Origin of the sequence: Mesorhizobium sp. M0800, assembly GCF_040320095.1 — a bacterium.
In the GTDB taxonomy this organism is placed as follows: domain Bacteria; phylum Pseudomonadota; class Alphaproteobacteria; order Rhizobiales; family Rhizobiaceae; genus Mesorhizobium.
Map to the genome: position 1 here is coordinate 164,049 of NZ_JAMYOZ010000006.1, position 55,780 is coordinate 219,828.

Annotated in this window: 59 protein-coding genes (2 of these 59 only partly in view); 24 read left to right on the plus strand and 35 right to left on the minus strand. The window is 63.4% G+C overall.

The genetic code is table 11. The features are described 5' to 3' along the window. The 4 genes in view from NKI18_RS10770 to NKI18_RS10785 are tightly spaced (at most 42 nt apart) and all read left to right on the plus strand, a layout consistent with a single transcriptional unit that may run on beyond the window. Positions 1–448: the 3' portion of a TRAP transporter large permease gene (locus NKI18_RS10770; protein WP_352575490.1), read on the plus strand. It extends 863 nt beyond the left edge of the window; only the last 448 of its 1,311 coding nucleotides appear in the window; the start codon falls outside the window, past its left edge; it ends in the stop codon at positions 446–448. Positions 449–474: 26 nt separating this feature from the next. Next, positions 475–1,188: a hypothetical protein gene (locus tag NKI18_RS10775; protein WP_352614961.1), complete on the plus strand. Its 714-nt coding sequence runs from the start codon at positions 475–477 to the stop codon at positions 1,186–1,188. A gap of 42 nt (positions 1,189–1,230) precedes the next feature. Next, positions 1,231–1,989 (plus strand): HpcH/HpaI aldolase family protein, encoded by a 759-nt coding sequence (locus NKI18_RS10780; protein ID WP_352614962.1) that lies wholly within the window; start codon positions 1,231–1,233, stop codon positions 1,987–1,989. 12 nt (positions 1,990–2,001) lie between these two features. Beyond that, positions 2,002–2,958, plus strand: coding sequence for a C-terminal binding protein (locus tag NKI18_RS10785; RefSeq protein ID WP_352614964.1), 957 nt, complete (start codon positions 2,002–2,004; stop codon positions 2,956–2,958). A gap of 456 nt (positions 2,959–3,414) precedes the next feature. Here NKI18_RS10785 and NKI18_RS10790 read toward each other — a convergent pair whose 3' ends face one another. The 8 genes from NKI18_RS10790 to NKI18_RS10825 all read right to left on the minus strand — a co-directional run bounded on the left by NKI18_RS10790 (position 3,415) and on the right by NKI18_RS10825 (position 10,717). Further along, on the minus strand, positions 3,415–3,867 hold the full coding sequence (locus tag NKI18_RS10790) for a MaoC/PaaZ C-terminal domain-containing protein (RefSeq protein ID WP_352569274.1): 453 nt from the start codon (positions 3,865–3,867) through the stop codon (positions 3,415–3,417). Position 3,868: 1 nt separating this feature from the next. Further along, on the minus strand, positions 3,869–4,945 hold the full coding sequence (locus NKI18_RS10795) for a Gfo/Idh/MocA family protein (RefSeq protein WP_352614965.1): 1,077 nt from the start codon (positions 4,943–4,945) through the stop codon (positions 3,869–3,871). After that, positions 4,938–5,267 (minus strand): L-rhamnose mutarotase, encoded by a 330-nt coding sequence (locus NKI18_RS10800; protein ID WP_023676093.1) that lies wholly within the window; start codon positions 5,265–5,267, stop codon positions 4,938–4,940. Before NKI18_RS10800 ends, NKI18_RS10795 begins: the two co-directional genes overlap by 8 nt. A 9-nt stretch (positions 5,268–5,276) precedes the next feature. Further along, entirely contained in the window at positions 5,277–6,389 is a 1,113-nt protein-coding gene (locus tag NKI18_RS10805) for a mandelate racemase/muconate lactonizing enzyme family protein (RefSeq protein ID WP_352614966.1), read from the minus strand. Between the two features lie 4 nt (positions 6,390–6,393). Next, entirely contained in the window at positions 6,394–7,491 is a 1,098-nt protein-coding gene (locus NKI18_RS10810; protein WP_352614968.1) for an ABC transporter ATP-binding protein, read from the minus strand. 1 nt (position 7,492) lies between these two features. Beyond that, on the minus strand, positions 7,493–8,359 hold the full coding sequence (locus tag NKI18_RS10815) for a carbohydrate ABC transporter permease (protein WP_352465970.1): 867 nt from the start codon (positions 8,357–8,359) through the stop codon (positions 7,493–7,495). Positions 8,360–8,361: 2 nt separating this feature from the next. Beyond that, entirely contained in the window at positions 8,362–9,258 is an 897-nt protein-coding gene (locus NKI18_RS10820) for a carbohydrate ABC transporter permease (RefSeq protein ID WP_352614970.1), read from the minus strand. 142 nt (positions 9,259–9,400) lie between these two features. Further along, the gene (locus NKI18_RS10825; RefSeq protein WP_352472912.1) at positions 9,401–10,717 is read right to left on the minus strand and encodes a type 2 periplasmic-binding domain-containing protein; all 1,317 of its coding nucleotides are present in this window, start codon (positions 10,715–10,717) and stop codon (positions 9,401–9,403) included. Positions 10,718–10,876: 159 nt separating this feature from the next. Between NKI18_RS10825 and NKI18_RS10830 the strand changes: the two genes are divergently transcribed. Beyond that, positions 10,877–11,665 carry an IclR family transcriptional regulator gene (locus tag NKI18_RS10830; RefSeq protein WP_352614972.1) on the plus strand — a complete coding sequence of 263 codons (789 nt, stop codon included), beginning with the start codon at positions 10,877–10,879 and terminating at the stop codon, positions 11,663–11,665. A gap of 67 nt (positions 11,666–11,732) precedes the next feature. Then, positions 11,733–12,569 carry an amidohydrolase family protein gene (locus tag NKI18_RS10835; RefSeq protein ID WP_352614974.1) on the plus strand — a complete coding sequence of 279 codons (837 nt, stop codon included), beginning with the start codon at positions 11,733–11,735 and terminating at the stop codon, positions 12,567–12,569. A gap of 62 nt (positions 12,570–12,631) precedes the next feature. Here NKI18_RS10835 and NKI18_RS10840 read toward each other — a convergent pair whose 3' ends face one another. The 8 genes from NKI18_RS10840 to NKI18_RS10875 are packed head-to-tail and all read right to left on the minus strand — an operon-like array spanning position 12,632 to position 20,167. Next, positions 12,632–13,597 (minus strand): ABC transporter permease, encoded by a 966-nt coding sequence (locus tag NKI18_RS10840; RefSeq protein WP_352614976.1) that lies wholly within the window; start codon positions 13,595–13,597, stop codon positions 12,632–12,634. Positions 13,598–13,602: 5 nt separating this feature from the next. After that, on the minus strand, positions 13,603–14,553 hold the full coding sequence (locus NKI18_RS10845; RefSeq protein ID WP_353019682.1) for an ABC transporter permease: 951 nt from the start codon (positions 14,551–14,553) through the stop codon (positions 13,603–13,605). Then, entirely contained in the window at positions 14,550–15,293 is a 744-nt protein-coding gene (locus NKI18_RS10850) for an ATP-binding cassette domain-containing protein (RefSeq protein ID WP_352614980.1), read from the minus strand. The genes NKI18_RS10845 and NKI18_RS10850 overlap by 4 nt, the downstream gene beginning before the upstream one ends. Beyond that, positions 15,286–16,023 carry an ATP-binding cassette domain-containing protein gene (locus tag NKI18_RS10855; protein WP_352614982.1) on the minus strand — a complete coding sequence of 246 codons (738 nt, stop codon included), beginning with the start codon at positions 16,021–16,023 and terminating at the stop codon, positions 15,286–15,288. The genes NKI18_RS10850 and NKI18_RS10855 overlap by 8 nt, the downstream gene beginning before the upstream one ends. 55 nt (positions 16,024–16,078) lie before the next feature. Beyond that, a complete protein-coding gene (locus NKI18_RS10860) occupies positions 16,079–17,266 on the minus strand; it encodes an ABC transporter substrate-binding protein (RefSeq protein WP_353019687.1) in 1,188 nt (395 codons plus the stop codon). 22 nt (positions 17,267–17,288) lie between these two features. Continuing rightward, on the minus strand, positions 17,289–18,431 hold the full coding sequence (locus NKI18_RS10865; protein WP_352615299.1) for an extracellular solute-binding protein: 1,143 nt from the start codon (positions 18,429–18,431) through the stop codon (positions 17,289–17,291). Positions 18,432–18,451: 20 nt separating this feature from the next. Further along, positions 18,452–19,612, minus strand: a complete 1,161-nt coding sequence (locus tag NKI18_RS10870; RefSeq protein ID WP_352614986.1) for a CaiB/BaiF CoA transferase family protein — start codon at positions 19,610–19,612, stop codon at positions 18,452–18,454. 3 nt (positions 19,613–19,615) lie between these two features. Next, positions 19,616–20,167: a MaoC family dehydratase gene (locus NKI18_RS10875; protein ID WP_352455282.1), complete on the minus strand. Its 552-nt coding sequence runs from the start codon at positions 20,165–20,167 to the stop codon at positions 19,616–19,618. A 190-nt stretch (positions 20,168–20,357) separates the two neighbouring features. Here NKI18_RS10875 and NKI18_RS10880 point away from each other — a divergent pair, with 190 nt between their 5' ends. Beyond that, positions 20,358–21,455 carry a lactonase family protein gene (locus NKI18_RS10880; protein WP_352614988.1) on the plus strand — a complete coding sequence of 366 codons (1,098 nt, stop codon included), beginning with the start codon at positions 20,358–20,360 and terminating at the stop codon, positions 21,453–21,455. 7 nt (positions 21,456–21,462) lie between these two features. Here NKI18_RS10880 and NKI18_RS10885 read toward each other — a convergent pair whose 3' ends face one another. Further along, positions 21,463–22,176, minus strand: coding sequence for a GntR family transcriptional regulator (locus NKI18_RS10885; RefSeq protein WP_352614990.1), 714 nt, complete (start codon positions 22,174–22,176; stop codon positions 21,463–21,465). Positions 22,177–22,434: 258 nt separating this feature from the next. Here NKI18_RS10885 and NKI18_RS10890 point away from each other — a divergent pair, with 258 nt between their 5' ends. The 6 genes from NKI18_RS10890 (at position 22,435) to NKI18_RS10915 (ending at position 28,406) form a co-directional block, all read left to right on the plus strand. After that, complete coding sequence (locus tag NKI18_RS10890) at positions 22,435–23,523, plus strand: ABC transporter ATP-binding protein (protein WP_352614991.1); 1,089 nt, start codon at positions 22,435–22,437, stop codon at positions 23,521–23,523. Positions 23,524–23,559: 36 nt separating this feature from the next. Continuing rightward, positions 23,560–24,849 carry an ABC transporter substrate-binding protein gene (locus tag NKI18_RS10895; protein WP_352614993.1) on the plus strand — a complete coding sequence of 430 codons (1,290 nt, stop codon included), beginning with the start codon at positions 23,560–23,562 and terminating at the stop codon, positions 24,847–24,849. A gap of 240 nt (positions 24,850–25,089) precedes the next feature. After that, positions 25,090–25,998: an ABC transporter permease gene (locus NKI18_RS10900; RefSeq protein WP_352614995.1), complete on the plus strand. Its 909-nt coding sequence runs from the start codon at positions 25,090–25,092 to the stop codon at positions 25,996–25,998. Positions 25,999–26,002: 4 nt separating this feature from the next. After that, complete coding sequence (locus NKI18_RS10905; RefSeq protein ID WP_352614997.1) at positions 26,003–26,821, plus strand: ABC transporter permease; 819 nt, start codon at positions 26,003–26,005, stop codon at positions 26,819–26,821. A gap of 2 nt (positions 26,822–26,823) precedes the next feature. After that, positions 26,824–27,564: an aspartate/glutamate racemase family protein gene (locus NKI18_RS10910; RefSeq protein ID WP_352614999.1), complete on the plus strand. Its 741-nt coding sequence runs from the start codon at positions 26,824–26,826 to the stop codon at positions 27,562–27,564. Between the two features lie 5 nt (positions 27,565–27,569). Further along, positions 27,570–28,406, plus strand: coding sequence for a GNAT family N-acetyltransferase (locus NKI18_RS10915; RefSeq protein ID WP_353019695.1), 837 nt, complete (start codon positions 27,570–27,572; stop codon positions 28,404–28,406). A 51-nt stretch (positions 28,407–28,457) separates the two neighbouring features. On the opposite strand, the gene NKI18_RS10920 is transcribed toward NKI18_RS10915, so the two are convergent. The 6 genes from NKI18_RS10920 to NKI18_RS10945 form a co-directional block, all read right to left on the minus strand. After that, complete coding sequence (locus tag NKI18_RS10920; RefSeq protein ID WP_352452379.1) at positions 28,458–28,604, minus strand: hypothetical protein; 147 nt, start codon at positions 28,602–28,604, stop codon at positions 28,458–28,460. A 76-nt stretch (positions 28,605–28,680) separates the two neighbouring features. Beyond that, complete coding sequence (locus NKI18_RS10925) at positions 28,681–29,973, minus strand: NAD(P)/FAD-dependent oxidoreductase (RefSeq protein ID WP_352615003.1); 1,293 nt, start codon at positions 29,971–29,973, stop codon at positions 28,681–28,683. Next, positions 29,970–30,947, minus strand: a complete 978-nt coding sequence (locus NKI18_RS10930; protein WP_352615301.1) for a branched-chain amino acid ABC transporter permease — start codon at positions 30,945–30,947, stop codon at positions 29,970–29,972. Before NKI18_RS10930 ends, NKI18_RS10925 begins: the two co-directional genes overlap by 4 nt. Next, on the minus strand, positions 30,944–31,852 hold the full coding sequence (locus NKI18_RS10935; RefSeq protein WP_352615005.1) for a branched-chain amino acid ABC transporter permease: 909 nt from the start codon (positions 31,850–31,852) through the stop codon (positions 30,944–30,946). Before NKI18_RS10935 ends, NKI18_RS10930 begins: the two co-directional genes overlap by 4 nt. Continuing rightward, entirely contained in the window at positions 31,849–32,598 is a 750-nt protein-coding gene (locus NKI18_RS10940) for an ABC transporter ATP-binding protein (protein WP_352615006.1), read from the minus strand. Before NKI18_RS10940 ends, NKI18_RS10935 begins: the two co-directional genes overlap by 4 nt. Further along, positions 32,595–33,392: an ABC transporter ATP-binding protein gene (locus NKI18_RS10945; protein ID WP_352455272.1), complete on the minus strand. Its 798-nt coding sequence runs from the start codon at positions 33,390–33,392 to the stop codon at positions 32,595–32,597. Before NKI18_RS10945 ends, NKI18_RS10940 begins: the two co-directional genes overlap by 4 nt. Positions 33,393–33,518: 126 nt before the next feature. Between NKI18_RS10945 and NKI18_RS10950 the strand changes: the two genes are divergently transcribed. Genes NKI18_RS10950 through NKI18_RS10975 form a run of 6 tightly spaced genes read left to right on the plus strand, consistent with a single transcriptional unit; the run spans position 33,519 to position 37,898 of the window. Beyond that, positions 33,519–34,256, plus strand: coding sequence for a GntR family transcriptional regulator (locus tag NKI18_RS10950; protein ID WP_352505374.1), 738 nt, complete (start codon positions 33,519–33,521; stop codon positions 34,254–34,256). Next, positions 34,253–34,741: a DUF3830 family protein gene (locus tag NKI18_RS10955; RefSeq protein ID WP_352615008.1), complete on the plus strand. Its 489-nt coding sequence runs from the start codon at positions 34,253–34,255 to the stop codon at positions 34,739–34,741. The genes NKI18_RS10950 and NKI18_RS10955 overlap by 4 nt, the downstream gene beginning before the upstream one ends. Next, on the plus strand, positions 34,742–35,101 hold the full coding sequence (locus NKI18_RS10960; protein WP_352615009.1) for a TIGR04076 family protein: 360 nt from the start codon (positions 34,742–34,744) through the stop codon (positions 35,099–35,101). Then, positions 35,098–36,153, plus strand: coding sequence for an aldo/keto reductase (locus NKI18_RS10965; RefSeq protein ID WP_352615011.1), 1,056 nt, complete (start codon positions 35,098–35,100; stop codon positions 36,151–36,153). The genes NKI18_RS10960 and NKI18_RS10965 overlap by 4 nt, the downstream gene beginning before the upstream one ends. 8 nt (positions 36,154–36,161) lie before the next feature. Beyond that, positions 36,162–36,590, plus strand: a complete 429-nt coding sequence (locus NKI18_RS10970; RefSeq protein WP_352615013.1) for a DUF4440 domain-containing protein — start codon at positions 36,162–36,164, stop codon at positions 36,588–36,590. Positions 36,591–36,638: 48 nt separating this feature from the next. Continuing rightward, complete coding sequence (locus NKI18_RS10975; protein WP_352615015.1) at positions 36,639–37,898, plus strand: ABC transporter substrate-binding protein; 1,260 nt, start codon at positions 36,639–36,641, stop codon at positions 37,896–37,898. Positions 37,899–37,973: 75 nt separating this feature from the next. On the opposite strand, the gene NKI18_RS10980 is transcribed toward NKI18_RS10975, so the two are convergent. Both NKI18_RS10980 and NKI18_RS10985 read right to left on the minus strand, forming a co-directional pair. Beyond that, positions 37,974–38,513, minus strand: coding sequence for a hypothetical protein (locus NKI18_RS10980; protein WP_352615017.1), 540 nt, complete (start codon positions 38,511–38,513; stop codon positions 37,974–37,976). A gap of 139 nt (positions 38,514–38,652) precedes the next feature. Then, a complete protein-coding gene (locus NKI18_RS10985) occupies positions 38,653–39,192 on the minus strand; it encodes an Lrp/AsnC family transcriptional regulator (RefSeq protein ID WP_352615018.1) in 540 nt (179 codons plus the stop codon). Positions 39,193–39,240: 48 nt separating this feature from the next. Between NKI18_RS10985 and NKI18_RS10990 the strand changes: the two genes are divergently transcribed. Further along, positions 39,241–40,422, plus strand: a complete 1,182-nt coding sequence (locus tag NKI18_RS10990; protein ID WP_352615020.1) for an MFS transporter — start codon at positions 39,241–39,243, stop codon at positions 40,420–40,422. A gap of 49 nt (positions 40,423–40,471) precedes the next feature. Further along, positions 40,472–40,900 carry a GNAT family N-acetyltransferase gene (locus NKI18_RS10995; protein WP_352615022.1) on the plus strand — a complete coding sequence of 143 codons (429 nt, stop codon included), beginning with the start codon at positions 40,472–40,474 and terminating at the stop codon, positions 40,898–40,900. On the opposite strand, the gene NKI18_RS11000 is transcribed toward NKI18_RS10995, so the two are convergent. From NKI18_RS11000 to murA, 9 genes are all read right to left on the minus strand, one after another. Further along, positions 40,901–42,031 carry an anhydro-N-acetylmuramic acid kinase gene (locus NKI18_RS11000; RefSeq protein ID WP_352615024.1) on the minus strand — a complete coding sequence of 377 codons (1,131 nt, stop codon included), beginning with the start codon at positions 42,029–42,031 and terminating at the stop codon, positions 40,901–40,903. Between the two features lie 5 nt (positions 42,032–42,036). Continuing rightward, entirely contained in the window at positions 42,037–43,038 is a 1,002-nt protein-coding gene (locus NKI18_RS11005; protein WP_352615026.1) for a serine hydrolase domain-containing protein, read from the minus strand. A gap of 69 nt (positions 43,039–43,107) precedes the next feature. Further along, positions 43,108–44,856, minus strand: a complete 1,749-nt coding sequence (locus NKI18_RS11010) for an ABC transporter ATP-binding protein (RefSeq protein WP_352615028.1) — start codon at positions 44,854–44,856, stop codon at positions 43,108–43,110. Further along, positions 44,853–45,692 carry an ABC transporter permease gene (locus tag NKI18_RS11015; protein ID WP_023676049.1) on the minus strand — a complete coding sequence of 280 codons (840 nt, stop codon included), beginning with the start codon at positions 45,690–45,692 and terminating at the stop codon, positions 44,853–44,855. The genes NKI18_RS11010 and NKI18_RS11015 overlap by 4 nt, the downstream gene beginning before the upstream one ends. Then, positions 45,692–46,651, minus strand: coding sequence for an ABC transporter permease (locus NKI18_RS11020; protein WP_352615030.1), 960 nt, complete (start codon positions 46,649–46,651; stop codon positions 45,692–45,694). The genes NKI18_RS11015 and NKI18_RS11020 overlap by 1 nt, the downstream gene beginning before the upstream one ends. 33 nt (positions 46,652–46,684) lie before the next feature. Beyond that, positions 46,685–48,205, minus strand: coding sequence for an ABC transporter substrate-binding protein (locus NKI18_RS11025; RefSeq protein WP_352615032.1), 1,521 nt, complete (start codon positions 48,203–48,205; stop codon positions 46,685–46,687). A gap of 100 nt (positions 48,206–48,305) precedes the next feature. Then, a complete protein-coding gene (murQ, locus tag NKI18_RS11030; protein ID WP_352455307.1) occupies positions 48,306–49,229 on the minus strand; it encodes an N-acetylmuramic acid 6-phosphate etherase in 924 nt (307 codons plus the stop codon). A 185-nt stretch (positions 49,230–49,414) separates the two neighbouring features. Beyond that, positions 49,415–50,305 carry a glucosamine kinase nucleotide-binding domain-containing protein gene (locus NKI18_RS11035; RefSeq protein ID WP_352455258.1) on the minus strand — a complete coding sequence of 297 codons (891 nt, stop codon included), beginning with the start codon at positions 50,303–50,305 and terminating at the stop codon, positions 49,415–49,417. After that, positions 50,302–51,558: a UDP-N-acetylglucosamine 1-carboxyvinyltransferase gene (gene murA / locus NKI18_RS11040; RefSeq protein WP_352455257.1), complete on the minus strand. Its 1,257-nt coding sequence runs from the start codon at positions 51,556–51,558 to the stop codon at positions 50,302–50,304. Before murA ends, NKI18_RS11035 begins: the two co-directional genes overlap by 4 nt. Before the next feature lie 186 nt (positions 51,559–51,744). Here murA and NKI18_RS11045 point away from each other — a divergent pair, with 186 nt between their 5' ends. From NKI18_RS11045 to NKI18_RS11055, 3 genes are all read left to right on the plus strand, one after another. Then, positions 51,745–52,593, plus strand: a complete 849-nt coding sequence (locus NKI18_RS11045) for a MurR/RpiR family transcriptional regulator (RefSeq protein ID WP_352455256.1) — start codon at positions 51,745–51,747, stop codon at positions 52,591–52,593. Positions 52,594–52,835: 242 nt separating this feature from the next. Then, the gene (locus NKI18_RS11050; RefSeq protein WP_352701819.1) at positions 52,836–53,945 is read left to right on the plus strand and encodes a carbohydrate kinase; all 1,110 of its coding nucleotides are present in this window, start codon (positions 52,836–52,838) and stop codon (positions 53,943–53,945) included. A 12-nt stretch (positions 53,946–53,957) separates the two neighbouring features. Continuing rightward, positions 53,958–54,887, plus strand: coding sequence for a pseudouridine-5'-phosphate glycosidase (locus NKI18_RS11055; protein ID WP_023676041.1), 930 nt, complete (start codon positions 53,958–53,960; stop codon positions 54,885–54,887). Positions 54,888–54,922: 35 nt separating this feature from the next. On the opposite strand, the gene NKI18_RS11060 is transcribed toward NKI18_RS11055, so the two are convergent. Continuing rightward, positions 54,923–55,780, minus strand: partial view of an FAD-binding oxidoreductase gene (locus NKI18_RS11060; RefSeq protein WP_502900682.1) — the 3' portion only. The gene runs 543 nt beyond the window's last position; only the last 858 of its 1,401 coding nucleotides appear in the window; its start codon lies beyond the right edge, outside the window; its stop codon occupies positions 54,923–54,925.

Sequence of the window (55,780 nt, forward strand, 5' to 3'; positions counted from 1 at the left end):
CTTCCTGATCATCTCGGCTTCGACGACGTTCTCGCAGATATTCGCCTTCTCCGGCGCCTCCAACGGCTTTATCCAGTTCATCGTCGGCTACGATCTTGGACCGTATCCCATGCTGCTCATGATGGTGCTCGTCATCCTGCTGCTCGGCATGTTCATGGATCAGGTCTCGATGATGCTGATCACGCTGCCGATCTTCCTGCCGATCGCCCAGCAATTCGGCTACGAGCCGGTATGGTTCGGGCTGATCCTGCTGCTCGCCTACGAGGTCGGCTTCACCACGCCGCCGTTTGGTCTGCTGCTGTTCATCATGATCGGCGTTGCGCCGAAAGGCACATCGCTCAAGACGGTTGCCATGGCTGCGGCGCCTTACATCGCGCTGACGCTTCTGCTGATCCTGCTGATTGTCCTCTTTCCGCAGATCGCTCTCTTTCTTCCGAATTTGATCTAGTCGAACTCGATCCAGCAGGTGTCCACATGCGCTTTGCCTATCTTGCTTTCTTCCATGATGACCGCGAGGCAAATTTGGCCATCGCCGGCGAAGATGTTGACGCCGTGCGGCGTGTGATTGCTTCAACGCCGGGCCTTGCGCTTGCAAACATCTATCTGCCCGAAGTGGCGACGGACATGTTCAACAACGATGGTCCACCGCCGGTCTTTGGCTTCCAGCTCTATTTCGACGAACTGGCGGACATGGAGGCGGCGCTGGCGCCGTCCGGCCATCTGCAGGCGCTTGCCGCACCGGGTATGCTGTCGAGCATCGCCGGTTCGAGGCCGACGCAGCAGGCAATGTGCGTGCGTCCGTTTCCCGTCGACGACGCTGGCGTCAAGACGTCCGGGCTCCCCTGCAGCTATCTTGTCCACTATCCCGGGCCGGCCGAAGACATGAATGCCTGGCTCTACCACTATGTGACGCATCATCCGCAATTGATGCGGGGCTTCCCCGGCATTCGCCACATCGAGGTTCTGTCGCGACTGGATTGGTGCGGTTCGCTGCCCTGGCCGCGGATCGACCATATGCAGCGCAATCGCGTCATGTTCGACAGTCCCGCGGCATTGACGCACGCGCTGCAATCGCCGGCGCGGCTGCAGATGCGCGCCGACTACAAGACCTTCCCGCCGTTTTCAGGCGGCAGCCGGCATTTTCCGATGTCGACGGAAGCCGTGCATCCTTCGTCAAGGGCCACATAGGCAAACAGGTTTTTGCCGACGCCGAAAATTTCTGGAGATTTCATGTACGACTTTCGCAAGAAATGTATCTCTCTCGATCGCCTCATCGGTACCTTCTGTGCCATCCCGCACCCTGTGGCGGTCGAAGTGGCCGCCGCCAGCGGGGTCGATTTCCTGTGCATCGACTGGGAGCATTCGCAGATCGGCCGCGAACGGCTCGAGGATCTGATCCGCGCCGCCGATGTCCACAGGATTCCCGCGATGGTGCGCGTTCCCGGCCACACGCCGGAGTGGATGGCGGCCGCGCTCGACGCCGGCGCGTCGGGTGTCCTGGTACCCCGCGTCTCCACGGCCGAGCAAGCGCGCATGGCGGTCATGGCCTGCCGGTACCCGCCGGTCGGCGCCCGCGGTGTCGGCCCAGGCCGCGCCGCCGGTTATGGCTACAGGATTCCGGACTACCTCAAATCGGCCAACGAGGTCCTGACGGTCGCCATCCAGGTCGAGACGGCCGAAGGGCTCGCCAACATCGACGACATCGTCCAGGTCGACGGCGTCGACGTGGTCTTCATTGGCCCCGGCGACCTGTCGGTCTCGATCGACGCCATGGGGCCGGCCGGCCAGGACAAGCTCAATGCCGCGATTATCAGGATCGCGGCCGCGGCGCGCACGGCCCGCAAGGCCGTCGGCATCTTTCGCCCTTCGGCGGATGATGTCGGCAAATGGTCGCGGCACGGCATCAGCTTCTACATGCTGGCCAGCGACACGATGTTTCTCGGGGCCGGCCTTGCCGCCGGCGTCGCCTCGGCGCGCAGCGCCTCATAGCAAGAGTTTGCCATGAAGATCATCAAGACCGACGGTGTGCTGTCAGTCGAGGAGGAGCAGCTGCGCTACCTCGACGGCTTGAACGTCGAATTTGTCGAAAAGACGCTGCTCACGGAAGATGCCCTGATCGAACACTGCCGCGACGCCGACGCATTGATGGTATTGCGGGAGCCGATCACGGCTCGCGTTTTGGCGGAACTGAAGAGGCTCAAGGTCATCGGGCGGTTCGGCGTAGGGCTTGATTCGATCGACGTCGAGGCCGCCAGCCGTGCCGGTGTTCAGGTAACCTACGTGCCGGACGCCAATCTGGTTGAAGTCAGCACCCACGCCATGGCCCTGATCCTGGCCTTGACGCGCAGGCTGAAACAGTTCGACAGCGCGGTGCGCGCCGGCCGCTGGGCTGCAATGACCGACGGCGCCGGCATCACGCGGCCCGACAGGCAGATCCTCGGCCTGATCGGCTTCGGCCAGATCGGGCGGCTGACTGCCGAGCGGGCGCGGGTCTTCGGCTACCACATCATCGCCTACGACCCGCATATGCCGGCCGAGCGCATCGCGGCCGGTGGTGCCGAACCGGTCGGCTTCGACGAGCTGCTGGCCAGGGCCGACATCGTCTCGCTGCACGTTCCCGCGACACCGGAGACCAGAAACATCATGTCGGCGCAAGCCCTGTCGCGGATGAAGGAAGGGGCGATACTCATCAACGTGGCCCGCGGCGGCCTCGTCGACGAGGTCGCCTTGGCGGACGCGATCCGGCGCGGCCATCTGGCAGGCGCCGGCATCGACACGTTCGAGCGGGAGCCGCCTTCGCCCGACAATCCGCTGCTGGCGCTGGACACCGTCCTGGTCAGTCCACACGCGGCGCACTACTCGACCCAGTCTTACGCGGAGGTTCGCAACAAGGTGTTTGCCGATGTCGCATCGGTCCTGCGCGGCGGCAAGCCGGTATATCCGGTCAACCGGATATGACCAATTCCCGATGTCGGCACCACCTCTATCCGCCTGCTCCGCGGAACTTGGGTTCCTCGCCCCACGAAGTGGGGAGAGGTGGCCCGGCGAAGCCGGGACGGAGAGGGGTCTTCGCAGCGGCTGGAAATGTTCAGGGCTCCTGATGGACTTCCTCTAATACTCGCGCCCGTTCCTCACAGGTTCTGGCTTCGCGAATGTCGTCCCCCTCTCCGTCCCGGCTTCGCCGGGCCACCTCACCCCGCTCCGCGGGGGCGAGGAACCCAAGTCCTGCAAGTCGGGGTTCGCAAGGCGATAAGGGGCAGCGCAACCTGTCGCGATTTATCCGGTTTGCCACATTTTGTTCTTGCTTTGTGCCGGCAGCTATGCTATTAATTTGCGTATGGTGCTGATTTGGACCGAGAACCCGCCGCAAGGCGGTTTTTTTGTCTTTAGGTTTTCAGCGCCATCCGTCGAGCCTCAACTCGGCTTGTCGCGACGCTCGACGATGTAGATGTGATCGGCGACCAGCACCACGTCGCCATGCTGGTTGATCACCTCGCAGCGCTCGACGACCCGGCCTGAATCGGGTCGCTTCGGGTCGTCTTCCTTAGCCGAGATGGTGGTGCGGGTCCTGATCGTATCGCCGATGAACACCGGCTTGATGAAGCGCAGCCGGTCGTAGCCATAGGAGAAGGCAACCGGGTTGACGACGCTGGCCGTCAGCCCGACGCCGACCGAAAACACCAGCGTGCCGTGGGCGATGCGCTGCCCGAACGGCGTCGTCTTCATGAACTCGGCGTCCATGTGGTGGGGAAAGAAATCGCCGGTATGGCCGGCATGGACGACGAAGTCGGTCTCGGTGATGGTGCGCCCGCTGGTCATGCGCGACGAGCCGATCCGGTAGTCCTCGAAATAGACAGTCTGCTCCATGTCAGGGCCTCGCCGCTATCGGTGTTGCCGGCGCCGCGCTCGATCGGTAGGCGGCTTCGACCAGCGCCATGGTGTTCCAGCCGTCCTCGACGGAACTGACAAGCTCGGCGTCCTCGCCCGACGCGTAGCGCTGGACATTGGCCATGCGGCCGGCAAAGGCGTCCGGAAACCATGCGCCGACGAGTGGAACCGCAATCCAGTCCGTGCCGCCTTTGGGGTAGATTTCGAGAATGTCCGGCTCGCCGCGCGGATAGTCGAGGTTGACGCCTAATTTGAGGTAAGCGGCGCCCTCGGTGCCGCAGATGCGGAATTCGCAGGCCTGGTGTTTTCGACCGAATTTGTGATCGTGGTTGATCGACAGTGCACAGCGCACGGTGTCGCCATAGTCGAGGATCGCGCTGGTGCGCGTTTGCGCAACCTTATGGCCGGGGTGGCCGAGTGTCTTGGCGTGAACCCCCTTGGGGTCGCCGAGCAATTGCCGGATCAGGTCGAGATAATGGATGGAATGCATGGTGATCTCGACGCGCGGCGCCTGCAACAGGAATTCCCAGAGCTGCCAGGGTGTCGCCAGCGCCAGCCATGCGTCGAAATCGACCACGTCGCCGAGCCAGCCCTTGGCGATCGCATCCCTGAGCGCCAGCATCATCGGCGCGAAGCGAAGCTGGAAATTCACCGCCGCCTTCAGGTCTTTGGCGCGGCAGATTTCGAGGATCTCGGTCGCCTCGATGAGATTGCTGCCCATCGGCTTCTGGATCAGCGCCACCGCACCATTGGGCAGCGCCCTGAGCACCCCGGCATGATAGGCCGGCGGCGTCGCCAGATCGAAGACGGCGTCCTTGATTGACGCAGCTTCCTCGACCGACCGGTAAGCGGTGACGCCCCATTTCTGCGCCAGTTTTTCTGCCTTGGCCAGGTCGGGGTCGAAAAGCCCGGCAACCGGGAAACCGGCTTTCCCATAGGCCGGGAAATGCGCATCGCCGACGATCGAGCCGGCGCCGAAAATCACGATCGGCCTGGGCTTTGACGGCTGTGCCCAGGCCTGGGAGAGCGAGGCAGGATCGAAAATGTCATCAGTCATAATGGAAGACTTCGTCCATCGACGCCCACCACTCGCCCTCCTTGCGGGTCGGCAGCGGCTCCTGGCATGGCATGCAGAGCGCCCACCATTCCTGCGTTGTGGGATCGGCAGCCATCTTCGCCATGTCGGCGGCATAGTCGGTGCCGTGGTACTCGAAGGTGCTGAACAAAAGGTGCTCCGGCTCCCTCAGATAGATCGAATAATTCTTGATGTTGCAGGCGGAAATCATCTTGAGGACGTCCGGCCAGACGGCAGCGTGAAGCCGCACATACTCGGCGACTTTCTCCGGCTTGAGGCCGAGCACCATTCCCATTCGCTGCATGTCCGCCTCCTATTTTTCTATCGCCATGGTGAATTCCGCGATGCTCTTCGCCTTGATCGCATCCCAATCCCAGTCGATGCCGATGCCGGGCTCGTCCGGCGCCAGCGCGTGCCCGTCCTCGATTCGCATTTTCTTGCCGGTCAGCTCGTCGAGCTGGGGAATATACTCGACATATCTGCCGTTCTGAACGGCGCATGTCAGGCTGACATGCAGTTCCATCAGGAAATGCGGGCAGACCGGTATGTCGAACGCCTCGGCTGCATGCGCCACCTTCAGCCACGGCGTGATGCCGCCGATGCGACCGACATCGACCTGCACGATCGAACACGCGCCCTTTTGCATATATTCGCGGAAATGCCGGATCGAATAGAGCGACTCGCCGATGGCGACCGGCGTCGACGTCGCACTCGACAGCCGCACATGGCCGTCAATGTCGTCGGCCGGCAAAGGTTCCTCGATCCAGGCCAGGTCGAGCTCACGCAGCCGCTCGGCCCGGCGGATCGCCTCGTCGACCGAAAAGCCCTGGTTGCAGTCGGTCATGATTTCGTAGGAGTCTCCAACCGCCCGGCGCACCGCCGTCAGCCGGACAAGATCCTCGGAGCCGTGCGGCTTGCCGATCTTGACCTTCGAGCCGCGAAACCCCTTGCCCTTGGCGGCCAGCGCATCCGCGACCAGCGCCTCGGTTTCGATATGCAGCCAACCGCCTTCGGTCGTGTAGAGCGGGCAGCGGTCCTTGGCGCCGCCGGCCAGCTTCCACAGCGGCAGCCTCTGTTTCTTGGCCCGCAGGTCCCAAAGGGCAGTGTCGATGGCCGCCAGCGCGATTGCCGTGATCGCGCCGATCGTCGTGGCATGGGTGGCGAACTCCAGCTCGTGCCAGATCGCCTCGATCATGTCGGCGTCGCGGCCGATCAGCCGCGGCGCAAGGTGGTCGGCCAGCAGCCGCATCACCGAGGAGCCGCCCGTGCCGATCGTATAGCTGTAGCCGGTGCCGACCGCGCCGTCGGCGTCGGTGATGGTGACGATCGGTGTTTCCTGGCTGACAAAACTCTGGATGGCATCGGTGCGCTTGACCTTCGGCACCAGGTCGACCATCCGCAGTTCGATTTTCTCGATCTTTGCCATGATTTTAACCTCGCAATGTCTTGCCCGTTTCGGCGGAAAACAGATGGGCCTGCGACAGGTCCAGGCTCATCTTGACCCGGTCGCCGGCTTTCAGCGGCTTTGGATTGAGCATCCGCGATACCCAGTCGCTGCCGTTGAATTCGGCGAACACCAGCGTCTCGTTGCCGAGCGGCTCGGTGACGGTCACCGGCAACTCCACCTGGTGGACGTCGACCTCTTCGCCGGAGCTGATGCCATGCCCGGTCGGATAGATGTCGTCGGGCCTGAGGCCGAACACGACTTTGTCGCCGGCCTCGATATTGGCCTTGAACTGGCTGGGCAAAGGCAGCCTCTCGCCGCTGGCGAACAGCAACTGTCCGTCGTCGACAACCGCCTCGTGCAGATTCATCGGCGGCGAGCCGATGAAGCCCGCGACGAAGCGTGTCTGCGGCCGGCGGAAGACCTCGTCGGGTGTGCCGACCTGCTCGATGAAACCGTCACGCATGATGACGATACGGTCCGCCAATGTCATCGCTTCGACCTGGTCATGGGTGACGTAGATCACTGTCGAGTTGACCTTGGCGTGCAGCTTCTTGATCTCGGTGCGCATCTGCGTCCGAAGCTTGGCGTCGAGATTGGAAAGCGGCTCGTCGAACAGGAAGACGTCGGGATCGCGCACGATTGCGCGGCCCATGGCGACGCGCTGGCGCTGTCCGCCGGACAGCTGCGACGGCCGGCGGTCGAGCAATTGGTCGAGGCCGAGAATGCCGGACGCTTCGGCGACGCGACGGTCCATTTCTTCTTTCGCGGCGCCCGCTATCTTGAGCGAGAAGCCGAGGTTTTCGCGCACGGTCATATGCGGGTAGAGCGCGTAAGATTGGAACACCATCGAGATGTTGCGCGAGCGCGGCGGCAGATCGTTGACCATGCGGCCGCCGATCTCGATGACGCCGTCGCTGATCGCCTCGAGGCCGGCGATCATGCGCAGGGTTGTCGACTTGCCGCAGCCGGACGGCCCGACCAGCGCGATGAACTCGCGGTCGGCGACCTCGAGGTCGATGCCGTGCACGACCGCCACCGGGCCGTAGCTCTTGGTGAGTTTCTTGAGCGATACTGTTGCCATGTCAGCCTTTCACCGCGCCCGAAGTGAGGCCGCCGACGAGGTGTTTCTGGACGATGAAGGTAAGCGTGAGCGCCGGTATGATCATGACCACGGCGAGCGCGCACATGCCGCGCCAGTCGATGGTGAACTCGGCCGTGTAGTCGAGCAGGCCGACCGGCAGCGTCTTGGAATTGATCGAGCGCGTCAGCTGCGAAGCGAGCGCAAACTCGTTCCAGGAGGTGAGGAAGGCAAAGATGCCGGCCGAGGCGATGCCGGGCCCGGCGAGTGGAAACTCGACCTGCCAGAAGGCCTGCCAGCGCGTGCAGCCGTCGATCTGCGCGGCTTCGGCGAGATCTTTCGGCACCTGGCGGAAAAAGCCGTCGATCAGCCAGACGGTGAACGGCACGTTGAGCGCGACATAGACCAGGATCAGCCCGAAATGCGTGTCGATGATGCCGAGCCGCGCAAAGACGAAGAACAGCGGCAGCGACAGCGCGATGCCGGGCACCGTGCGCGTCAGCATCAGGCCGAGGAACATCGCCGACTTGGCGCGAAAGCGGTAGCGCGCAAAGGCGTAGCCGCCGGCCATGCCGATGACGATGGCGATCACCGTCGAGGTCACCGAGATGATCAGCGAATTGCGGAAGTAGTCGAGCACCGGAATGCCGCCCTGGCCGACGCCGCTGAACATGGCGATGTAGGCGTCGAGCGAGAGTTGCTGCGGGATCCACACCGGCGGCTTGGCCATGATTTCGACGGTCGGCCGCAGTGACGACAGCACGATCCAGATGCCGGGCAGGCAGATGACCAGCATGGCCAGGAACAGTCCGATGCCGTGAACGATTCCGAGCGCTTTGTTGCCGACGCGATGCAGGCTGTTCTGGTCCATCCTCACCACTCCGCCGCGATCTGCGTGCGCGCTGCGGCGAGCTTGCGGTAGAAATAGACGGTGAACAGGATCGACAGCAGGATAGAGAAATAGGCCATGGCATTGGCCATTCCCATCCTGGCGTCGCTGTAGGCGGTGCGGGCGACCAGCGTCCAGACCAGTTCGGTGCGGCCGGCGGGGCCGCCGTCGGTCATGATCTTTACGATGTCATAGGCGCGCGCGACGTCGAGTGAGCGGATGGTCATGGCGATGAAGGCAAACGGCATGACGAACGGCCAGGTGACATAGCGGAATGTCTGCCACGGCGTGCAGCCGTCGACGCGGGCTGCCTCGACCGGTTCGCGCGGCATCGCCAGCAGCCCGGCCAGGATCAGGATCGCGAACACCGAGGTCGACGACCAGATCTCGGCGGTCAGGATGGCGATGAAGGCGAGATTGCCGTCGATCAGCCACGGGATGGCGCGGTCGGTAAGGCCGAGCCCCTGCAGGGCATTGTTCACCAGGCCGATATTGTCGTTGAACATGAATTTGAACTGGAAGCCGACGAGGATCGGCGAAAACATCATCGGAAACATCATGATGGTGCGCAGGATCCGCTGGCCGCGCGATGCCTTCTCCACCAGCAGTGCCAGCCCGAGCCCGATCAGCATTTCCAGGTTGAGCGCCACCGTCAGCAGCACCACGGTGCGGGCAAAGGCGACCCAGAAAGCGCGGCTGGTCAGGATGGCGACGTAGTTGCGCGCGCCGATGAAGACCCAGAACGTCTCCGGCCTGGTCAGCCGGAACGGTGTGAAGCTGGAGTAGAGCGATAACAGCAACGGCACCACCACCACCGCCGCCAGCACGATCACCGCCGGCAGCAGGAGCAGCAATGGCGGCGAAGGTCTCCAGCCTTTCATGGCGATCCGGTTCTGGTTGGTGCCCGGACACCGAAGGCCGCCATCGGCCAGCCGGGATCAAGACAAAGCGTATTGCGCATGGTCCGAAAAAAGTTCGGGGGCGCCGCTCTTCGATGAGCGCGGCGCCCCCTTGGGAAAATGGTCAAAGCTTGCCGGCGTCCTCGAGGATCTGGGTGGCCTTGGCGGCAGCGTCGTCCAGCGCCTGCTTGGAGGTCTTGTCGCCGAGGATGGCGGCCTGCAATTCGGGATAGACGGCGTTGGAGATTTCGATCCATTCAGGTGTCTGCGGCACGGCAAAAGCGTGCTTTGCCTCCTCCTGGAAAGCCGCCAGCACTTCCTTCTTGTAAGGATCGCTGGCCGCCTGCTGGATATCCCAGTCCCACACCGCCGTGCGGGTCGGCAGTGGGCCGCTTGCCGCCTCGAGCTTCTGGCTGTCCTCATTGGTCAGGAACCAGACCAGCGACGCCGCAGCCTCCTTGCTGGCGCAGTTCTCGGTGACCGAAAATCCGTGGTGCCCCGACCAGCCGGTGCGAATGCCGGCCGATCCCTTCGGCGCCACCTTCACGCCGACATTGCCGGCGACCTTCGACGACTTCGGATCGTTGAAGAAGCCTGCCCAGCCCGGCCAGTCGAGGTTGATGGCGACGGTGCCCGAGGCAAAGCCCTGGCCGAGATCGTCCCACAGATAGTTGGTGGTGCCGGCCGGCACCGCCTTGGCCTTATAGAGATTGACGAACCAGTCGAGCGCGTGCACGCCGGCTTCCGAGTTGAAGGCCGGCTTGCCATCCTTGTCGAGGTATTCGCCGCCGTCGGCGATGAGCATCTCGTAAAAGCGGCCGTTGATCGCCTCTTCCTTGCCGGCGAACTGGGTACCGTAGAAATCGGGCGGGCTGGCGAAGAATTCCGCCTGCTGGGCGACCTCGTCCCAGGTGTCGGGCGGTGTCAGTTCCTTGCCGTACTTGGCCTTGTAGGCGGCCTTCTTGGCTTCGTCCTGGTAGAGGCTCTTCTGGTAGTAGAGCGCCGAGACGTCGAACTGCGCGCGCGGCAGCATCACCAGCTTGTCGTCGAGCGTCGAGGCCTTGATCGTCGACGGCACGAAGGCGTCGATCTCCTCCTTCGGCAGCAGCTTGTTGAGATCGGTGTAGATATCAGGATATTGCGGCGCGAAGGACGAGTGGTTCGACCCAACGCACCAGTTGATGCTGCCGGAGGCGATGTCCGACTTGATTTCCTTGTCGAGCTCGAAGTGGTTTTTCTTCGAGATCACGTTGACCTTGGCGCCGGTCAGTTTTTCCCATTCGCCGATGCGTGCGTACAGCCCTTCATATTGCTGGCCGCCGATCAGCTTGGCGTCGATGGTGACGCCGTCGAATTTGCCGGGCAGGTCGGCAGCAAGGGCACTCGCACCCAGTGCGAGCAGCGTTACGCCGGCCGACAGGCCGCAAAACAGTTTCGTCATTGGTATCCTCCCAAGAGTCTGCGTCGATCCATAGCGAGGGCTGATCGGCAGCTTCATTCATATACAAACAAAACATTTATAGGATCGTCAAGCCGAAAGTTCTTCCGGAAGCAATGCCGTTATGCGTATATGAAAGGTGAAATTCACTGGAGAAGCCCAATGGCAGAGGACGACGAAGACGACCGCTATCGAGCCCCGGCGTTGGACAAGGGGCTCGACATTCTCGAGCTGCTGGCCGGCGTCGATGGCGGCCTGACGCAGGCGGAAATCGCCAAGAAGCTCGACCGCAGCCCGAACGAGTTCTACCGCATGCTGGACCGGCTGGTGCGGCGTGGCTACGTCACGCGGCCTGACGGCGACCGTTATTCGCTGACACTCAAGCTGTTTGGCTTGGCGCAGTTGCACGCGCCGGTGCGGCGGCTGGTTTCCTATGCGACGCCGCTGATGCGTGAGCTAGCCGAAACCTCGCAGCAGGCAAACCAGCTTGTCGTTTTCGATCGCGGCTCCGCCGTGGTGATTGCACAGCAGGAAGCGCCGGATTACTGGGGCATCTCCATCCGCGTCGGCTCGCATATCAGCCTGTTCGACACCGGCTCCGGCCATGTGTTGCTGGCGTTCCGCCCGCCGGAAGAGCGGCAGATGATGATTTCAGAACATCTGCGCAGCACCGACAAGCCACCGCAATCGCCGGAGTTCTTTGCCCGCCTCGACCAGATCCGGGAACGCGGCTACGAGATGATGGCATCGATGCAGACCGCCGGTGTCTTCAACCTGTCGACACCGGTTCTCGGCTCGGACGGCAAGGCGATCGCCGCGCTGTCGATCCCCTACATAACCCTGGTCAACGCACCCAAGGCGCCCGACATTACGAGGACGATTGAGCTGCTGCTGGCAGCGACCGAAAAGCTGTCGCAACTGGCGGGATCGACCGTCAAGCAATCAAGATGAATTCTTATTTGAATGAAGAATTTCTCCGTGAGATGATCTCGAAGTCGCCAAGGAGGAGCGCGCCACCATGATCTTCGACACCCATCTGCACCTGATCGACCAGTCCGCGTTGCGCTACCCCTGGCTCTTCGGCGTGCCGACGCTCAACCGCGATTTCTCCTACGACGAATATGCACTCCAGGCGCGCCGGGCTGGCATCGAGGGCGCGTTGCACATGGAAGTCGATGTCGATCCAGCCGACATCGAGGCCGAAACCGGCCATGTCAAAGCGCTGTCGCAGCAAAAGGGCACTCTGCTGAGGGGAGCGATTGCCTCCTGCCGTCCGGAAGAGCCAGGCTTTGCCGCCTATCTCGAGCGCCAGCGCGCCGATCCTTTCGTCAAAGGCTTTCGCCGCGTGCTGCACGTCATGCCGGACGAGCTTTCGGAGGGCGCGCTGTTTCGTGAAAACATCAAGCGGCTTGCCGGCACCGGCCTGACCTTCGAACTTGTCGTTCTGCCGCACCAGATCCCCAAGGCGATTGCACTCGCCGACCTCGCGCCGGATGTGCAGTTCGTGCTCGACCATTGTGGCGTGCCCGACATCAAGGGTGGTGCCGAGCACCCCTGGCGCGAGCACATGGCGGGGATCGCGCGGCGCCCGAACGTCGTCGGCAAAATTTCCGGTGTGGTCGCCTATGCGGATGCCGGATCCTGGACTGTCGAAACGCTTCGTTCCTATGTCGAGCACACCATCGAATGCTTCGGCTGGGATCGCGTCGTCTGGGGCAGCGACTGGCCGGTCTGCACGCTCGGCGGCGGGCTTGCGACCTGGATTGCGGCAACGCATGCGCTGCTTGCCGGCACCAGCACCGATGAACGGCAGCAACTGCTGTCCGGCAACGCCAAGCGGCTGTGGAGTTTGTAGAGCATTTTGCAGCCAAGTGGAATCGGGCGTCGCACAAATGCGGCTAAAACGAATAGGTGGCCTCAGATCGTCGCCGACACGTGCCGCTCGCGACCGTAGAGCGAAACCAGGAGCACGATAACCAGGCCAAGTGCCGCCTGCACGGTCGAGGGCCGGAAGCCGAGGCCGATCAGCAGTGTGTTGATCTCCGTCAGCACCAGCACGCCGGCAATGGTGCCGAAATAGCTGCCGCGGCCGCCGACAAGGGCGGCGCCGCCGACCACCACGGCCGCGATCGTCTGGAACAGATAGGGCTGGCCGACATCGCCATAGGCAGAGCCGGTGAAGCCGAGCAGCAGCACGCCGGCCGCGGCGGCGAAGAAGGCACTCGCGGCATAGGTGACCGTCCACATGCGGACCGGATCGATCAGCGCCAGCGGCGCAGCACCTGGATTGCTGCCTAGAGCGTAGAGACGGCGGCCGTATGGCGTGCGCGCCAGCACCAGCGCCACCAGCAAGGTCAGCACCGCGACGCATGGCACCAGCCCCGGCACCGGCAGCGGTCCGACCGAACCGCCGATCGAAACGAAGGCGGAAACCGCGGCAGGCGCCGATCCGGATGGAAAGCCACCGGTCCACAACAGGACGGCACCTTGCACGATCATGCCAGTGCCGAGCGTGACGATCAGCGGGTGGATATCGAGCCCACGCGAGATCAGGCCGTTCAGCGCCCCGATCAGTATGGCGAGCGCGACGACGACTGCGCAGACAAGAGCAAAATTCCAGCCGACGCCGTAGAGCTGTGCGGCAACGACATTGGCAAAGCCGATGATGAAGGGGATCGACAGATCGATACCGCCGAGGATTACGACGAGGGTCTGGCCGATCGATGCCACCGCCAGCAGCGAGGCGATCACCAGCAGCGCCCGGATGGCGAACGGCTGGGAGTAGCCCGGGATGAGCAAGGTGCCAAGGATATGCAAGGCGACAGCGACCGCAAAGGCACCGGCGACACGGGCATTGGCGGATTGGAACCAGGTCTGGCGCATGCGTCTCAGCCTTTCCCTCCCGAGAGCCGTTCCTGCAACGCCGTCATGATGACGGCCACAACTAGGATCGCGCCATAGGCGATCTGCAGCACATAGGTGGAGACGTTGAAGGCGGTCAGCACGCTCTGCAACAGGAAGATGTCGACAGCGCCGATGGCGGCCCCGGCGAGACCGCAGCGCCCGCCGGCGAGGCTGACGCCGCCGAGCGCCACCGCGGCAATCGCGATCAGCGTGTAGGTCGGCCCGATATTGGGGTCGGCCGAACCGATCAGCGCGGTCAGCATCAGGCCCGCGCAGGCGGCGAGTATGCCGGTCATGACATAGGCGATGAAACGCACTTTGGTGACCTGAACGCCGGCCGTGTAGGCGGCGCGGTCGTCGCTGCCCACCGCCATCAACTGGTCGTAATAGGGCGTCTGCCGCACCAGCCACCAGAACAGGAAGATCAACGCCAGCGGCAGCGCCGACCAGGGTCCGGCCATTGCCTTCAGCCAGCCCGGCGCCGGGCCGATCGGCGCCGGCAGGATGGTCAGCGTCATGCCGGTGAGGATCAGATAGGTGCCGAGCGTCGCAACGATCGGCTGGATGCGGACGATGGTCGCCAGAAAGCCGTTGGCGGCGCCAACGATCGCGCCGATCAGAAGCGCCGCCGGCACGATGACCAGCGGCGAAGATATGCCGAGCTTGAGAAACAGCAGCTGGATCACCATCGCATTGACGAAGCCCATCAATGGCCCGACGGAAATATCGATGCCGCCGCGCCCGGCGAGGATCACGGGAGCCGAGGCGAGCGCTGCGCCGATCAGCGGTGCGGCGAGCCCGATCAGCGTGCCCCAGGCGGCAGGATGAAGGCGCGCCGGATTGAGCAGCAGATTGACCGCGATCAGGATCACCAACAGCACTGCCGCAAAGCCCGCGCCGCGCCATCTCGCCGCCATGCGCCGCAAGCCGCTCATGTGGCGCGTCCGAACATGGCGGCGATCACCGTATCGCTTTTCATCGCGTCTCCGGTGATTTCAGCCGCCACCTGCTGTTCGCGGAACACCAGCACGCGATGGCAAAGCAGGAGGATCTCCTCGATCTCGCTCGACAGGATGACCAGAGCCATGCCGTCCGCCGCCAGTCGACGAAACACATCGTAGAGGACATGGCGCGTCGCCACGTCGACACCGCGCGTCGGATCATTGAGGAGCAGGATCGCCGGTTCCAGCGCCAATGCGCGGGCCAGCAGCACCTTCTGCTGATTGCCGCCGGAAAGCGTGGTGATGGGGGCGTCCGGCCGTGGCGCGATGATCGACAGTCTGTCCCGATAGCGTTCATAGCGCTGCCGCCGCGCGGCGAAGCTGAGCAGACCGAAACGCATGTCGCGCGACAGCGTCGAGACGGCAAAATTGTCGAGTACCGATTGGGTCGGAAAGATGCCGGTGGCCCGCCGGTCGCGCGGCAGATAGGCGATGCCGCTGGCGACCGCCTTGTGGAAGCTGGTAATTGCGCGGGCACCGTTTGATGTGTCGATGGTCACGTCACCGCCGGCCGGCTGTTCCAGCCCGGCCAGTACTTTCAGGAAGCGCTCCTGACCATGGCCGTCGAGGCCGGCAAGGCCGACGATCTCGCCCGGCGCAATGGTTTGCGTCATGGGGCTTGCGCCCGGCGCGATCACCAGGCCACGCACCGAAAGCCTGGCGCGATCAGCCATGCGCCAGCTCCGCCGCCGTGCGTGGCGCCATCGCTCTGAGAAGTTCGGATGCGGTGGACGTGCCGCGTTCCTCAGTCGTCACCACGCTGCCGCCGCGCAGCACGGAAATCCGGTCCGAAAGCGACATCACCTCGTCCATGCGATGGGTGATGAACAGGATCAGGCAGCCTTCGGAGGCAAGCTTGCGCATCATGGCAAAGACCGCCTCGCGATCGGCAAAGTCGAGCGCCGCTGTAACCTCGTCGAGGATGAGAATGCGCGGGCTGCGCACCACGGCGCGGGCGAGCACTACCAATTGCTGAACCGCAAGCGGCAATTGCCCGGCCAACTGGTCGAGCGGGATCTCGGTCACCGCGAAGCGCTTCAGCACCGCTTGCGCGTGTTGCCGCCGCTCGGCACGCGGCACGGTGCGCGTCAGCAGGCCGTCGAGGCCGAGCAGGATGTTGTCCGTCACCGAACGGTCAGGCGCGATCAGCACTTCCTGGAACACGGTGGCCAACCCGGCGGTCTGGAACGCCGCCGGCGAGAGGCCGGTAAAGGGCGCTCCGTCGAGCAGGATCGCGCCGCTGTCCTGCTGCACGATCCCCGACAGCAGCTTGACCAGGGTGCTCTTGCCCGAACCGTTCTCGCCCAGGATGGTGTGGATCGTGCCGGCGCGGAATGCGATGGAGGCATTGGCCAGCGCAATCGTTTCGCCGTAGCGTTTCGAGATGGCCTGGACTTCCAGCATGAGCAATCCTGATGGAGAAAGCCGGCACCGCCCGTGCGGAGCCGGCCTTCGTGTCCTACTTGGCGCAGGCGTCCGGCACCTTCGAATAATCCCAGCCCTTGGTCGGTGCCGGATTGGCGAAGTAGGCATCGAGCCATTCCTCCGGCATCGGATCCTTCGGCGGGACCGGGAAGATCGAGACGGCGTCCGGCGTCATGCAGTCCTTGTACCAGGCGCCGAGGTCGGCATTGTGCACCGGCGGAATCGGGATCAGCAGCGTGTTGAGCTTGGGCTTCTGCCCATCCAGCATGCGCGCCCCGACACGAAACAGCGTCTCGGCCGTCCAGTGCGGCAGAACCGCATGGCCTTCGAAGCGGTATTTGTCGGGATTGGCCTTCCAGTAGCCGAGCGCATTGCCGGTGATCGAGCCGGTGATCAGCGGGGCAGGGCGGCCGGCCTCGGCAAAGGCCTCGGCGACGACGCGGCTTTCGCTGCCCGTCGTCCACACTGCATCGATCGGCGCCGGATTGGTGGCGATTGCCTGCAGCACCGCCGTCTTGGTGACGTTGGCCGTCCAATTGCCGTTGACGCTGCGCGAGACCGTCAGCTTCGGATTCTCAGCCAGCGCCTTGTCGCCGCCCTGGCGCTCCTGCACGACGATCGGGTGACCGGCAATGCCTTCGACCAGAAGCACGCTGCCGCCGTCCGGCATTGCTTTGCCGATCGCCGTCATCATGTCGTAGCCCCAGCGCGCATAGTTGGAATCGACATTGATCGCATTCGCGCTGGTCACCGACCCAGCTGCCGTGATGAAGGGGATGCCGGCTTTGGCTGCGGCATCGATGGCATCGTCCAGCGCCGTCGCCGAGCCGGGGATCGAGGTGATGATCGAGCATTTCTTGTCGATGAAGGCGCGGATCTGGTTGATCTGCTGACTGGCGTCGTTGTTGGAATCCGACACCTCGAAGCTCGCCACGGTGCCGTCGGCGATCAGGCCGTCGACCAGCCGCTTCAACTCCTTGGTCACGGTGACGCGCCACGGATTGCCCTGGTAGGACTCGGAGTGGCACCATTTCCATGGCTTTGGCGGCGGCGTGAAATTATCCCAGGCCGACGGCAGCACCTTTTGCGGCGCGCCGTCATATTGCGCCTTCAGTTCGGTCGGCAATCCAGCAATCACGCCCGAAACGTCTTGAGCGCAGGCTATGGTCGTGACCGATACAAGTGCGGTTGCGGCCATAAGGCCGCGGATCAGGCTGTTCATGTTCTCCTCCGTTCGCTTGTTTTCAGGCTCCTCCGCCGGCAATGCCGGACACCTGCGTCGAAAGGCTCTCCCGAAACAGGCGATTGAGATCGGCAACGACGCGAGCGGCATTGTGCCTTTCGCTCAGGCCGAGATTGATGCGATCGGACGCCGCCTGCTGGAACGCCATGTAGCCGTCGTGCCGCGGCCTCACCCAGGCACCTTCGAGCGTGGCCCGCGTGTCCTTGTAGAAATTGCCGGCGGCGGCGTTGACGGCGGCATCCGCCCAGGCTGCCGCATGGCCGGGCTGGCCGCCGGCCGAGGCGTAAGGGCCGCGCTGCACGTCACCGCTGGCGATCCAGTAGGCGAAGTCGATTGCTTCCTGTCCGGCCTTCGAGAAGGCCGACACGGCGATGCCGGTCCCGCCGAGCGCCGAGCCTTTGGGGCCGGCATTGCCAGCGGCCGGGATATCCGCGAAAGCCAGGCGGTTGGGTCGAAACCCGGCGATGGCATAGGAGACATAGCCATAGATCAGCGGCGCGCAGGCGATCCGCGAGCCGGATCCGGCCATTTGCTTCAGAACCGCGATCGGATCCATGCCAAGACAGGCCGGGTCGACGAGGGCTGCGATCTCGCGCATCATCTCAAAGACCTGCTTGCCCGTTGCCGGATCCACATGGTCGCCAGGGCCTTCACCGGCGGGCCGGCCGAGATTGCCGGCAAGCGTGTAGAACACCATCAGCGAATGCGGCGGCCTGAGCGGCAACAGCACGTGGCCTTGCCGGGCCAGATCGAGGGCATCGGCCCAGCTCGCCGGCGCAGCCGAAAGCATGTCGGGCCGCCATGCCTGCACCTGGCTGGCCGCGTCGATCGGAAACGCCCACTGCCGGCCTTGCCAGTTGTAGCTCGGATAGGACCGGCCGACACTGCCCGCCGCAAGTGCCGCGCGTTCGGCTTCCCGGCCGGCGACATCGAGCGGCGTCAGGCAATTCTCGGCGGTGATCTGGCCGACATGCGGATGGTCGACGACGATCAGGTCGTAGGCACGGGCCAGTTCCTCGACCGGGAAGGATTCGAAATCCTGCAGCGAGCGCTTGTCCCATTCGATAGTGACGCCGGTCCGTTCCGTCCACAGCGCCGAACAGGCGACCATCGGGTCATAGCCACGCGGATGGCTCCAGGTCATGCCTTTGAGCGTGACGTCGCTCACAGCCCGAACTCCTTGCGGATCTTCGCGCTGTGCTCGCCGATGCGCGGCGCGGCCCGCTCGACCTTGGCGCGGATGCCGTCGACCCTGAGCGGCGAGCGCGTGGTGAGGATCGAAACGTCATCCTCGCGCGTCACCGTCTGCAGCATGTCGAGGACCTGGAAGCCTTCGCTGGCCATCATTTCCGGCCAGGCCAAAACCTTGGCGCACCAGATGTCGGCAGGCTCGAGAATGGCAAGCCATTCGTCGACCGTCTTCGTTGCGATCTTTTGCCCGATGATCGCCTTGATCTCGTCGCGGGCGGTGAACCAGGTCGACGGCTGGTCACGATAGGGCGCAAGCTCCTCGAGCCCGAGGAGATCGGCGAGTTTCGAGATCGGCGTCATGGCGATCGCCAGATAGCCGCCCTTGGCCGGATAGACGCCGTAGGGCGCCGAGAGATAGGCGTGCGCGCTGCGGAAGCTCGACCGCCGCGGCAGCCGGCGCCCGTCATTGAGATGCGTGGTCAGCACCTCGAACTGGAAGTCGACCAGCGCTTCGAGCAGGCTGGTCTCGACATGGCTGCCCTTGCCGGTCACGCCGCGCCGCACCAGTGCGGCGAGGATGCCTTGCGCGGCGGCGGAACCCGCCAGCATGTCGGCGATCGCCAGGCCGAAGGGCACCGGCCCTTGGTCCTCGTCGCCGTTCAGCCACATCACGCCGGAGCGGGCCTGCGCCAGCAGATCCTGCCCGGGCCGCTTGACCCACGGGCCTTCCTCGCCATAGCCGCTGATCGAGGCATAGACCAGGCGCGGATTGATCTTGCGCACCGCCTCGTAATCGAAGCCCAGGCGTTCGATGACGCCGGGCCTGAAATTCTGGATCAGCACGTCGGCCTTGGCCAGCAGGCCGCGCAGCGCCGCAAGGTCGGCCTCGTCCTTCAAGTCGATGGCAAGGCTTTCCTTGGCGCGGTTGATCGCATGGAAAATGGTGGAATCGCCGCCGATCTCGGTGTCGCTGAGATAGAGCCGGCGCGACAGATCGCCGCCGTCCGGCCGTTCGATCTTGATGACGCGAGCGCCGAGGTCGAGCAGTCGCAGCGAGCAGTAAGGCCCGGACAAGAACTGGCTCATATCGACAACGACGAGCCCGGTCAGCGGCAGTTCGGCAATGGCAGCCATTGCCTATTTCTCCGTCTTGCCGGCGAAATCGGCCGGATTGCGGTACTTCACCGTCTGCAGGTGCTCGCAATAAAGCACGAGCTCGCCTTCACCCTTGAAGACTTCATAGCTGGCGCGGATCAGCCCCATTTCCTTGTATTTTGGCTTCTTGTCGAGGTTGGAGCGGATCGAATAGATCGTGTCGCCTATGAACACCGGCTTGATGAAGCGCAATTTGTCGTAGCCATACGAAAAGGCGTTGATGCAATTGGTGGCGACGAGACCGAGCCCGGCCGAGAACACGAAGGCCCCTGCCACCAGCCGCTTGCCGAAAATGCCTTGCGTCTCGGCGAACATCTGGTCCTGCACGTATGGATGGATGTCGAGCACCAGCGTGTTGAAGAGATGGCTGTCGCCCTCGGCAATGGTCCGGCGCAGCGAGCGGATCTTCTGGCCGACCGGCCAGTCTTCGTAGAACCAGTTCTCGGCGTTCCAGACGGGAAGGTCGGCGTGATCCCTAGGCATGTTGGCGGGGTGTGTCGATGCCACGCCCACGGTTGGCGCGAAACCGCTCACGACGACTTCCTCTGGGAGCGGGAATCGTCCATCAGGGCGCGCCGCAGACCAGCGAAATGCATGATCGATCCTCCCGTCAATCTTCTTTTGTGAATAGTATTTTCACATATGGGGTTGTGTTGCAAGCGTGAACAGGCGAAATTTTGCCTGCTCCGTCGGGGGCAATGCCGGCGGAACAAGGGAGGAAGTGATGCAGAATGCCTGTCTGGTTTTCGTCGGCAGCCTCAATCGCGACGCCCCGTATTTTCAGGGCGCGCGCGGCATCGGGCTGGGTGTCTACAGTTTCGACGAAGGGACGCTGCAGACGAAGAAACTGGCCGAGACGGGAGACATCGACAATCCCACCTTCCTGTCGGTGACGCCGGACGGCTCCCACATCTATGCCAACTCAGAAGTGTTCACCTGGCGCGAAGGGGTGGTCTCGGCCTACCGTTTCGACAGGCAGACCGCCACGCTGTCCTACATCAACAAGCAGCCGACGCTGGGCAGCATCACGGCGCACAACACCATCACGCGCGACCGGACGAAGCTGCTGGTCGCCAATTACGGCATGGGCGAGGGCGGCCCCGATCGCTCGGTCGTGGTCTATGGGTTGGGTGAGAGTGGCGGCCTGACAGCGCCGTTGTCGAGCGTTGCCCATAGCGGGACCGGACCAGATCCTGCCCGCCAGGAGCGGCCGCATGCCCATAGCGTAACCGAGACGGTTGCCGGCGGCATGGCGATCGTCGCTGACCTCGGCATCGACCGGCTGGTGTCCTATCGCATCGGCTCAGACGGCAGCCTGACGAAGCTCGCCGAGTCGGCGCTTGCGCCAGGCGCGGGTCCGCGCCATCTCGCACTGCATCCGGGCGGTCGCTTCGTGTTCGTCATGAACGAGCTGGATTCGACGGTTGTCTCGCTGGCGCTGGACGAAGGATCAGGCAAGCTTACGGTGATCGACAGCAAGCCGGCCGTGCCGCCCGAGGCGCGCGACGGCAATCACTGCGCCGACATCCAGATCTCGCCTGACGGCCGCTTTCTCTACGGCTCCAACCGCGGCCATGACAGCATAGTGGTGTTTTCGATCGACCAGCAAACCGGCAGGCTTGCCCTTGTGGGCTATACGCCTTGCGGCGGCGCCACGCCGCGCAATCTGGCACTGACGCCCTCGGGCGGCCATCTGTTCTCGGCCAACCAGAATGCCGACCGCATCTCGATTTTCGCCCGTGATGCCGCAACCGGCCGGCTGACCGACACCGGCCGATCCATCGAAATTGGCACGCCGATGTGTGTGAGGATCGTGCGTTGACGCGATCTCAGAGCTCGAGCGCCTGCCTGAGTGCCGGGCCGCTCCTGACGCGCAGATCGAGGTCGGCCTCGATATGGTCGATGTGGTGCAGCATCAGCGCGCTGGCGCGTTCGGCATTGCCATTTTCCAGCGCCTCGAGGATCTGCGTGTGTTCGTTGTGGCCGCAGCTCGAGATACCCGAGCGGCCATAGAGTGCGATCACCAGCGATGAACGAGCGACCAATTCCTCCATGAAGCGCTGCAGGATGACGTTTCCCGCGACCGACGCCAGAAGCAGGTGAAAATCCCCCGACGCCTTGATCTCCGATCGCCTTGCGTTGGGTCCGCGTTCGGCGATGAAACGGCCTTCTTCGTCGAGCTGGGCCTTGAACGCGGCGACATGCGCCGGCGTCATCCGTCCGGCGGCGGCAATCGCGATGCCTGGTTCGATGAGCCGGCGCGAAGCAAAAACCTGCCGCGCTTCCTCCGGCGACGGATTGGCGACGAAGGCGCCGCGATTGCGCTCGGTGCGCACCAATCCCTCGAAGGAAAGCATCTGCAGTGCCGCACGCGCCACGGTGCGGCTGACATCGAACAGCGTGCCGACTTCGCCTTCGGAAAGCTTTGTTCCCGGCGCCAGCCGGCGATCGACGATCGCGTCGCGCAACTGGTCGCGGATCGCCTGCGCGCGATCCTCGTTGGCGGCCTCGATAGCAGGGAAGGTCTGGTCGGCAATGTTCATGGCAGTGGTCCTGCGTTCTTCTACCCTGAATCGCATCGCTTGGACGAGAGACAAAGTGAATACAGAGATGAAAAAGATTGCATACAATCTTTGCGAAGATCGGCGGCAATCGCCTATAATTTGTGCATTGCACAAGGGTGACGTATCGGCAGCTATATAGAGGCGGCCCTGATTTCTTCGAGGATTCAGTCGGTTGGTGCGGCGGCGCGCAACTGGCACGCATGATGCTTTGGCTAATCCGACCAAAGGGGAAGCTGGATGTCCAAAGCCGCCGAAATCGACATTGTGTCCGTTTCGAAAGTCTATGGCGCGACGACTGCCGTCGAAGGCATCAGCCTGAAAATCCCTGCGGGAACCTATTGCTGCCTGCTCGGTCCGTCCGGCTGTGGCAAGACCTCGACGCTGCGCATGATCGCCGGGCACGAGAGCATATCGAGTGGCGACGTGCGTCTCGGCAACACAGTGGTCACCGACCTGCCGCCGGCCAGGCGCGGCACTGCCATGATGTTCCAGTCCTACGCACTGTTTCCGCATCTCGACCTGATCGACAATGTCGCCTTCAGCCTGAAGATGAAAGGCGTCGGCAAGGAGGAGCGCCGCGCCAAGGCACTCGACATGCTGAAGCTGATGCAGATGGAGGCCTATGCCAGCCGCCGCCCGGCGCAGCTTTCCGGCGGGCAGCAGCAGCGCGTTGCTCTTGCGCGCGCATTGATCACCGATCCCGAGGCGCTGTTGCTCGACGAACCGCTTTCGGCGCTCGATCCTTTCCTGAAGATCCGCATGCGAGCCGAACTGAAGAAGCTGCAGACGTCGCTCGGCATCACTTTCGTCCACGTCACCCACAGCCAGGAAGAGGCGATGGCGCTGGCCGACCTGATCGTGGTGATGAACGACGGCCGTATCGAGCAGGCGGCGCACCCTCGCACGGTGTTCGAGCGGCCGGCCACGGCCTTCGTCGCTCGTTTCATGGGCGACCACAATGTCATCTCCGGGCGCGTCGCCGGCAGTCGCGACGGCATGGTCGTTTTCGATGTGCCCGGCGGCGTCACGCTCGTCGCCAGCGGGCAGGGCAGGGAGACTGGGGAACCCATCGACATCGCCATTCGCACCGACCACGTGCGCATCGGCGAGCCGCCGGCAGCCGGGCTCGGCTTCACCGGCATTATTGCAAACGTCGAGTACCGCGGTTCGACCGTGAAGCTCTCGGTCAATGGCGCCGGCATCGAGGAGTTCACGGTGATCGTCGACGACACCAGCTTCTTCGCCAGGCCTGTTGCCGTCGGCGACGCAGTGCCGATCGCCTGGGACGCCGAGGACGCGATCGTCCTTGGCCGTCTCGATTCCTGAAACCCAGCATAACCAACCAAAACAGGGGAACTGAACATGACCAACACCACCGACAAGAAGACTGGAATATCGCGACGTTCGCTGCTCAAGACAGGTGCCGCCGCCGTCGGTTTCGCCGCCGGTTCCGGCGCCATATCAGGCTTTCCGACCATCTGGGCGCAATCGAACATCACGCTGCGCCAGTTCGGCACCGGCGTATCCAACCTCAATGCCATCGCCGACAAGTGCAAGGCCGACCTCGGCATCACGCTGGAGATGACAGCAACCGATTCCGACGCCGCCGCGCAGCGCGCCGTGACGCAGCCCGACAGCTACGACATCGCCGACATCGAATACTGGATCTGCAAGAAGGTGTTCCCGACAGGCGTCCTGCAGCCGATGGATGTCACCAAGCTGAAATATTACGACGAGCTGGTGCCGCTGTTCAAAACCGGCAAGCTGACGCCGGACAGCGTTATCGCCCAGGGCACCGCGCCGCATACGGTCGGTTACGTCGAGGCGCAGGAAAGCAAGGTCTTCGCCAAGGCGCCGACCAACTGGTTCACCATGGTGCCGACGATCTACAATGCCGATACACTCGGTATCCGCCCCGACCTCGTCGGTCGTGACATCACCACCTGGGCCGACATCATGGATCCGGCCTTCAAGGGCAAGACCGCCATCCTCAACATCCCATCGATCGGCATCATGGATGCGGCGATGATCATGGAAGCCACCGGCAATATCAAATATGCCGACAAGGGCAACATGACCAAGGAGGAGATCGACAAGACGATCGACTTCCTGATCAAGGCCAAGCAAGCCGGCCAGTTTCGCGCCTTCTGGAAATCCTTCGACGAGAGCGTCAACCTGATGGCTTCAGGCGAAGTGGTGATCCAGTCGATGTGGTCGCCGGCCGTGGCCGCGGTCCGCTCCAAGGGCATCGCGTGCCGGTTCCAGCCGCTCAAGGAAGGCTACCGGTCCTGGGGTGGCGGGCTTGGCCTGGCAGCCCATCTCTCCGGCGCCGAACTCGATGCCGCCTATGAATACATCAACTGGTACACGTCCGGCTGGGTTGGCGGCTATCTCAACCGCCAGGGCTATTACTCGGCCAACATGGTGTCGGCCAAGAAGTTCATGTCCGAGGACGAGTGGGGCTACTGGATCGAAGGCAAGCCGGCAAAGGGCGATATCCTGTCGCCGGACGGCAAGGTCATGGAAAAGGCTGGCGCCGTGCGTGACGGCGGCTCTTTCGAAGAGCGCATGGGCAAGGTCGCCTGCTGGAACTCGGTCATGGACGAGGACCGCTACATGGTGAAGCGCTGGAACGAGTTCATCGCTGCTTGATGCAAGGCAGGCGATAACTGAGATGTTGCATTCCTTCGCGCCCCCCTCTGTCCTGCCGGACATCTCCCCCACAAGGGGGGAGATCGGCTGTGGCTCTCTTCAGCGCTCTTCGTCATACGGCGATGATTGGCGGGGGTCGGCATGCAAGCCAATCTCCCCCCTTGTGGGGGAGATGTCCGGCAGGACAGAGGGGGGCGCGAAGGATCACAGCCCGGCAAAATACCACCGAGGCTGTTCCAGATGACAGTGGCACTCGATCAGCCCGCAACCATTGCCACAAAGCCTGCCAGACGTAGGCGCTCCTTTGTCGGAGTCGCACCCTATCTTCAGGCGGCACCGCTGGCGCTGATCCTCGGCGCGTTCCTCCTGCTGCCAATTCTGATGATCGCCGTGGTCTCATTCTGGGATTACGATTTCGCGGCGATGTATCCGGATTTCCTGACCACCAATTATTCCGACACGCTCGGCTCCTGGGTCACCTGGAAAACCTACCTAAATACGCTGAAATACGCCGCCATCGTCTGGGCGCTGACGCTGTTCATCGGTTTCTGGGTCGCCTATTTCCTTGCCTTCCATATCAGGACCACGGCCATGCAGATGGTGCTGTTCCTTGTCTGCACGGTGCCGTTCCTGACCTCCAACATCATCCGCATGATCTCGTGGATTCCGGTGCTTGGCCGCAATGGCCTAGTCAACTCGACGCTGGTGCAAATGGGGCTGATCCCGAAGCCGATCGAATGGCTGCTCTATTCCGAATTCGCCGTGGTGCTGGCCATGGTGCATCTCTATACGCTGTTCATGGTGACGCCGATCTTCAACACGCTGATGCGCATCGACAAGTCGTTGATAGAAGCCGCGCGCGACGCCGGCGCTTCCGGCTGGCAGGTTCTGTGGAACGTCGTCATTCCGCTCGCCAAGCCCGGCATGGCGATCGGCACCATTTTCGTCGTCACCCTGGTGATGGCCGACTTCTCGACGGTGCAGGTGATGTCCGGCGGGCAGAGCGCCTCCGTCGCGCTGATGATGAAGAACCAGATGTCGCTGCTGCAATATCCGGCAGCCGCCGCCAACGCCGTCGTGCTCTTGGTGCTGGTGCTGCTGATGGTCGCGGGCATCCTGCGCATCGTCGACATCCGCAAGGAGCTGTGAGGCGATGAGCCAGGACAATCGCACCCTCGAATTCTATGTGTTGGCGGCGTTCTTCGGTCTTTTCGTGTTGTTCCTCTACGGCCCGCTTTCGGCGATCCTGATCCTCTCTTTCCAGGGCGAGAACGGCGGTCTGACATTTCCGCTGAACGGCGTGTCGCTGCACTGGTTCGCCAATTTGTTCGAGCGCCAGGCGGTCGGCGACTTCGGCGGCAGCTTCAAACGCTCGCTCGTCCTTGGCCTGATGGTGATGGTCGTCACTGTCGCCGTGTCGCTGCTCGCCGGCCTGGCCTTCCGGCAGAAATTTCGCGGCGCAACCGCACTGTTCTATCTGGCCGTCGCCAGCTTGGTCGTGCCGTCGATCATCATCAGTCTCGGCATCGGCGTCGTCTTCCAGCAGATCGGCTTCCGCCCCGCCTGGTACACCTCCGCTTTCGGCGCCCATCTGACCTGGACCTTGCCTTTCGGCGTGCTGATCATGTTTGCTGTCTTCAACCGGTTCTCGCCAGCCTATGAGGAAGCCGCGCGCGATCTCGGAGCATCGTCGTGGCAGACCTTTGCCCATGTCGTGCTGCCGATGATCGCGCCCAGCCTGATCGGCGTCGGCCTGTTCGGCTTCACTCTGTCATATGACGAGTTCGCCCGCACGCTGATGACCTCGGGCACGTTCAACACGTTGCCGCTCGAAATCTACGGCATGACGACGAATGTCACGACGCCGGTGCTCTATGCGCTGGGCACCGTGACGACCGTGTTTTCCTTCCTGGTGATCCTGCTGACGCTCGGCGCAATCGTCTATGTCGGCCGCCGCCGCGAGCGTGCCTGACAGTGCAGATCCTCGTCGTCAATCCAAACACCACCGCCAGCATGACCGGCACTATCGCGGCGGCGGCCCGATCGGTCGCTGCTCAATCGACGAAGATCGTTGCCGTCACCTCGTCGATGGGACCTGTATCGATCGAAGGCTATTACGATGAAGCACTTGCCGTGCCCGGCCTGCTGGTCGAGATCGCCGCCGGCGAACGCTCGGGCGCGCAAGCCGCGATCATTGCCTGTTTCGACGACACCGGCCTCGATGCCGCGCGCTCCATGGCCAACATTCCGGTCATCGGCATTTGCGAGGCATCGCTCAGCACGGCCTCGTTCATCGCCCAGCGCTTCACCGTCGTCACCACCACCGGACGTTCGCGCGTGCCGGTCGAAGGGTTGGTGCAGCGCTATGGCATGGCAGGGCGCGCGCGTGTGCGCGCCGCCGACATCCCGGTTCTTGCCCTCGAAGATCCGGCGTCCGACGCACTGCTCAGGCTGCGCAACGAGATTGCGCGCGCCATCGACGAGGATCGCGCCGAGGCGATCGTGCTCGGCTGTGCCGGCATGGCCGATCTGGCGGCGGCGCTGCAGCGGGAATTCGGGCTTCCGGTCATCGACGGCGTGGGCGCTGCCGTGAAACAGGCCGAGGCATTGATCGCCCTTGGCCTGACGACATCCAAGCGCGGCGCCTATGCAAGCCCGTTGGCAAAGTCCTATCATGGCGCGTTGAAATCCTTCGCGCCTGGCGCCGCCGAGTGATCGCAATGCCCCGAACGATCCGAACGCTCGCACGTGAAGAAGTGCAAACCCTTGTCGATTGGGCGGCGGCGGAAGGCTGGAATCCCGGCCTTAACGATGCCGCGCTGTTTCAGGCAGCCGACCCGCAGGGCTTCATCGGCGCCTTTATCGATGGCGAGATGGCGGCCGGCATTTCGGCCGTCGCCTATGGCGACGGTTTCGGCTTCATCGGCCTCTACATCTGCCGGCCGGACAAGCGTGGCCAAGGCCATGGCAAGGTCGTTTGGGATGCCGGCACGGCGCGGCTCGGCAAGCGCACGATCGGCCTCGACGGTGTCGTCGAACAGCAGGCCAACTACCGCAGCATGGGTTTTGCACCGGCCTACCGGACGATCCGGTTCATGGGGTCACCGAATGTCCCGGCAGCCGTCGGCAACGACATTCGCGCCATAGGGCCGGAACTCGTGCCGGACATACTGGACTATGACCGCCGCTTCTTTCCCGGCCCGAGGCGATCCTTCCTGGAACACTGGCTGCGCCCGCCGCATATGGCGCTTGCGATCCTCAAGCACGGCGCCATTGCGGGATACGGCGTCGCGCGCCAATGCCGGGACGGCTGCAAGATCGGCCCGCTCTTTGCCGACAGCCTGGACGCGGCAAGCCATCTCTTCGCCGCGCTCGCGCACATGTCCGGTCCCGGAAACGTCCATCTCGACGTTCCCGAAACCAGCCGGCAATTTGCAGACTTGCTGTCGTCCGCAGGCCTTCAACCGGGCTTCGAGACGGCTCGGATGTACAAGGGAAAGGCGCCGCAGCTCATGCAGTCCGGAATTTTTGCGATAACGACGTTGGAGTTGGGGTGAGGCGGTACAAGCCGACTTCCCGTGCAAAGTCGGGCAACAGGACTACGCGGTCTATTTTTCCTGAACTGAAATGCCGGAATCGTCGATGCGAAGTTCCACGCCTTTCGGCCTAGTCTCCTCGCGATAAACGTAAATCCCCAACGCAATAACGGCGACGGCCAAAGCGCCGATGATGAGATAAAGATAGTTCTGCTTCATCCGCTGTCGTTAACAACATGATGTGGGCGAGTCTAGCAGTTCGGGTATCAGGACGGCGGCCGGAGACGCACGTCGATCAGCCATCCAGCCGGTCGCGCAGCATGCTCCAGGGGAGCACCATGTTTGGTGCATGACGCATCAGGCTATGGAACGGGATCGGCGACGGCGGCGCAAACGGCAGCGGCAAATCCTGAGGTTTTGTTCCATCAGCCCAATCCGCAAGCACCTTGCCCATCGCAGTGGTCATGGCGATGCCGCGTCCGTTGCACGCCAAGCCGGCGATCAGCCCGGGGCCGAGATCGACGAGGTGCGGCAGGAAGTCGGGCTCGACGGCAGCCATCCCCGACCAGCTGTATTCAAGCGGCGGCATGTCCGGGAGATCGAGATGCCCGGCAAGCCGCCGCCAGATCGCCCGCGGCACCCGCGTGTCGGCACCGGGGCCAAAAACATGCATGCCGCCGGTGATCAGCCTGTTTTCGCCGTCGAAGCGGAAGGTGAAGAGATTGCGTCTTGTGTCGCCGACGCCTTGCCCGCCAGGAAGCAGGCGAGTTCGTATTTCGCGCGGCAGCGGCGCTGTCGCGATCTGGAAGATTTTCAGCGGGAAATAGGTTCGCTGCAACGCGCGATCCAGCGCTCCGCCATAGGCGTTGGTGGCGACCAGCACCTTTCCTGCGCGTACCGAACCGGAGGCCGTCTTCAAAGCCCAACCATCGCCTATGTGATCGATCGACGCGACACGCGTATGCTCGAAGATGCGCGCTCCGGCCTTTTCAGCCGCGTCGGCCAATCCGCGCGCATATTCGACCGGATTGAGGACGCCACCCGATCTGTCGATCCAGCCGCCGAGATAACCGCGAACGCCGGTCAGCTCTTCGACCGCCTGTCTATCCAGCGCAACAGCCGGCCTTCCGCGTGGTGCCCATTGTTCGGCGCGCGATCTGGTCTTTTGCAAAGCGGCCGGTGAATGGGCTGGTTGTATCCAGCCGCTCTGGACGGCATCGCATTCGATGGCATGCCGCCTGATCAGGTCGAAGACGAGGTCGGCGCTGCCGGCGGCGAAATCGACAAGGCGTTCGCCGCGTTCGGGCCCGAGCTGGGCAATGATATCGTCGGGGTCTCTTTTCGCGAAATTCGGCACGACGAAGCCGGCATTCCTGCCGGTTGCCCCCCAGGCGATGATTTCCGCCTCGAGGACGGCAACCGAGATGCCTTTCTCGGCACTGTGCAGCGCGGCGGAAAGGCCTGAAAACCCGCCGCCGACAATTGCCAGATCGACATCGAGTGCGCCTTCGAGGGTGGGCCGGTCGCGGCGACTGCGGCTGACGGCATGCCAAAGGGAAACGCCGTGCGGCCGGGTCACAGCGTTCATGAGCCGCTCTCGCTCGGGGCCACGCGTGCACGCTTGCCGAACCTTGGACGCCGCGGCCTGTCGCCAAACAGGCCGTTCGGCCTGACCAGAAGGATGACGCACAGCATCACGCCGATGGCGACGATCTGCAGCGAAGCGGCGCGGGCCTGCTGTTCGGGCGAGAACAACATACTGGTCAAGGCTCCCGATCCGGCCCATATCGCCCAGACCAGGATGCTGCCGATGACGGCGCCGATGTTGCTGCCCGAGCCACCGACGATCAGCATCACCCAGACCTGGAAAGTCAGCGCCGGCAAATAATTGTCCGGGGCGATGAAGCCGGTGAAATGCGCCTGCAGCGCACCGGCAAGCCCCATGATGGCGCCACCGACGGCAAAGGCCTGGACGCGGTAGAACCGCGCGCTTTTACCTAGGGATATCGCGGCCCGCTCATCCTCGCGAAGCGCCTTCAACACGCGCCCCCATGGGCTGCGCGACAGATGCTCCAGCGCGAAATAGACGATCAGCGTCACCACCGAGACGATCGCAAGGTTCGAAAGGTTGAACAGCAACGGCGTTTCGGCAAGACCGCCGAACGGACGCGGAATGAAGCCGATGCCGAACGGCCCGCCGGTCAGCTTCTGGGCATTGAGCGCTACCAGTTGCACGACGACGGCGACGCCGAAAGTAGTGATCGCCAGATAGTCCGATCTCAGACGTAGCGTGGCAATGCCGGTGATGGCGGCGGCGACGCCGCCCAACAGCATGGCGCCAAGCCAGCCGATAAGGATCGGCAGGTCGAAGCCGCCCAGGCGCGCGGCATCGTCGGGCGTGGTCAGCAGCGCCGAGGTGTAGGCGCCGATGGCAACGAAGCCGGCGACCCCGACATTGAAAAGCCCGGTCAGCCCCCATTGCAGATTGAGCCCGAGCGTGATGAGCGAAAAGATCAGCGCGGTGGTCAGGAAGAAGGCGCCGTAGCCGAGCAGATCCATCAGCGTTCCCTCACTCCGAAAAGGCCGATGGGCCGCACGAACAGCACCGCCATCAGGATGATGAACGAGACGGCTGCCCGCCATTCGGCGCCGATCAATTGCACGGCAGCCGCTTCGGCCATGCCGATGATCAGGCCGCCGAGAACGGCGCCGGGCGCGCTGCCGATGCCGCCGAGGATGGCGGCCGCGAACATCGGCAGCAGCATCTCGAACCCCATGAACGGGCGGATCTGGATGAGAATGCCGATCATGACGCCGGCGACGCAGGCCAGCGCGCCGCCGATGATCCAGGTGACGCGCACCACCCTGGCGACGTCGATGCCGACGATGCGGGCAAGTGCCGCGTTCTGGCTCAATGCCTGCATCGAGCGGCCGGTCTGGGTCCGCGTCATCAGGAGATGCACGCCGAGCACCAGCACAGCGGTCAGCAGCAGCAGCGCGATCTGGTCCGGGGTGATGCGGATGCCGAAACCTATCGGCATGGCGATCTGGATCGCCCGGCTGAAATAGGTCGGACGCGAGGTGAAGATGAATTCGAGCAGGCTTCTCAGCGCCATCGAGGCGCCGAAGCTCGCCATCACCACGATGATCGCCTGGCCCTTGGCCCGCAGCCGCGCGAACAGCACCATGTCGAGCGCCAGCGCCAGCAGGCCGGTGGCCGCCATGCCGATGATGAGCGCGACGATCAGCGGCCAACCGAAGGAGAGGGGCGCGATCGGCGCGATCCTGCCGAAAATCGCGCCAATGGCGCCAACCACGGCGAGCGTCGCATAGGCGCCCCAGGCCATGAAGTCGCCATGGGCGAAGTTCGAGAAGCGCAGGATCGAATAGGTGAGTGTCACGCCGATGGCGCCGAGGCCGATCATCGACCCTGCCAGCAGTCCGTCGACGACGAATTGCAGGTTCATGCCGCGCTTCCTTGTCCAAGGTCGAGGCGGCGCTGGCCAAGATAGAGTTCAGCGACGACCGGGTCGTTCCAGAGCTCGGAGGCGACGCCCTGGTGCCGCTCCTTGCCCTCGACCAGCACATAGGCGCGGTCTCCAATGGCAAGCGCTGCCTTGGCGTTCTGTTCGACCAGCAGAATGGTGACGCCGGACTTTCGGATGCCGGCCAGCATCTCGAACACCATCGCCACGAATTTCGGCGACAGGCCGGCCGACGGCTCGTCGAGCACCAGCACCTTGGGATGGACGATCAACGCCCGGGCGACGGCCAGCATCTGCCGCTGTCCACCCGACAGATTGCCCGCGGCCGTTCTGCGCTGACGGGCGAGATCGGGAAAGACCGCATACATTTCCTCGATGCGGGCTGGGACCTCGCGCGGCCTCAGGATGCCGCAGGCGACCCTGAGATTGTCCTCGACCGACATCAGCGGGAAGATGTTCTCTGTCTGTGGCACGAAGGCAAGGCCAAGGCGGACCATGATGTGAGCGGGCGACGCCGTGATATCCTTGCCGTCCAGCAGCACCGTGCCGCCGGTGATCGGGACAAGGCCGGCGATGGCCTTGATAAGGCTCGACTTGCCGGCGCCGTTGGGGCCGAGAACGACGACGATCTCGCCCTGGTCGACGGTGATCGAAGCGCCGCGCACGATCGGCACGCCGGGCTCATAGCCGGCTTCGAGATCGCGGACATCGAGTACCCTTTGGCTCATGCCGTGCCTCCGAGGTAGGCCTCGATGACGCGTGGGTCGCGCGCCACCTCCTCCGGGGTGCCTTCGCACAGAAGCTGGCCGCTCGCCATGACCAGCACGCGGTGGCAAAGCCGCGTCACCATGTCGATATTGTGCTCGATCAGCAGGAAGGTGATGCCGCGCGCATTGATGTCGCGGATGCGGTCGATAATGATCTCGAGCAGGGTTGCGTTGACCCCGGCCGCCGGCTCGTCGAGCAGGATGATCGCCGGGTCGGCCATCATCACGCGGGCCAACTCGAGCAGCTTGCGCTGGCCGCCTGAAAGCACGCGCGCAGGTTCGTGCGCGAGGTGAGCGATCGTGACGAGCTCGAGCAGTTCGACGGCTCTTGTCTCGGCAGCCCTTTCTTCGGCAGCGACCCGCCGGGGCGTCAGGAAATTGGCGAGCAGTTTTTCTCCGGCCTGCCCTTGCGCGGCCAGCATGACGTTTTCGATCAGCGTCAGGTTGGGCAAAGGCCGGGGGATCTGGAACGTGCGGCCAAGGCCGCGGCCAATGCGGCGATGGGCAGCCTCCCCCGACACCGATACGCCGTTGAGGAGGATTTCGCCGCTGGTCGGCAGAATGCTGCCGGCGAGCAGGTCGAACATCGTGGTCTTGCCGGCGCCGTTCGGGCCGATAAGGCCAAGTATTTCGCCCGGCCGGACGTCGAACGAGACATTGTTGACCGCGACCAGGCCGCCGAAGCGTCTGAGGACGTTCCTGGCCGTGAGGACCGGCGTACGGATCTCCTCCTGCCGTTCCGTCGTGTCGCTCATCAATTCCTCTGGCCGAAAAGCGATCTTCGTCGCCTATGATTTGATTTGTGATCACGCTTGCTTTGATCACGCTATTCGGCTTTAATTTCTTCCGCAAGCCGAAAACGGCCAAGACCGGGATTGCCTATGCAGAAGGCCGCCATCGAAAAGAACAATGAGATGATCGCAGCCCAGCTTACGCCGGTCGGCCGCGAGACCGTGCAGGATCGCGTCTATTCGGAGCTGCGCCGCGCCTTGATCGGCGGCCTTTTCGAGCCGAGCCAGGTGCTGACCATCCGCGGCCTGGCCGACGCGCTGGTCACCAGCACCATGCCGGTGCGCGAGGCGCTCGGACGGCTGATCACCGAGAAGGCACTGGAGGCGCTTCCCAACCGTTCGGTGCGCGTGCCGCCGATCACGCTGGAGCGCATCGACGACCTCTTGCGCGCCCGCTCTCTGATCGAGGGCGAAGCGATCGCGCTGGCCGCCACGCGCATGAACCCGCGCCAGATCGCTTCGGTCGAAGCCATGCTTGGCGAGTGGGACGAGATGCGGGCGCTGAAGCACAAGAAGGATATCGACCGCGAGGCCACGCTCAACCAGAGCTTCCATTTCGAGATCTACCGTTGCTGCGGTTCCGCCGTGCTGATCCCGATGATCGAGAGCCTGTGGTTGCAATCCGGGCCTTGCATCCGCGTTGCCATTTACGCCTTCTCCGACGCCGGCGAGGTCGATACGGCCCACTACCACCGCAGCATCGTCGCAGCGCTTTCCAGGCAGGATGCGCAAGCGGCGCGCGAGGCGCTGGTGGCCGACATCAGCCGGCCCTTCGCCTTTCTGCGCGACAAGCTCCAATCCACAAGCAAGGAAGGATTGAGGGCATGACGGTGCCTGGCATCAACATCACCGAGCCACACTCGATGCTTTCCGTGACCGCGCTGCTGTTGCCTGAAAAGGCGCCCGACAACGCTGCCTTCCTGCTGGCGTATCTCGAGCAGCCGCGCGTCGTTGCCGGCATCCATGCTATGTGGACGGGGCCGGAAATCTCCTGCCCGGTTCCATCAGCCGAACTTGAGGGCCAAACCTATGCCAGGCCCTTGCCGGCGGAGAACGCAACGCTGACGCCGCAGCCGGGCGACGTCGTGTTGTCCTACGTGCCGCCGCGCATGTGGGGCGGCAACCCGAATGCCATCTTTGACGTCGGCTTGTTCTACGGAGCGGGTGCACGCCTGCTGTTCCCGATCGGCTGGCTTGCCGGAAGCGTCGTCGCGCAGGTGGTGCCTGAGGATCGCGATAAATTCGCCGCCGCTTGTGGCGTGATCCGCCGCAACGGTGCCTGCGACATCACCTTCACCCGGGTGGAGATCTGAATGGCTGAGACCGACGACAGTTTCGAACTCTTCGACCTTCGCGTCGAGGCGGTTATCCCCGAGGGCAAGCCGATCTATTGCGGCGCCAAGCCCGGCGACTATTTCGAGTTGAAGGGCGAGATGCTGTCGATGCCGGCGGGGCAAGGTTTCTCGATCTATTCCATTGCGGCAGTGTTGCCGCTTCTGGCCGCAAAGCAGCGCCCGACCCACAGGAACGACTGGATGACGTCGGACGCCGAGATCGCTTGTCCGGATCCCAATTGTGCCAGCCGGCTGAGGATCGTCAGGGCCGGCAAGCGGCGGTTCAGCCATACCGAAACGACGGCGGTGCCGCTGCCGAAGGAGAATGACCGGAGATGACCGCCAAGGCTTTCGAGCTCAGCCCCGGCTATACGATCTCGCGCGTTATTCGCGGCGGCTGGCAGCTTGCCGGCGGGCACGGCGCGATCGACCGCCAACAGGCGGTAACCGACCTGATCGCCACCTTCGACGCCGGCATCAGGACCTATGATTGCGCCGATATCTATACCGGTGTCGAGGAGCTGATCGGCGCGGCACGCCTGCGCCTTGCCAATGAGCGTGGCCTTGATGCTGCCACCAAAATGAAGGTGCACACCAAGCTGGTGCCTGACCTGGAAAGGCTTTCCAATATCAGCCGCGACTACATCAGAGGCATCGTCGAGCAGTCGCTGCGGCGGCTGAAGACCGAGCGGCTCGATCTCGTGCAGTTCCACTGGTGGGACTATGCGCTGCCCGGCTACGTCGAAGCGATGGGCTGGCTCAACGAAATCCGCAGGGAAGGCAAGGTGCGCAACATCGGCACCACGAACTTCGACACGCCGCGGTTGGCCGAGATCCTGGCCGCCGGTGTGCCGCTGGTCAGCCAGCAATTGCAATACTCGGTGCTCGACCAGCGGCCAGCCAACAGCCTTGCAGCGCTCGCCAGCCGGCACGGCGTCAGTTTCCTCTGCTACGGTTCGGTGGCGGGCGGCTTCCTCAGCGAAAAATGGCTTGGCGCTGCCGAGCCGCAGACGCCGCTCGAAAACCGATCGCTGGTCAAATACAAGCTGATCATTGACGACTTTGGTGGCTGGGAGCTTTTCCAGGAGTTGCTTCGCACACTGAAGGCCGTCGCCGACCGCCACGGCGTCGATATCGCCACCATCGCCAGCGCCTGGGTGCTGGAGCAGCCGCAAGTGGCGGCCGTCATCGTCGGCGCCCGCAACCAGGCGCACGCCCTTGCCAATGCCAGAATCATGGACGTCGCGCTCGATGCCGACGACCGGGCGAGGATCGCTGCCGTGATCGCGCAAAGCCGTGGGCCGCTGGGCGACGTCTACACATTGGAACGCGACCGTCACGGCCGCCACGGCTCGATCATGCATTACAATTTGAATTCAGGCAGGAAATGAACGCGGCCATGGACGAAAAGCCCTCCTTGCTTTCCCGCGCCAGCGCCGAGGTGGTCGATCTCCACCGCTTCTTCGTCGACTGGTTCAATGCGGCGAGTGCGGACAATTCAGATTTCAGGCGCTTCGAACGCGTCATGGGCGAAGGCTTCTGCATGGTTGTGCCGGATGGCCAGGTCCTCGATCGTGACGCGGTGCTCGACCATGTCAGGGCAAGCCGCGCCACTTGTGACGGCGATTTCACCATCTCGATCGAGGAAATCCGGGCCGGCTGGCAACAAGGCGACACGATCGTCGTCAGCTACATCGAAGCGCAGCAGCGCGCCGGCAAACATAGCCGCCGCCGGTCGAGTGCCGTTTTCACCACAAGTTCATCGGCGCCCAACGGCGTCGAATGGCGACATCTGCATGAAACCTGGCTGCAGATGCCGGAAGGCTGAACAGGCTCAAGACATCAATGAGAGTCGTGTAACGAAAGGGGAACAACAATGAAAAAGACCATACTTCAGATCACCACCGCGCTCGCACTGCTGACAGCGGCCGGCGCAGCGCAAGCCGCCGATTGCAAGATCACCGTCGGCCTCGTCATGGAACTGACCGGGCCGGCCGGCGAGTACGGCCAGGCCGGCGCCAAATCGGTCGAGATGGCCTTCCGCGACATCAACGATGCGGGCGGCGTCCGCGGCTGCGATCTCGCGACCGACACGCGCGACAGCCAGAGCCAGGGCAACATTGCGGTCGACGCCGCGACGCAGCTCGTGCAGGTCAAGAAGGTGCCGGTGATCATCGGCGGCATCATCTCCTCGGTGTCGATCCCTATCCTGACCTCGGTCACCGCTCCGGCCAAGATAGTCCAGGTGTCGCCTGCTTCCTCGTCGCCGACGCTGACGGCGCTCGGGCGCGACGGCAAGACCAACGGCATCTTCTTCCGCACCATCACATCTGATGCGCTGCAGGGCGTCGCTGCCGCCAAATATGCCATCGACAAAGGCTTCAAGAAGCTGTCGGTCATCCACGTCAACAACGATTTCGGCGTCAACATGGTGGCGGAATTTTCGCGCGCCTATAAGGCACTCGGCGGCACCATCGTCTCCGACACGCCCTACAATGAAAAGCAGTCGAGCTATGCCTCGGAAGTGACGGTGGCGATGGCCGGCGAGCCCGACGGGCTTTATCTCGTCAGCACGCCTGTCGACGGCGCAACCATCGCCCGCACCTGGATTTCGCAGGGCGGTGTCCAGAAATTCCTGCTCAATGACGGCATGAACAGCCCGGACTTCATCGAATCCGTTGGCGCGGATTACCTGAAGGATGCGTACGGCACTTCCTCCGGCACCAGTCCGACCGCATCGACCGAGTATTTCACCAAGAACTACAAGGAATTTTCGGGCATCGAACCGTCGAACCCGGCGGCCGACCGGTCGTATGATGCCGGCGCCATCGTCGGCTTGGCCATCGCCATTGCCGGCTCCGAGGATCCGGCCAAGATCAAGGAGGCGATGTACAAGGCGGTCGACCCGGCCGGCACGCCGATCTATGCCGGCAAGGACGAGTTCGCCAAGGCGCTCGGCCTGATCAAGGATGGCAAGCCGATCCGCTACGAAGGCGTCATCGGCCCTGTCGCCTTCGACAAATATGGCGACATCACCGGCCCGTTCCGCCTCTGGAAGATCGTCGACGGCAAGGTGACGACCGACGGCGAAATGACCACGGATGACGTCAACGCCCTGCAGGCGAAGCTTCAGTAAGCCGCCTATGTCTTGTTCGGCATCGATCCCATTCCATTGAGGTTGATGCCGGACACTTGCATGTTCTGTTGCTAGCTAGGCCGGCCTGGAAACGACCACCGGACCAGCCGCCGGCATGATCCAGGGGCAGGCATAGTAATCGGCGATGCGATTTATGGTCCCGCCGGCGGCTTCGATCCGAACCGGATGGGCCGGCTTCCAACCGTTTTCGCCATGGTAGAGCACGAGCAGCACCGCCTCGCCATCAATCTCGCCAACCGCCATTTTCCATGTCGTCGAGGCTCTTTCGTATTCAACGAAGTAAGGTGATTCCGACAGCCTGCCCTTGAAGCAATCCGCGACCCGCAATTGTGCGTCGGCGCTGGTCAACGCTCGTACCCCATCCCAGTCGCGGCGGTTGAACAGTTCGACATAGCGGCTGAGCAATTCCAGGAGTTCCGGATCGCGTTGGGGCTCCGAACGGACGATTGGCTCGCCTAACAAGGCGGCCAATTTCGAACGGCCACGGCTCAACGCAGCCTTGACGCCACCCACCGTCGAGCCGACGAGATCGTCCATTGGTGCTTCGATGACGCCGTCCAGCGAAATGAAGCTGCCCACGATCAATTTTCTCATCGCGTGTCTCCGGTTGCGCAACAGGCATCCCGTCGGATCCAAGAACCGGCGCAAACGAACCGGCCGGACGGATGACCACAAGATGCAGTGCCTAAGACGTTTCCGGTTCGACTTTGGATACGCGTGAGAATCGTTTGAGCTAATAAAGCGGCTTGGCCATATGCCGGGGGGTCGGCCATTCCGTCGTTATCCCCGGCTGCACCGGCCGCTCGAGATAGGTCGACAGGACCACATAGCTTCGGGTCGAGGTGACGCCAGGCGTTTCGTAGAGGCGCGACAGCAGGCCCTCGAGCGCCCGCGTGTCCTCGGTGCGGACCTTGATCAGCATGCATGTGTCGCCGGCCACCGAATGGATCTCCTCGACTTCGGGGTGTTCGGAGATTGCCATCAGCTCCGGCGTCTTTCCCCACCCCTTGGTGTCGATATGGACGAAGGCAAGCAGCGGCTTGTGCACCGCCTTGGGGTCGATGATGACCGCGGTGTTGCGGATGGCGCCGCTGCGCCGCAGGCGCTTGACGCGTTCATGGGCGGCCGGCGGTGAAAGGCCGACGCGGTCGCCGAGCTCGGCATAGCTGATCGTGGCGTCGTCGACCAGAACGCCTAATATTTTTCGGTCGATTGCATCGATATCGCGGGCGGTGGGCCTGTTCTGCGGAATGCCATCTGTTTCTTCATCCATATTAAAATTCCCGATTGATGCAGAATTTAATACGGCCATTATTGCCATATGTCGAACACTGATCAAGTCGCCACATTCGCAGCGGCCCCCCAGCCGCCAATCCCGGCACTCGCTTACCTGCTGACGGGGTGCATTGCCGTGATCGGCTCGAACTCGCTGGTGCTCGGTCCGATCGCGCCGGCGGTGGCCGCGTCCTTCGGCACAAGCGTGCCGGCGGTTATGATCGCGTCCGCCGCGTTCGGGCTCGGTACGTCAGCGAGCGCCTTGTTCCTGGCGCGCTATATCGACCGGCTTGGTGCCCGCCGCATGCTGCAAGGAGCGTTGCTGCTGCTGGCGATAGCGCTCGTCGCCAGCGCTGCTGCGCCGACCGTGACGGCGCTGGTCGCGGCCCAGCTTCTCGCCGGCATCGCTGCAGGTGTCGCCATGCCGGCAATCTACGCCAGCTCCGCCGCGATTGCACCGCCCGGCCGCGAAAGCGGCACCATAGGCGTCGTGCTGACCGGCTGGACGCTGAGCATGGTCGCCGGCGTTTCACTGTCGGCCGTACTTGCCGACCTGGTGCATTGGCGCGCCGTTTTCGCGGCGGTCGCGGTGCTCGCAGCACTCGCATTGGCCAGCCTGTCTCTGACGTCGCTCAGCAATGTCAGGAAGAGCGGTTCGGCGCCGACGCCACTGGGTGCCTTGAGCGTTCCGGGCATCGTGCCGCTTCTGGTTGCCTGCGCCGCCTTCATGACCGCGTTCTACGGCATCTACGGCTATCTTGGCGATCACCTTCACAACGGCTTGGGACGGCCGGTCAGTGCCAATGGGCTTGCCGCGCTCGCCTATGGCGCCGGCTTCGGCGCGGCGGCACTTCTTGACGGCGTTATCGACCGCTTAGGTGCGCGGCGTGTCATGCCATTTGCCTACCTGCTCGTCGCGGCCGTATATGTCGCGATTGCCGCGGCGAGCAGTAGTTTCCATCTGACTATAGCGATGATAGCCGTCTGGGGCCTTGCCAATCATTTCGGGCTGAACGTCCTGGTGATGCGCCTGTCGGCGCTCGATCCTGCGCGGCGCGGCACGATCATGGGCTTGAACAGCGCGGTGACCTATCTCGCGGTGTTCGTCGGCACCACGGCGTTCGGACCGCTTTATTCCACATTCGGTTTTGCGGCGTCGGCGGTGGTTGCAGCCTTGCTCATGCTGATCGCTGCTGTTGCAGCGGCGTGGCGTTCGCCGAAGCTATAGCGCAGCAAGTCTTGCGTCTCGGCCCCGTCCTTCGATAGATGCTTGGTGGATGGACAATACAACGCTTGAGACAACCGCCGATCCCTTGCCGCACGAGCTGGCTTTTCTCGGAGAGCGGCTTGCGGCGTTCAACGACAGTGATGTCGGCGCCTCCTGCAGGAAGGCATTGGCCGTGTTCGTGCGCGATGAGCACGGCGCTATTGTCGCCGGCATCTCGGGATATACAGCCTGGGGCTGGCTCTATGTGCAATGGCTCTGGGTCGATGAAAAACTGCGCGGTCACCGCATGGCTGGCAGGATGCTCGAGGCGGCCGAGAGGGAGGCGATCGCGCGCGACTGTCACGGCGCCTGGATCGACACGTTCAATCCCAAGGCCGCCAAGGTCTATGAGCGCCAGGGCTATTTGCCCTTCGGCGTGCTTGCCGATTTCCCCATTGGCCGCAGCCGTATCTTCCTGCAGAAGAAATTGTTGGCTTAGTTAGCCGGCAAGGCGTCCGCCGCGCATCGGCTGGGGCACGCCGGTCGTACTGGGGAAGCTGATCGGCAAGCCTCTGAGCACGCGCACTGCCAGGAACGCAAAACACTCCGCCTCCACCGCATCGCCCTTCCAGCCAAGCGCCTCGGCCGGAACCGCTTCGACGCCAGCGCGGCTGGCAAGCATGGCCATGATCGTTGGGTTGTGTCGACCGCCACCGCTGACCACCAGCCGCTTCGGCCGGCGCGGCAGAAGATCGAGCGCCTTGCCGACGGCGGCCGCGGTGAAGGCCGTCAGCAGGGCTGCGCCATCCTCGGCGTTCATTCCGTCCGCCATCGAGGCGCCGAAATCGAAACGGTCCAGCGATTTCGGGTAGGGTTTGGTCAAATACGGATGCTGCAGGAGCTTGGCCAGCCGTGCCTCGTCGACCGTGCCGGCGCGGGCAAGGGCGCCGTCGCGGTCCATTTCGCCGAGCCCCTTCGATTTGATGAAATCGTTCAGCGGTGCGTTGGCGGGCCCGGTGTCGAAGGCAACAACATTGTCCGTGCCGTCCCACCAGGTGATGTTGGCGACGCCGCCGAGATTGAGTACCGCCGTGTCGCCGGTGGCGTCGGCTTCGCGCAGCAGCGCGGCGTGATAGGCGGCCGACAGCGGCGCGCCCTGGCCGCCGGCGCGCATGTCGGCCGAGCGGAAGTCATAGGCGACTTTGGTGCCCAGGATGGCATGCATCAGCTCGCCGTCGCCGAGCTGGCGGGTCTGGCCCAGTCGGCCCACTTGCGGGGCACGGTGCAGCACGGTCTGGCCGTGGAAGCCGACGACCCCTATATCGGCCATCGTCAGCCCGTGGCTTTCGACCAGATCCTTGACCGCCGCGGACTGGGCGCGCGTCAGCGCTTCCTCTGCCTCGTGGAAGATTGCCGGTTCCGGCCCTGTGAAATTCCAGCTCCTTGCCTGCCGCAGCGTCTCTTCCAGCAGACTGCGGATCGACCTGGGGTAAGGCGCCAGCGTGTAGGTGCCGAAATCCACGATCCGTTCGCCGTCGGTCTTGATCAGCGCGACATCGATATTGCCGTCCAGCACGGTGCCGGTCATCAGGCCGACGGCCCACATGGGTTCGCCATTTTTCGCAATCATGGTTGTCAGGCTCCGTTGACGAGATCGCCGACCGCTTGGCGAAGCGCTGCGATCCCGCTGTTGAAATGACGTGTCGGATGGATCCGGTTGGTGAGCAAGGTCCAGGCTCTGCCTTTGTCGAAGTCGACCCACAGCCCGATCCCGGTAAAGCCGGTATGCCCGATGGTTTCGGAGCTGCATAACCGGCCCCCGGACCAGCCTTCGTAGGGTCGCTCCCAGCCATGGGTGCGGGTTGCCGACAAGGGCGTGCGCATTAGCGCGATCGAACGCTGCGACGCGCCGGTCCCGTCCAGCAGCCCTTGCGCAAAGTCGAGGACCGAAGCCGCCGTTCCGAACAGGCCGGCGTGACCGGCACCTTGCAAGGCCGAGCAATTGTCGTCGTGGACTTCGCCGCAGAGCACGCGATGGCGCCATGTGCAGTCTTCGGTCGCCGCCGCTTGATCCGGTTCGGCGGAGAACGCGAAGCCCGGACGGGGATCTATGTCGCGAATGGTCTTGCCAGACAGGCGCTCCAGGACGAAGCCGAGCAGGATGAAGTTGATATCGGAATAGACCGGCTCGCCAGCCTGCCATTCGCGCTGCAGGATGAAGGCGCGCAGCAGCTCGGGGTCACGCCCATAGGTGTAGATTGGCGCGACGGCGGGAAACGGTGTCTGATGGCCGAGACACTGGCGAAACGTTACGTTCCGTTCCCAGGCTTTTTCGTCATATTGGCGAAGGTCGGACAGGACGGAAATCAGCGGCGTGTCGAGGTCGATGACGCCTTCTTCCGCCAGTGCCAGGATACGCGACGTGGTGAAGATGACTTTGGTCAGGGATGCCAGATCGAACCATGTCCCGACATGCATCGGCCGTATCTTGGGCACGACTTGGGCTGAGCCGATTGCCCGGACGATGCGTTCGCCGTCCCCGTCAACTATGCCGAGCACGCCGCCCGGAATGCGCGATGCGGCCACGGCCGCTTCGAGCGGGGCGAATGCGCGGGAGAAGAAATCATGGTCGATCAACTACGCCTCCGTTTGGAAGGCAGCGATGGGGCTGTCCCTCCGGCCTTTCATATCCTTGGGCGACAATCATCACGCTTCCACCCGTGCTCTATGATCCGGCCCGAATTGCTGCCAATTAGCCGGGCCCGGCTCAAACCCCAGCGGACGCACGAGCGAGGGGACCTGGCGCGTGTCCAGCTCGAAACGTTCATGCCGCCGGTCTATAGTAGGAACGGCCGCGATAAGCTGTTTGGTATAGGAGTGCTTCGGCTCCGAGAGCACCGATCTGGCATCGCCGATCTCGACAATCTGGCCGGCATAGATGACCGCGATGCGATGGGCGATCCGCTCGACGACAGCCATGTCATGCGAGATGAACAGATAGGCCAGCCCGAATTCACGCTGCAGCTCGATCAAAAGCTTCAACACCCTGGCCTGCACCGACACATCGAGCGCCGAAACCGCTTCGTCGAGGACGATAACCGAAGGATTGAGCATCAGCGCGCGAGCGATGCACAGGCGTTGCCGCTGGCCGCCGGAGAATTCGTGCGGATAGCGCTGCAGGCTGTTTTCCGGAAGGCCGACGCGTTTCAGCAGCGCGGCCATTTTCGCCCGCGTTTCAGCAGTTATCCGTCCGCCGGTAGCGATCACCGGCTCTGCGAGGAGGTTTTCGACGGTGAGTCTGGGATTGAGCGAGCCATAGGGATTCTGGAACACCATCTGCACGGGAAGGGCGCTCTGCCCGGCGGCGGCCTTGCGCACGCTGGCCGAGATTGTGCCGCGCGTCGAGCGCACCAGCCCCAGAATCGCGCGGGCGGTGGTGGACTTTCCGGAACCGCTCTCGCCGACGACCGCCAATGTCTCGCCCGGCATTAGCTCGAAATCCACACCGTCCACCGCGTGCACGGCACCGCTGGCGCGGCTGAAAAACCCACCCTTGACCGGAAATCGCACTACGAGGCCATCGACCTTCAGCGCCGGCTCGGCAGCTTTTTGCGTTTCGCGTTGCGCGTCCCTGCGTGTCGCGCTGCCGCCGGCGAAATGCGGAACCGCATGTAGCAGATGCCGCGTATAGGGATGCTGCGGATCGTCCAATATCTGGTTCAATGCGCCCTGCTCGACAGCTTCTCCGCCTTGCATCACCATCACCTTGTCGGCGATGCCTGCAACCAGACCGATGTCGTGGGTAATGAAGATCATCGACATCCCGGTTTCCTGCTTCAACTCGGCGAGCAGCGCCATGATCTGCGCCTGCACCGTAACATCCAGCGCCGTCGTTGGCTCGTCGGCAATGAGCAGGCGCGGGTTGCACGCAATCGCCATGGCGATCATCACCCGCTGCAGCATGCCGCCCGACAGCTGGTTGGGCGTGTATTTCAGCCGCCTCGCTGCGTCGGGAATACGGACGCGGTCGAGCGCGTCCTTGGCTGCCGCCGTTGCTTGTCGTCCGGTCAGGCCGCGATGCAGGCGAAACGATTCCTCGATCTGCCAGCCAATGGTCAGCACCGGATTGAGCGAGGTCATCGGCTCCTGGAAGATCATGCCGATTTCGCCCCCGCGGATCTTCGTCAATTGCGGCTCGGCTGCGGCTGTCAGGTCGAAGGTGCTGCCGTCGGCCCGCCTCAGCTTGATCGACCCGCCGGTGATGCGGCCGCCGCCATAATCGACAAGGCGATTGATCGACAGCGCCGTAACCGATTTGCCCGAGCCGCTTTCGCCGACGATGGCCAGCGTTTCGCCGTCGGCGAGATCGAAGCTGACGCCGCGCACGACCTCATTGGCTTGCGGGTTGCGGCCGAAGCCGACGCGCAATCCGCTGACGGACAGCAGCGGGATCATGCGATCGATCTCCGCATCTTCGGGTCGAGGACATCGCGCAACGCATCGCCGAGCAGGTTGAAACCGAGGATGCCGATCATGATCGCCACGCCCGGGAAGATCATCAGCCAGGGAGCTGTCTCCATCAGATTGCGGCTGTCGCTCAGCATCAGGCCGAGCGACGCGGCGGGCGGCTGCGTGCCGAGCCCGAGGAAGCTTAAGCCGGCTTCGGTCAGCAGTGCCCAGGCCAGCGCCAGCGTCACCTGAACCGTCAGCGGCGCCACCAGATTGAGCAGCAGATGCCGTGTTACGATATAGCCCGCACTGCTGCCGAACGTGCGGGCCGCGTCGACGAACTCGCGCGCCTTGAGCGACAGAGCCGGACCTCGCACGACGCGCGTGAAGATCGGTGTGTAGACGATGGCGATGGCAATGACGCTGGTCGAGGTTCCCGGTCCCGCAACCGCGACGATCAACAGCGCCAGCAGGATCGCCGGGAACGCCAGCACAACGTCCATGATGCGCATCACCAGGCCGTCCCAGCGGCGCCCGAACCAGGCTGCCGCCAGCCCGAGCACGGTGCCGGCCAGTGTCGCGACGGCGACCGAAAAGAAGGCCACGATGAAGGACTGGCCGATCCCGGTCATCAGCCGGCTTGCGACATCGCGGCCGAATAGGTCCGTGCCCATCCAGTAGGTGCTATCAGGCGCATGCAGCCGTTCGACCCGGTGCTGCGTCAGCGGATTGTGCGGCGTCAGCCCCAGCATGCCAAGCACGGCAAGCAGCAGATAAAGCGCAACGATCGCACCGCCGATGCGGCCGCTGGGATGTGCAAATATAGCTCGCAATGTCGCCATCAGTGCTCGCTTAGCCGGATACGCGGGTCGAGCGCGACATAGGCGAGGTCGACGAGGAGATTGACGATCATGAAGTTGAAGGCGATGAACAGCACGCTTCCCTGCACCAGCGCGTAGTCGCGCTGCAGGATGGCATCCAGCACCATGCGGCCGAGACCGGGCAGCGCATAGATCTGCTCGACGATGACAGCTCCGCCCAGGAGGTAGCCGAACTCTATGCCGCTCAGCGTCACGACCGGGATGAGCGCGTTGGGCAAGGCATGCCGCCAGATGACGCCGCGCGCCGAAACGCCCTTGCTGCGCGCCGTCCTGACATAGTCGTCGCTGAGCACATCGAGCATCGCCGAACGCGATATGCGGGTCACCGAAGCCGCGAAGGCAAATCCAAGCGTGACCGCAGGCAGCAACAGCTGGCCGAGATTGCGCAGCGGATCCTGCCACAGCGGCGAATACTCGCCCATCGCCGGCAAAACGCCAAACCCCGCCGACAGCGTGTAGATGATCAGCAGGGCAAGGACGAAGTTCGGCGTCGACTGCCCGATCATTGCGACAACGCGCACGCCGAGGTCGGACAGCCTTTCGTTATGGGTGGCGGCAAAGATCCCCGCCGGCATGCCGACAAGCAGGGCGATGACCATCGACAGCAAGGCGAGTTCCAACGTTAGCGGGAAACGCTCGAGGATGACGTCGAGCACCGGCCTGCCATAGGTGGACGAAATGCCGAGATTACCTTGGAAAAGACCAAGCAGCCAGCGCCAGTACTGGATGAACCAGGGCTGGTCGATGCCGAAATAAGCTGCAAGCGCATCGCGCTGCTGCGGCGTCAGCAGGCCGGCTTCGGTCCCCAGCATTGCCGTGATCGAATCGCCCGGAACCATCCGGATCGCCAGGAACACCACGATGGACACGCCAAGCAGGACGAGAGGGAAGGTCGCCAGTCGCCGCATCAGATAGTTCACGCGAAGAATTCCTCTCGTCCGGCATCAAAGCAGCTACTGGATCGTCACCTTGGCGAGGCTGAACAGCGAACCTGTCGGCACCGGTTCGAATCCTGCGATATTCTTCTGCTGTGCCGTGTAGCTGTAGGACGTGTAGAGCCAGATCCAGGGCGACATCTCAGTGATGTGCTTCTCGAAGTCGGCGAAGATCGCTTTGCGCGCTGCCGGGTCGGTCTCGGTGCGGCCCTTCTGCATAAGCCTGTCCAGCGTGTCGTCGATATAGTTCGCCACCTTCTGCAGATTGCCCGTCTTGGTCCAGTAGCGGTTGTACATAGTGTAGGGATCGGCCCTGCCGCCGTTCAGCGCGACGGCCATGTCGAAATCGCCCTTCAGCCAGGCGTCGACATAGACGTTGAGCTCCATCATCTTGATGTCGAGCTTGACGCCGATTTCTGCGAGTTGCGACTGGATGACCTGGGCTTCCGCCGCTGCCGTCGGCGGCTCGCCGGTGGCGCCGATCACGGTCGCCGAAAAGCCGTCGGCATAGCCGGCTTCGGCCATCAACTGCTTGGCCTTCTCAATGTCGCGCTTATAGCAGAACAACTGCTTCGGATCGGTCGCCAGTGCCGGGATGGTCAGCGGGCCGGTGACCTTGCCTTCGTCGAGCGAGGCGGTGTCCAGCACTTCCTGCCGGTCGATGGCGCAGGAAATCGCCTGACGCACCTTGAGTTCGGTCATCGGCTTGCGGGAGGGATTGAGCTGCAGCACGTGATAGGCAAGCACCGGCACACGGTTCAACTGCAGGCTGGCTTCCTTGGGCACCAGCGTGGCGACAAGCGGATCGTTGAGCAGGGCAAAATCGATCTGCTTGGTGCGCATCGCCGCCAGGATCGCCGTCTCGTCCGGCAGCACGCTGATTTCGATGCCGTCGACGCCGGTCGCGCCGCCTGCCCAGTCCTTGTTGGCGACAAGCACTTCCTTGGAATTCGGATCCCATTTTTCGAGCTTGAACGGACCCGAGCCGATCGTTGTCGTGCCGATCGAGCCGGCCGCGATTTCGCTTGCCGGGACGATCGCCGCATTGACGTCGCTCATCGCCGTCAGGATCGGCACGTCCGGCTGCGAGAGGTGGAACACGACGGTGGCGGGATCGGGCGTGTCGATGCTGGCGATCGAGAGAAAGTTGGCGCGCGCCGCAGCACCCGTCTTCTCGTCGAGTATGCGCTCGAACGATGCCTTGACGTCGGCCGAGGTCACGGCGGCGCCGTTCTGGAATTTTGCTTTCGGATTGAGCTTGAAGCTCAGCTCCTTGCCGTCCGGCGAGAACTGCCATGAATCGGCAATCGCGGGCGTGATTTGCAGGTTTGCGTCGAGCCGCACCAGCGGTTCGTAGATCAGCTCCAGCAGCCGCAGTGAGGAGAATGCGGTCTGCTTGTGCGGATCAAGACCGGTGGCGTCCTGCGACCACGCCATATGCAGCGTCGCCGCACTCGCCTGCACCGGTAGCGCGGCGATGGCAACCATTGCCGCGAGCGTCATGCCGGAAAGCAGTTTCTTGCCAATGTGCCGTACCATTGTCGTTCTCCCATTATTGTTAAACCAGATGCCTTGCAGTTCCCCGGACCGCTTCAAAGGGACACACGCCCCGGAACATCGGCCCAGTATCCATGCGGTCTTACACCGTCTTTTCGCCTATCGCCTTGCGCAGGAAACCTCCCGCGTTGGCAAGCGCCTTACGTGCTTCTTCGACACCCATGCCGGTGATCGTCACCAGGATTGCCAGTTTTACATCATTGCCGGTCTGGTCGAGTGCCTGTCGTGCCTGCTGTGCCGCGCAGCCGGTCGTCTGCATCACGATCCTGACCGCCCTTGCGACAAGCTTCTTGTTGCTTGGATTGAGGTCAACCATCAGGTTCTGATAGCTCTTGCCGATGCGGATCATGCTGGCGGTAGACAGCATATTGAGCACCAGCTTTTGCGCGGTTCCCGATTTCAGCCGGGTCGAGCCGGTGAGGACCTCCGGGCCAACCACCGGAGAGATGCCAATATCGGCAATGCCCGCAATGGTCGATCGAGGATTGCAGGACAACGCCACGGTGGTGGCTCCCACTTCCTTGGCATAGGTCAGGCCACCGATGACATAAGGTGTGCGTCCGCTGACAGCGATGCCGACCACCACGTCGCCAGCGGTCAGCTTGATGTCCTGCAGCGCCTTTATTCCCTGTTTCGGATCGTCCTCGGCGCCTTCCGCAGAGTGCACCAGCGCGTCGACGCCGCCGGCGATCAGGCCCACCACCATGTCCTCGGGTACGCCGAAGGTCGGCGGACATTCCGAGGCGTCGAGGACGCCGAGCCGGCCGCTGGTGCCAGCCCCCATATAGACAAGGCGTGCACCGTTCTGGAACGCGCTCACGATCCGATCCACGGCCGCAGCAATATCGGGGATGACCTTCTCGACGGCTGCCGCAACGCCTTTGTCCTCGTCATTGATCTTGCGCAGCACCTCGAGGGTCGGCAACAGATCGATGTCCATGGTTTTCGGGTTCCGGTCCTCGGAAACCAGCCGCTCCAGCTCCGACATCAACCCTTGTTCGACCACTTCGCTTACTTTCAAGTGCGACTGCGAGCAGGACTGTGATGCCCGCGGCAAGCGGCGTCCAGTGCCTGCACCTGGCCGTCGGCTCCGTACCGGCTGCGCCGGTTCTGTTTCGTTAACTTTTTAGAATTCGATATTCCCTTTGTCAATGGAAAGTAGGAATATTATATTCCTTGCCGAGCAAGGCATCACTGGCGGCAGAGGGATTTTCTGGCCAGGATTATGGCTCCCGAAACCGCATCGCCGTCGGCCGGCTTCAGCCGTCGGCGGACGTCGGGAGCGAGCCATGGCTCAAGCGGGCTGGACAACCCTCCGAGCAACGTAACCCGCGGCGCGCCTTTTTCGAACAGCACCCGCACGAAGGTGTCGATCTGCTCGGCAGCGCCTTGCACGATCCGCCGACCGGCCGGATCGCCCTGGTCGGCATGGCGGATCACCATCGGCGCCATGGCGGCATAGTCCGTCGCGCTGGCGCGGTCCATCCAGGCCACCGCCTCGAACGGATCGTCCTTGAAGCGCTGCATCACCTCGGCCAGCAGCGCCGTCCGCTCATGCCGGCCGTCATGGGCTCGCAAGGCAAGCTGCACTGCCTTCAGTCCAAGATCGGCGCCGCTGCCCTCGTCGGAAATCGGAAAACCGTAGCCGCCGACGCGCAGGTCGCGCCCTTCGACAAAGCCGAGCCCGATCGAACCGGTCCCGGCTATGACGATGGCGCCGTCTTGACCCGAATGCGCGCCAAGGCAAGCCGCGACGCCGTCGCTGAGGAAGTCGATGCTCGCAAAGGGTTGTTCGATGCCATGAAACGCCTCGAGCGCACCCTTACGGCCGATGCCGGCAACACCGATACCCGCGCGGATACTGGCGATTTCCGCCGCCGCGAACCCTGCCTCTTCGATCGCCGCGCCAAAGGCTTTGGCAATCGAGGCCCAGGCCACCTCTATACCGAGTCGCGTTGTCGCCGGGCCCGACAGGCCTTGCCCGAGCACGGTTCCTGCCTCGTCTTCGATACGCGCCCGGCAGCCGGTTCCGCCGCCATCGACGCCCAGGAAATAATGCGGAGACGCCCCACCGGCACTCATTGCCTTATTCGTTCGATCTGGGCGCCGCACAGCCGGAGCTTGCGGTCCAACTGCTCGTACCCGCGGTCGAGATGATAGACGCGATTGATCGTCGTCTCGCCCTCCGACACCAGCGCTGCCAGCACCAGCGAGACGGAGGCGCGCAGGTCGGTCGCCATCACTTGCGCGCCCTTCAGCTTCTCGCCTCCGCGCACCAGCGCCATGGTGCCTTGCAGCTTGATATTGGCGCCGAGCCGCATCAGTTCAGGCACATGCATGAAGCGGTTCTCGAAGATCGTCTCGCGCAACAGCGAAGCGCCCTCGGCACAGCACATCAACGCCATGAACTGCGCCTGGAGATCGGTCGGAAAGCCCGGATAGGGCTCCGTCGTCACGTCGACCGCCTTGAGCGGCCCGTCTCTCGATACGATCAGCCCGCGGTCGCCCGGCCATATTCTCACACCGGCTGCTTCGAGCAGCTGGACGACGGATGCCATGTGCTCGAGCCGCGCGTGGGTCAGCTCGAGCTGACCGCCGGTGATGGCCGCTGCGACGGCATAGGTGCCGGCCTCTATCCGGTCCGGGATGATGTCGTGCGTGGCGGCGCGCCAGTCTGTGCTGCCCCCGATCAGGATGCGGTGCGTGCCGGCGCCCTCGATCCGCGCGCCCATGTCGTTCAGGCAGGCGGCAAGATCGGCCACCTCCGGCTCGCGGGCCGCGTTGAGGATCTCGGTCTCGCCGTTTGCCGTCGTCGCCGCCATCATCGCCGTTTCGGTCGCGCCGACCGACGGCGAGCTCAAAACGATGCGCGCGCCTTTCAGTCCGCCCGGCGCAGACGCGACGATCAGTCCGTTTTTGATCGCGATATCGGCGCCAAGTGCGGCAAGTGCGGCGACATGCATGTCGACCGGCCGTGCGCCGATCGCGCAGCCGCCAGGCAGCGAGACCCGGGCATGGCCGAAGCGGGCAAGCAGTGGACCGAGAACCAGCACCGTCGCGCGCATGCGCCTGACGGTATCGTAGCTTGTCTCCCTGGAAGCGGCAGCACTGGTATCGATTGTGGCGGCATGCGCCGATCTGGTGACTTCGGCCCCATGAAGGCCGACGACGCCAAGCATGTTGTCGACATCCGTCACCTCAGGCAGGTTGGTCAGCTGCAGCGGATAGGGGCTGAGCAACGCCGCCGCTATTTGCGGCAAGGCCGCGTTCTTGGCGCCGGAGATCGTCACCGCGCCCTCAAGCCTGTGCCCGCCGACGATCCGCAATTTGTCCATGGCTCTGACCTAATCCCGAGCTGTCGGCGAGTCTACGATCTTTCATGTCCGAATCGTCGACATGCCCGAAGGCTGGGCCGCAACCGCACCAGTCGAGATTTGATGGTTCATTCTTGGCTGTCAATCAGAGACGGAATAATTTATTCCTTGGCTTGGCATTGTCGATGACAGGCAATGGAGGAACGCATGTCCGTCCTGAAGAAGATCGAGGCCAAGCTCGAAGTCATGGCGCCCGGCGACCGCGAGATCGGTCGGTATATCGTCGATAATCCCGACCAGATGCTCCGCCTGTCGACGGCGGCGCTTGCCGCCGAGATCGGCCGCAGCCAATCGAGCGTCGTCAAATTCAGCCAGAAGCTCGGCTATTCCAGCTATCAGGAGCTTAAGCTCGCCGTCAGTGAGGCCAAGTCGCAGGAATGGCACGTGCCGGCCGGCATGATCCACGGTTCGATTGAGGTCGATGACAGCTATCTGGTCATCTTGCGCAAGCTGATCGGCAGCAAGCTCTTGTCGATGCAACAGACCGTCGCGGCCAACACCGAGCAGGAAATCGGCAAGGCCCTCGAAGCGTTGCACGGTGCGCGCCGCATTCATTTGGCCGGCGTCGGCGCATCCTCGCTGGTGGCGCGCGATTTTTCCTACAAGCTGATGAAGCTCGGCCGCAACGTGCTGCATGACAGCGACAGCCATGTGCAAATGGCCAATGTCTCGACGCTTGGACGAGGTGACGTGCTGTTCGCGCTCTCCTATTCCGGGGCGAGCATCGAAACCCTGCGGATAGCTGAACTTGCCCGCAAACGTGGCACCACCGTTATCGCCGTCACCGGACTTCGCGACAATCCGCTGAGCCGGGTTGCCGACATTCGCCTCCACACGATCGCCGATGAAGAGCGCGCGCGCTCGTCATCGATAACTGCGCGTGATGCACAACTGACGCTGACCGACCTGCTGTTCATCCTGCTCGTGCAGAAGCAGCCTGACGCCAACGAATACGTCCACAACAGCGAATTGGCCGTCTCGGTGCTGAAGGCTTAGCGCTCTTCGCCGTCTCGCGTTAAGGCCTCAGTTCCTCCCTGGCGCTGCACGCCGACAAGAGCAACTTTCGTCCTCCTTGGTGAAATAGCTTTCTTCAATGTGCTCACCCGCTTTCTTCGTCCGGCTGGCAGAGAGTCGCGGGAGCGCCGATTGGTCAAATGCCGCCGGTCGAAACAAATGTTGACAATGTCATCTGTTGTTGCGAAAGCGTTCAGCCTCGAATTTGACGGCCGGGTGAGACAATGGACGACCTTGGAGCACAGGAACAAGCGGTTCTCGACCTCATTGCGGCGAACCCATTCGCCGGCCAGCAGGACATAGCAACGGTGCTCGGCATCGCCCGCTCGACGGTCGCGGCCCACATCGTGCAACTCGTCAACAAGGGATACATTCTCGGCCGTGGTTACGTCTTGCCGACGTCCAAGCGCATGGTCTGCGTCGGCGGCGCGGTGCTCGACCGCAAATACCACGCCAAGAAGGATCTGATTTTCGAGACGTCGAACCCGGTCGACGGCTATCGCAGCTTCGGCGGGGTTGCCCGCAACGTCGCCGAAAACCTTGCCCGCCTCGGCGTCGACATAAGCTTCGTCTCGATCGTCGGCGACGATGAAACCGGCCGCTCACTGGTGCGGCATCTGCGCGACCTCGGCGCCGATGTCAGCCAGGTCATCACCACCACGGAACGGCCGACGGCGGAATACGCGGCCATCCTCGACCGCAACAACGACCTCGTGCTCGGCATTGCCGACATGGAGATCTTCGATCTGTTTTCGTCGTCCTATCTCGACCGCTTCTGGCCGCATCTGGCTTCGGCGACATGGGTGTTCATCGACTGCAATCTGCCGGCCGCGACCCTCGCAGCACTGATCTCGCGCAAGCAGGGTGCGCGCTTCAAGCTCGCAGTCGACACGGTATCGGCGCCGAAATCAGCGCGCCTGCCGAAGGACCTGACCGGCGTCGATCTTCTGTTCACCAATCATGACGAGGCCAACACGATGCTCGGCATGACGGATGCCGACAGGCGGCTGACGCCGGAGGAAGCAGCGGCAGCGCTGCGCGCGGCCGGCGCCGGCGAGGTGGTCGTGACCGTGGGCGCGCATGGATTTGCCGTTGCGACCGAGAGCGGTGTGACGACCATGCACTCCGTCCCGGCGCAGCCCGTCGATATCACCGGCGCCGGTGACGCGATGATCGCCGGCACACTGTACAAGGTGCTTTCGGGTGAGCCGGTCGCTCATGCCGTGCGCACCGGCGCGCTGCTTGCCACACTGACCACCGAGAGCGAATCCAGCGTCCATCCCGATCTGTCGCCGCGCTTCCTTGCCGCCGGCATGTACCGCATTCCTGCCTGAAAGCGAGATGATATGAAACCTTTCCTTGTCCACCTGAACGATGAAGTCGCTGCTGCGCTTGATGAAGGCCGCGCGGTGGTGGCATTGGAATCGACGATTATCACCCACGGCATGCCATATCCGGCCAATCTGGAAACTGCCCGTGGTGTCGAGACCGTAGTGCGTGAAAACGGCGCCGTGCCCGCCACGATCGCAGTGGTCGCCGGCAAGATCAAGGTTGGCCTCGACGACCGTGAACTGGAAGAGCTGGCAGCGGCAAAGGGCGTGGTCAAGGCTTCCGGGCGCGATCTCGCCGCCATCATGGTGCGCGGCGGCTCGGCCGGAACCACCGTCTCGGCGACGATGCGGATCGCCGCTTTAGCCGGGATCGGCATTTTTGCGACCGGCGGCGTCGGCGGCGTGCATCGCGGCGCCGAAGCCACTTTCGATATCTCCGCCGACCTGACCGAACTCGGCCAAACCGGCACGACCGTCGTCTGCGCCGGAGTTAAGTCGATCCTCGATATTGCGAAGACGCTGGAATATCTGGAAACTCAGCGCGTGCCGGTGATCGCCTATGGGAGCGATGATTTTCCGGCTTTCTACACCCGCTCCAGCGGGCTCAAGGCCGATCATCGCCTCGACACGCCCGACGAGATCGCGCGAGCCATGCTGCTGCATGACGAGATGGAATCCGGCACCGGCATTCTCGTCGCCAACCCTATCCCCGAAGCGGACGCGCTCGATCCGGCGTTCATCGACGGCACGATCGCAGCGGCCGTGGCTGAGGCCGAGAAGCGCGGCATCGGGCGCAAGGAACTAACGCCGTTTCTGCTCGCACGCATCAATGAGCTTTCGCAAGGCCGCAGCCTGAAGGCCAACATCGCGCTGGTCCGCAACAACGCCGCGCTTGCTGCCCGCATTGCGGTGGCGCATGCGGAATTGAAGAGCGCGACCAGATAGAGACAGCATCCGGCCAGCGCTACCGGCCTTCGATTTCAGCCCGGCGCCAGGTCGAAGATGCGCCCGGCATTGAGGATGTTGTTCGGGTCGAAGGCTGCTTTCAGGCGGCGCATGGCCGCGATCTCGGCGTCGCTGCGCACAAGGTGCAGCCATTCCTTCTTGTCGAGGCCGATGCCATGTTCGGCCGAAACGCCGCCGCCGGCGGCGGCAACACCGCGGTACACGATGCCGTATGCGGCCGCCGGATCCGCGGTGCGGACCTGATAATGCAGATTGCCATCGCCGAGATGGCCGAAGACGTAGATGTCGGCGCCAGGGTCGACGGCCCTGATGGCGGCTTCTGTTTCGCCCAGGAAAGTCGCCATTCTCACCAGTGGGATGCTGATATCGACGCCGATCAGGCCTGCCATCGAAAACAGGAAACGGTTGGCCTCTTCTCGCACCGCCCAGAGCGCCCGGAATTCGCGCGGCGATTGCGAGACGACCACGTCGTCGATCACGCCATCTTCAACCGCCTGCATCAGCACCGCGGCAAAACGTTCGCCGTCGCGGTCGGGCTCGCTGCCCTGTATCTCGGCAAGCACATAGACGGGCGAGCCGGCGGGCAGCGGCGCCAGCGCCTCCATGCCGGCGATCATGGCGCCATAGAGCGGTGCGAAATTCACCTCATAGGCCGATAGCAAGGGCCCGAGCTTCCGCCTGAGCAGCGCAAGCAGCGTGATCGCCGCGTCCAGCGAAGCAAGCGCGCAGAAGCCGTTGATCTCGGTGGCCGGCTTCGGATGCAGCCGCAGGCATGCGCGCGTGACCACGCCGAGCGTGCCTTCGCTGCCGATGAACAATTGGCTGAGGTCGTAGCCGGAGTTGTCCTTCGCCAAACCCTTGAGCGAGGTCAG

Bases quoted from the DNA above. Each gene is read 5' to 3' on its own strand.
- NKI18_RS10775 (WP_352614961.1), top strand. From the start codon at position 475: ATGCGCTTTGCCTATCTTGCTTTCTTCCATGATGACCGCGAGGCAAAT.
- NKI18_RS10780 (WP_352614962.1), top strand. From the start codon at position 1,231: ATGTACGACTTTCGCAAGAAATGTATCTCTCTCGATCGCCTCATCGGT.
- NKI18_RS10785 (WP_352614964.1), top strand. From the start codon at position 2,002: ATGAAGATCATCAAGACCGACGGTGTGCTGTCAGTCGAGGAGGAGCAG.
- NKI18_RS10790 (WP_352569274.1), bottom strand. From the start codon at position 3,867: ATGGAGCAGACTGTCTATTTCGAGGACTACCGGATCGGCTCGTCGCGC.
- NKI18_RS10795 (WP_352614965.1), bottom strand. From the start codon at position 4,945: ATGACTGATGACATTTTCGATCCTGCCTCGCTCTCCCAGGCCTGGGCA.
- NKI18_RS10800 (WP_023676093.1), bottom strand. From the start codon at position 5,267: ATGCAGCGAATGGGAATGGTGCTCGGCCTCAAGCCGGAGAAAGTCGCC.
- NKI18_RS10805 (WP_352614966.1), bottom strand. From the start codon at position 6,389: ATGGCAAAGATCGAGAAAATCGAACTGCGGATGGTCGACCTGGTGCCG.
- NKI18_RS10810 (WP_352614968.1), bottom strand. From the start codon at position 7,491: ATGGCAACAGTATCGCTCAAGAAACTCACCAAGAGCTACGGCCCGGTG.
- NKI18_RS10815 (WP_352465970.1), bottom strand. From the start codon at position 8,359: ATGGACCAGAACAGCCTGCATCGCGTCGGCAACAAAGCGCTCGGAATC.
- NKI18_RS10820 (WP_352614970.1), bottom strand. From the start codon at position 9,258: ATGAAAGGCTGGAGACCTTCGCCGCCATTGCTGCTCCTGCTGCCGGCG.
- NKI18_RS10825 (WP_352472912.1), bottom strand. From the start codon at position 10,717: ATGACGAAACTGTTTTGCGGCCTGTCGGCCGGCGTAACGCTGCTCGCA.
- NKI18_RS10830 (WP_352614972.1), top strand. From the start codon at position 10,877: ATGGCAGAGGACGACGAAGACGACCGCTATCGAGCCCCGGCGTTGGAC.
- NKI18_RS10835 (WP_352614974.1), top strand. From the start codon at position 11,733: ATGATCTTCGACACCCATCTGCACCTGATCGACCAGTCCGCGTTGCGC.
- NKI18_RS10840 (WP_352614976.1), bottom strand. From the start codon at position 13,597: ATGCGCCAGACCTGGTTCCAATCCGCCAATGCCCGTGTCGCCGGTGCC.
- NKI18_RS10845 (WP_353019682.1), bottom strand. From the start codon at position 14,553: ATGAGCGGCTTGCGGCGCATGGCGGCGAGATGGCGCGGCGCGGGCTTT.
- NKI18_RS10850 (WP_352614980.1), bottom strand. From the start codon at position 15,293: ATGGCTGATCGCGCCAGGCTTTCGGTGCGTGGCCTGGTGATCGCGCCG.
- NKI18_RS10855 (WP_352614982.1), bottom strand. From the start codon at position 16,023: ATGCTGGAAGTCCAGGCCATCTCGAAACGCTACGGCGAAACGATTGCG.
- NKI18_RS10860 (WP_353019687.1), bottom strand. From the start codon at position 17,266: ATGAACAGCCTGATCCGCGGCCTTATGGCCGCAACCGCACTTGTATCG.
- NKI18_RS10865 (WP_352615299.1), bottom strand. From the start codon at position 18,431: ATGACCTGGAGCCATCCGCGTGGCTATGACCCGATGGTCGCCTGTTCG.
- NKI18_RS10870 (WP_352614986.1), bottom strand. From the start codon at position 19,612: ATGGCTGCCATTGCCGAACTGCCGCTGACCGGGCTCGTCGTTGTCGAT.
- NKI18_RS10880 (WP_352614988.1), top strand. From the start codon at position 20,358: ATGCAGAATGCCTGTCTGGTTTTCGTCGGCAGCCTCAATCGCGACGCC.
- NKI18_RS10885 (WP_352614990.1), bottom strand. From the start codon at position 22,176: ATGAACATTGCCGACCAGACCTTCCCTGCTATCGAGGCCGCCAACGAG.
- NKI18_RS10890 (WP_352614991.1), top strand. From the start codon at position 22,435: ATGTCCAAAGCCGCCGAAATCGACATTGTGTCCGTTTCGAAAGTCTAT.
- NKI18_RS10895 (WP_352614993.1), top strand. From the start codon at position 23,560: ATGACCAACACCACCGACAAGAAGACTGGAATATCGCGACGTTCGCTG.
- NKI18_RS10900 (WP_352614995.1), top strand. From the start codon at position 25,090: ATGACAGTGGCACTCGATCAGCCCGCAACCATTGCCACAAAGCCTGCC.
- NKI18_RS10905 (WP_352614997.1), top strand. From the start codon at position 26,003: ATGAGCCAGGACAATCGCACCCTCGAATTCTATGTGTTGGCGGCGTTC.
- NKI18_RS10915 (WP_353019695.1), top strand. From the start codon at position 27,570: ATGCCCCGAACGATCCGAACGCTCGCACGTGAAGAAGTGCAAACCCTT.
- NKI18_RS10920 (WP_352452379.1), bottom strand. From the start codon at position 28,604: ATGAAGCAGAACTATCTTTATCTCATCATCGGCGCTTTGGCCGTCGCC.
- NKI18_RS10925 (WP_352615003.1), bottom strand. From the start codon at position 29,973: ATGAACGCTGTGACCCGGCCGCACGGCGTTTCCCTTTGGCATGCCGTC.
- NKI18_RS10935 (WP_352615005.1), bottom strand. From the start codon at position 31,852: ATGAACCTGCAATTCGTCGTCGACGGACTGCTGGCAGGGTCGATGATC.
- NKI18_RS10940 (WP_352615006.1), bottom strand. From the start codon at position 32,598: ATGAGCCAAAGGGTACTCGATGTCCGCGATCTCGAAGCCGGCTATGAG.
- NKI18_RS10945 (WP_352455272.1), bottom strand. From the start codon at position 33,392: ATGAGCGACACGACGGAACGGCAGGAGGAGATCCGTACGCCGGTCCTC.
- NKI18_RS10950 (WP_352505374.1), top strand. From the start codon at position 33,519: ATGCAGAAGGCCGCCATCGAAAAGAACAATGAGATGATCGCAGCCCAG.
- NKI18_RS10955 (WP_352615008.1), top strand. From the start codon at position 34,253: ATGACGGTGCCTGGCATCAACATCACCGAGCCACACTCGATGCTTTCC.
- NKI18_RS10960 (WP_352615009.1), top strand. From the start codon at position 34,742: ATGGCTGAGACCGACGACAGTTTCGAACTCTTCGACCTTCGCGTCGAG.
- NKI18_RS10965 (WP_352615011.1), top strand. From the start codon at position 35,098: ATGACCGCCAAGGCTTTCGAGCTCAGCCCCGGCTATACGATCTCGCGC.
- NKI18_RS10970 (WP_352615013.1), top strand. From the start codon at position 36,162: ATGGACGAAAAGCCCTCCTTGCTTTCCCGCGCCAGCGCCGAGGTGGTC.
- NKI18_RS10975 (WP_352615015.1), top strand. From the start codon at position 36,639: ATGAAAAAGACCATACTTCAGATCACCACCGCGCTCGCACTGCTGACA.
- NKI18_RS10980 (WP_352615017.1), bottom strand. From the start codon at position 38,513: ATGAGAAAATTGATCGTGGGCAGCTTCATTTCGCTGGACGGCGTCATC.
- NKI18_RS10985 (WP_352615018.1), bottom strand. From the start codon at position 39,192: ATGGATGAAGAAACAGATGGCATTCCGCAGAACAGGCCCACCGCCCGC.
- NKI18_RS10990 (WP_352615020.1), top strand. From the start codon at position 39,241: ATGTCGAACACTGATCAAGTCGCCACATTCGCAGCGGCCCCCCAGCCG.
- NKI18_RS10995 (WP_352615022.1), top strand. From the start codon at position 40,472: ATGGACAATACAACGCTTGAGACAACCGCCGATCCCTTGCCGCACGAG.
- NKI18_RS11000 (WP_352615024.1), bottom strand. From the start codon at position 42,031: ATGATTGCGAAAAATGGCGAACCCATGTGGGCCGTCGGCCTGATGACC.
- NKI18_RS11010 (WP_352615028.1), bottom strand. From the start codon at position 44,856: ATGATCCCGCTGCTGTCCGTCAGCGGATTGCGCGTCGGCTTCGGCCGC.
- NKI18_RS11015 (WP_023676049.1), bottom strand. From the start codon at position 45,692: ATGGCGACATTGCGAGCTATATTTGCACATCCCAGCGGCCGCATCGGC.
- NKI18_RS11025 (WP_352615032.1), bottom strand. From the start codon at position 48,205: ATGGTACGGCACATTGGCAAGAAACTGCTTTCCGGCATGACGCTCGCG.
- NKI18_RS11035 (WP_352455258.1), bottom strand. From the start codon at position 50,305: ATGAGTGCCGGTGGGGCGTCTCCGCATTATTTCCTGGGCGTCGATGGC.
- murA (WP_352455257.1), bottom strand. From the start codon at position 51,558: ATGGACAAATTGCGGATCGTCGGCGGGCACAGGCTTGAGGGCGCGGTG.
- NKI18_RS11045 (WP_352455256.1), top strand. From the start codon at position 51,745: ATGTCCGTCCTGAAGAAGATCGAGGCCAAGCTCGAAGTCATGGCGCCC.
- NKI18_RS11050 (WP_352701819.1), top strand. From the start codon at position 52,836: ATGGACGACCTTGGAGCACAGGAACAAGCGGTTCTCGACCTCATTGCG.
- NKI18_RS11055 (WP_023676041.1), top strand. From the start codon at position 53,958: ATGAAACCTTTCCTTGTCCACCTGAACGATGAAGTCGCTGCTGCGCTT.